The sequence below is a fragment of the Membranihabitans maritimus genome (assembly GCF_021729145.1).
Taxonomy (GTDB): Bacteria; Bacteroidota; Bacteroidia; order Chitinophagales; family Saprospiraceae; genus Membranihabitans; species Membranihabitans maritimus.
Genome location: NZ_JAJSLW010000004.1, coordinates 230,686 through 288,356, shown reverse-complemented (window position 1 = coordinate 288,356; position 57,671 = coordinate 230,686). Strand labels below are relative to the sequence as shown.

At 37.0% G+C, this 57,671-nt stretch carries 53 protein-coding genes and 1 tRNA gene (2 of these 54 only partly in view); 29 read left to right on the top strand and 25 right to left on the bottom strand.

What is annotated here, in order from left to right; all coding sequences use genetic code 11:
- A protein-coding gene (locus LVD47_RS06505) for a helix-turn-helix domain-containing protein (protein WP_236974754.1) crosses the window boundary here: on the top strand, nucleotides 1-304 show its end. It extends 533 nt beyond the left edge of the window; the window shows 304 of its 837 coding nt (coding positions 534-837); its start codon lies beyond the left edge, outside the window; it ends in the stop codon at nucleotides 302-304.
- 219 nt (nucleotides 305-523) lie between these two features.
- On the opposite strand, the gene LVD47_RS06500 is transcribed toward LVD47_RS06505, so the two are convergent.
- A complete protein-coding gene (locus LVD47_RS06500; RefSeq protein WP_236974753.1) occupies nucleotides 524-1,423 on the bottom strand; it encodes a sterol desaturase family protein in 900 nt (299 codons plus the stop codon).
- 136 nt (nucleotides 1,424-1,559) lie between these two features.
- Here LVD47_RS06500 and LVD47_RS06495 point away from each other — a divergent pair, with 136 nt between their 5' ends.
- Nucleotides 1,560-1,976 carry a DoxX family protein gene (locus LVD47_RS06495; RefSeq protein ID WP_236974752.1) on the top strand — a complete coding sequence of 139 codons (417 nt, stop codon included), beginning with the start codon at nucleotides 1,560-1,562 and terminating at the stop codon, nucleotides 1,974-1,976.
- A gap of 119 nt (nucleotides 1,977-2,095) precedes the next feature.
- Nucleotides 2,096-2,680 (top strand): hypothetical protein, encoded by a 585-nt coding sequence (locus LVD47_RS06490; protein WP_236974751.1) that lies wholly within the window; start codon nucleotides 2,096-2,098, stop codon nucleotides 2,678-2,680.
- A gap of 10 nt (nucleotides 2,681-2,690) precedes the next feature.
- Here the strand turns inward: LVD47_RS06490 and LVD47_RS06485 are convergent, their stop codons facing one another.
- A complete protein-coding gene (locus LVD47_RS06485; protein WP_236974750.1) occupies nucleotides 2,691-4,223 on the bottom strand; it encodes a GH3 family acyl-acid amido synthetase in 1,533 nt (510 codons plus the stop codon).
- A 292-nt stretch (nucleotides 4,224-4,515) separates the two neighbouring features.
- Between LVD47_RS06485 and acs the strand changes: the two genes are divergently transcribed.
- The 4 genes from acs to LVD47_RS06465 all read left to right on the top strand — a co-directional run bounded on the left by acs (nucleotide 4,516) and on the right by LVD47_RS06465 (nucleotide 10,176).
- Nucleotides 4,516-6,417, top strand: a complete 1,902-nt coding sequence (gene acs / locus LVD47_RS06480) for an acetate--CoA ligase (RefSeq protein WP_236974749.1) — start codon at nucleotides 4,516-4,518, stop codon at nucleotides 6,415-6,417.
- Between the two features lie 130 nt (nucleotides 6,418-6,547).
- Nucleotides 6,548-6,868 (top strand): potassium channel family protein, encoded by a 321-nt coding sequence (locus tag LVD47_RS06475; protein ID WP_236974748.1) that lies wholly within the window; start codon nucleotides 6,548-6,550, stop codon nucleotides 6,866-6,868.
- A gap of 38 nt (nucleotides 6,869-6,906) precedes the next feature.
- The gene (locus tag LVD47_RS06470) at nucleotides 6,907-8,268 is read left to right on the top strand and encodes an RtcB family protein (protein ID WP_236974747.1); all 1,362 of its coding nucleotides are present in this window, start codon (nucleotides 6,907-6,909) and stop codon (nucleotides 8,266-8,268) included.
- A gap of 141 nt (nucleotides 8,269-8,409) precedes the next feature.
- Nucleotides 8,410-10,176 carry an SLC13 family permease gene (locus tag LVD47_RS06465; protein ID WP_255785035.1) on the top strand — a complete coding sequence of 589 codons (1,767 nt, stop codon included), beginning with the start codon at nucleotides 8,410-8,412 and terminating at the stop codon, nucleotides 10,174-10,176.
- A gap of 11 nt (nucleotides 10,177-10,187) precedes the next feature.
- Here LVD47_RS06465 and LVD47_RS06460 read toward each other — a convergent pair whose 3' ends face one another.
- Together LVD47_RS06460 and LVD47_RS24030 are read right to left on the bottom strand one after the other, a co-directional pair.
- Nucleotides 10,188-10,685, bottom strand: coding sequence for a hypothetical protein (locus LVD47_RS06460; protein ID WP_236974745.1), 498 nt, complete (start codon nucleotides 10,683-10,685; stop codon nucleotides 10,188-10,190).
- A 568-nt stretch (nucleotides 10,686-11,253) separates the two neighbouring features.
- Nucleotides 11,254-11,544 (bottom strand): GIY-YIG nuclease family protein, encoded by a 291-nt coding sequence (locus tag LVD47_RS24030; RefSeq protein ID WP_369427748.1) that lies wholly within the window; start codon nucleotides 11,542-11,544, stop codon nucleotides 11,254-11,256.
- A gap of 265 nt (nucleotides 11,545-11,809) precedes the next feature.
- On the opposite strand from LVD47_RS24030, the gene LVD47_RS06455 reads away from it, so the two are divergent.
- The 9 genes from LVD47_RS06455 to LVD47_RS06415 all read left to right on the top strand — a co-directional run bounded on the left by LVD47_RS06455 (nucleotide 11,810) and on the right by LVD47_RS06415 (nucleotide 24,637).
- Nucleotides 11,810-13,048 carry a tyrosine-type recombinase/integrase gene (locus LVD47_RS06455; protein WP_236974744.1) on the top strand — a complete coding sequence of 413 codons (1,239 nt, stop codon included), beginning with the start codon at nucleotides 11,810-11,812 and terminating at the stop codon, nucleotides 13,046-13,048.
- Nucleotides 13,049-13,082: 34 nt separating this feature from the next.
- The gene (locus tag LVD47_RS06450) at nucleotides 13,083-14,498 is read left to right on the top strand and encodes a hypothetical protein (RefSeq protein ID WP_236974743.1); all 1,416 of its coding nucleotides are present in this window, start codon (nucleotides 13,083-13,085) and stop codon (nucleotides 14,496-14,498) included.
- A 75-nt stretch (nucleotides 14,499-14,573) separates the two neighbouring features.
- Nucleotides 14,574-14,930: a helix-turn-helix domain-containing protein gene (locus LVD47_RS06445; protein ID WP_236974742.1), complete on the top strand. Its 357-nt coding sequence runs from the start codon at nucleotides 14,574-14,576 to the stop codon at nucleotides 14,928-14,930.
- Nucleotides 14,920-16,464: a DUF3987 domain-containing protein gene (locus tag LVD47_RS06440; RefSeq protein WP_236974741.1), complete on the top strand. Its 1,545-nt coding sequence runs from the start codon at nucleotides 14,920-14,922 to the stop codon at nucleotides 16,462-16,464. The genes LVD47_RS06445 and LVD47_RS06440 overlap by 11 nt, the downstream gene beginning before the upstream one ends.
- 223 nt (nucleotides 16,465-16,687) lie before the next feature.
- Nucleotides 16,688-18,139, top strand: coding sequence for a DUF6371 domain-containing protein (locus LVD47_RS06435; RefSeq protein WP_236974740.1), 1,452 nt, complete (start codon nucleotides 16,688-16,690; stop codon nucleotides 18,137-18,139).
- Between the two features lie 129 nt (nucleotides 18,140-18,268).
- The gene (locus LVD47_RS06430) at nucleotides 18,269-18,862 is read left to right on the top strand and encodes a hypothetical protein (protein ID WP_236974739.1); all 594 of its coding nucleotides are present in this window, start codon (nucleotides 18,269-18,271) and stop codon (nucleotides 18,860-18,862) included.
- Between the two features lie 63 nt (nucleotides 18,863-18,925).
- Entirely contained in the window at nucleotides 18,926-20,488 is a 1,563-nt protein-coding gene (locus LVD47_RS06425; RefSeq protein ID WP_236974738.1) for a type I restriction-modification system subunit M, read from the top strand.
- A gap of 4 nt (nucleotides 20,489-20,492) precedes the next feature.
- Nucleotides 20,493-21,785 (top strand): restriction endonuclease subunit S, encoded by a 1,293-nt coding sequence (locus LVD47_RS06420; protein WP_236974737.1) that lies wholly within the window; start codon nucleotides 20,493-20,495, stop codon nucleotides 21,783-21,785.
- A complete protein-coding gene (locus tag LVD47_RS06415) occupies nucleotides 21,785-24,637 on the top strand; it encodes a type I restriction endonuclease subunit R (RefSeq protein WP_236974736.1) in 2,853 nt (950 codons plus the stop codon). The genes LVD47_RS06420 and LVD47_RS06415 overlap by 1 nt, the downstream gene beginning before the upstream one ends.
- An 11-nt stretch (nucleotides 24,638-24,648) precedes the next feature.
- Here the strand turns inward: LVD47_RS06415 and LVD47_RS06410 are convergent, their stop codons facing one another.
- Entirely contained in the window at nucleotides 24,649-24,978 is a 330-nt protein-coding gene (locus tag LVD47_RS06410) for a hypothetical protein (RefSeq protein ID WP_236974735.1), read from the bottom strand.
- 156 nt (nucleotides 24,979-25,134) lie between these two features.
- On the opposite strand from LVD47_RS06410, the gene LVD47_RS06405 reads away from it, so the two are divergent.
- Nucleotides 25,135-25,722, top strand: coding sequence for a hypothetical protein (locus LVD47_RS06405; RefSeq protein ID WP_236974734.1), 588 nt, complete (start codon nucleotides 25,135-25,137; stop codon nucleotides 25,720-25,722).
- Between the two features lie 7 nt (nucleotides 25,723-25,729).
- On the opposite strand, the gene LVD47_RS06400 is transcribed toward LVD47_RS06405, so the two are convergent.
- The 3 genes from LVD47_RS06400 to ruvC all read right to left on the bottom strand — a co-directional run bounded on the left by LVD47_RS06400 (nucleotide 25,730) and on the right by ruvC (nucleotide 26,857).
- Nucleotides 25,730-26,056 carry a hypothetical protein gene (locus LVD47_RS06400; protein ID WP_236974733.1) on the bottom strand — a complete coding sequence of 109 codons (327 nt, stop codon included), beginning with the start codon at nucleotides 26,054-26,056 and terminating at the stop codon, nucleotides 25,730-25,732.
- 120 nt (nucleotides 26,057-26,176) lie between these two features.
- A tRNA-Ile gene (locus LVD47_RS06395) sits at nucleotides 26,177-26,250 on the bottom strand.
- A gap of 61 nt (nucleotides 26,251-26,311) precedes the next feature.
- Nucleotides 26,312-26,857, bottom strand: coding sequence for a crossover junction endodeoxyribonuclease RuvC (gene ruvC / locus LVD47_RS06390; RefSeq protein WP_236974732.1), 546 nt, complete (start codon nucleotides 26,855-26,857; stop codon nucleotides 26,312-26,314).
- 263 nt (nucleotides 26,858-27,120) lie between these two features.
- Between ruvC and LVD47_RS06385 the strand changes: the two genes are divergently transcribed.
- The 4 genes from LVD47_RS06385 (at nucleotide 27,121) to LVD47_RS06370 (ending at nucleotide 32,107) form a co-directional block, all read left to right on the top strand.
- The gene (locus tag LVD47_RS06385; RefSeq protein ID WP_236974731.1) at nucleotides 27,121-27,978 is read left to right on the top strand and encodes a DUF3108 domain-containing protein; all 858 of its coding nucleotides are present in this window, start codon (nucleotides 27,121-27,123) and stop codon (nucleotides 27,976-27,978) included.
- Nucleotides 27,979-28,566, top strand: a complete 588-nt coding sequence (locus LVD47_RS06380) for a DUF4230 domain-containing protein (RefSeq protein ID WP_236974730.1) — start codon at nucleotides 27,979-27,981, stop codon at nucleotides 28,564-28,566. It abuts the gene before it with no gap.
- Between the two features lie 152 nt (nucleotides 28,567-28,718).
- Complete coding sequence (locus tag LVD47_RS06375; RefSeq protein WP_236974729.1) at nucleotides 28,719-30,077, top strand: peptide MFS transporter; 1,359 nt, start codon at nucleotides 28,719-28,721, stop codon at nucleotides 30,075-30,077.
- 62 nt (nucleotides 30,078-30,139) lie between these two features.
- The gene (locus LVD47_RS06370) at nucleotides 30,140-32,107 is read left to right on the top strand and encodes an OPT family oligopeptide transporter (protein ID WP_236974728.1); all 1,968 of its coding nucleotides are present in this window, start codon (nucleotides 30,140-30,142) and stop codon (nucleotides 32,105-32,107) included.
- On the opposite strand, the gene LVD47_RS06365 is transcribed toward LVD47_RS06370, so the two are convergent.
- Nucleotides 32,104-32,835 (bottom strand): hypothetical protein, encoded by a 732-nt coding sequence (locus tag LVD47_RS06365; RefSeq protein ID WP_236974727.1) that lies wholly within the window; start codon nucleotides 32,833-32,835, stop codon nucleotides 32,104-32,106. The two genes, LVD47_RS06370 and LVD47_RS06365, sit on opposite strands and share 4 nt — an antisense overlap.
- Before the next feature lie 418 nt (nucleotides 32,836-33,253).
- The gene (locus LVD47_RS06360; RefSeq protein WP_236974726.1) at nucleotides 33,254-33,730 is read right to left on the bottom strand and encodes a hypothetical protein; all 477 of its coding nucleotides are present in this window, start codon (nucleotides 33,728-33,730) and stop codon (nucleotides 33,254-33,256) included.
- Nucleotides 33,731-34,139: 409 nt separating this feature from the next.
- Here LVD47_RS06360 and LVD47_RS06355 point away from each other — a divergent pair, with 409 nt between their 5' ends.
- Together LVD47_RS06355 and LVD47_RS06350 are read left to right on the top strand one after the other, a co-directional pair.
- Nucleotides 34,140-36,311 carry an HAD-IIB family hydrolase gene (locus tag LVD47_RS06355; RefSeq protein ID WP_236974725.1) on the top strand — a complete coding sequence of 724 codons (2,172 nt, stop codon included), beginning with the start codon at nucleotides 34,140-34,142 and terminating at the stop codon, nucleotides 36,309-36,311.
- 2 nt (nucleotides 36,312-36,313) lie between these two features.
- Nucleotides 36,314-37,807, top strand: coding sequence for a family 43 glycosylhydrolase (locus LVD47_RS06350; protein WP_236974724.1), 1,494 nt, complete (start codon nucleotides 36,314-36,316; stop codon nucleotides 37,805-37,807).
- Here LVD47_RS06350 and LVD47_RS06345 read toward each other — a convergent pair.
- Nucleotides 37,800-38,729, bottom strand: coding sequence for an LpxD N-terminal domain-containing protein (locus LVD47_RS06345; protein ID WP_236974723.1), 930 nt, complete (start codon nucleotides 38,727-38,729; stop codon nucleotides 37,800-37,802). The genes LVD47_RS06350 and LVD47_RS06345 overlap by 8 nt on opposite strands.
- A gap of 71 nt (nucleotides 38,730-38,800) precedes the next feature.
- Here LVD47_RS06345 and LVD47_RS06340 point away from each other — a divergent pair, with 71 nt between their 5' ends.
- On the top strand, nucleotides 38,801-39,757 hold the full coding sequence (locus tag LVD47_RS06340; protein WP_236974722.1) for a M14 family metallopeptidase: 957 nt from the start codon (nucleotides 38,801-38,803) through the stop codon (nucleotides 39,755-39,757).
- Here the strand turns inward: LVD47_RS06340 and LVD47_RS06335 are convergent.
- On the bottom strand, nucleotides 39,752-40,519 hold the full coding sequence (locus tag LVD47_RS06335) for an SDR family oxidoreductase (protein WP_236974721.1): 768 nt from the start codon (nucleotides 40,517-40,519) through the stop codon (nucleotides 39,752-39,754). The genes LVD47_RS06340 and LVD47_RS06335 overlap by 6 nt on opposite strands.
- A 205-nt stretch (nucleotides 40,520-40,724) precedes the next feature.
- On the opposite strand from LVD47_RS06335, the gene nadB reads away from it, so the two are divergent.
- Nucleotides 40,725-42,329, top strand: coding sequence for an L-aspartate oxidase (gene nadB, locus LVD47_RS06330; protein WP_236974720.1), 1,605 nt, complete (start codon nucleotides 40,725-40,727; stop codon nucleotides 42,327-42,329).
- A gap of 332 nt (nucleotides 42,330-42,661) precedes the next feature.
- Here nadB and LVD47_RS06325 read toward each other — a convergent pair whose 3' ends face one another.
- Genes LVD47_RS06325 through LVD47_RS06310 form a run of 4 tightly spaced genes read right to left on the bottom strand, consistent with a single transcriptional unit; the run spans nucleotide 42,662 to nucleotide 45,046 of the window.
- Nucleotides 42,662-43,066, bottom strand: coding sequence for a hypothetical protein (locus LVD47_RS06325; RefSeq protein ID WP_236974719.1), 405 nt, complete (start codon nucleotides 43,064-43,066; stop codon nucleotides 42,662-42,664).
- 8 nt (nucleotides 43,067-43,074) lie between these two features.
- A complete protein-coding gene (locus tag LVD47_RS06320; RefSeq protein WP_236974718.1) occupies nucleotides 43,075-43,908 on the bottom strand; it encodes an OmpA family protein in 834 nt (277 codons plus the stop codon).
- Nucleotides 43,909-43,965: 57 nt separating this feature from the next.
- Nucleotides 43,966-44,400 (bottom strand): regulatory protein RecX, encoded by a 435-nt coding sequence (locus LVD47_RS06315; protein ID WP_236974717.1) that lies wholly within the window; start codon nucleotides 44,398-44,400, stop codon nucleotides 43,966-43,968.
- Nucleotides 44,401-44,413: 13 nt separating this feature from the next.
- The gene (locus LVD47_RS06310) at nucleotides 44,414-45,046 is read right to left on the bottom strand and encodes an HAD-IA family hydrolase (RefSeq protein WP_236974716.1); all 633 of its coding nucleotides are present in this window, start codon (nucleotides 45,044-45,046) and stop codon (nucleotides 44,414-44,416) included.
- Nucleotides 45,047-45,077: 31 nt separating this feature from the next.
- On the opposite strand from LVD47_RS06310, the gene LVD47_RS06305 reads away from it, so the two are divergent.
- Both LVD47_RS06305 and LVD47_RS06300 read left to right on the top strand, forming a co-directional pair.
- Nucleotides 45,078-46,208 carry a glycosyltransferase family 4 protein gene (locus tag LVD47_RS06305; protein ID WP_236974715.1) on the top strand — a complete coding sequence of 377 codons (1,131 nt, stop codon included), beginning with the start codon at nucleotides 45,078-45,080 and terminating at the stop codon, nucleotides 46,206-46,208.
- Between the two features lie 84 nt (nucleotides 46,209-46,292).
- On the top strand, nucleotides 46,293-46,874 hold the full coding sequence (locus LVD47_RS06300; protein WP_236974714.1) for a hypothetical protein: 582 nt from the start codon (nucleotides 46,293-46,295) through the stop codon (nucleotides 46,872-46,874).
- Nucleotides 46,875-47,008: 134 nt separating this feature from the next.
- Here the strand turns inward: LVD47_RS06300 and LVD47_RS06295 are convergent, their stop codons facing one another.
- Genes LVD47_RS06295 through LVD47_RS06285 form a run of 3 tightly spaced genes read right to left on the bottom strand, consistent with a single transcriptional unit; the run spans nucleotide 47,009 to nucleotide 50,078 of the window.
- The gene (locus LVD47_RS06295) at nucleotides 47,009-48,481 is read right to left on the bottom strand and encodes a mechanosensitive ion channel family protein (RefSeq protein WP_236974713.1); all 1,473 of its coding nucleotides are present in this window, start codon (nucleotides 48,479-48,481) and stop codon (nucleotides 47,009-47,011) included.
- 3 nt (nucleotides 48,482-48,484) lie between these two features.
- Entirely contained in the window at nucleotides 48,485-49,126 is a 642-nt protein-coding gene (rsmG, locus tag LVD47_RS06290; RefSeq protein WP_236974712.1) for a 16S rRNA (guanine(527)-N(7))-methyltransferase RsmG, read from the bottom strand.
- A 1-nt stretch (nucleotide 49,127) separates the two neighbouring features.
- Nucleotides 49,128-50,078, bottom strand: a complete 951-nt coding sequence (locus LVD47_RS06285) for a glycosyltransferase (protein ID WP_236974711.1) — start codon at nucleotides 50,076-50,078, stop codon at nucleotides 49,128-49,130.
- Nucleotides 50,079-50,500: 422 nt separating this feature from the next.
- On the opposite strand from LVD47_RS06285, the gene LVD47_RS06280 reads away from it, so the two are divergent.
- The gene (locus LVD47_RS06280; RefSeq protein ID WP_236974710.1) at nucleotides 50,501-52,006 is read left to right on the top strand and encodes a sulfatase family protein; all 1,506 of its coding nucleotides are present in this window, start codon (nucleotides 50,501-50,503) and stop codon (nucleotides 52,004-52,006) included.
- A gap of 25 nt (nucleotides 52,007-52,031) precedes the next feature.
- Here LVD47_RS06280 and LVD47_RS06275 read toward each other — a convergent pair whose 3' ends face one another.
- The 3 genes from LVD47_RS06275 to LVD47_RS06265 are packed head-to-tail and all read right to left on the bottom strand — an operon-like array spanning nucleotide 52,032 to nucleotide 53,709.
- A complete protein-coding gene (locus LVD47_RS06275; protein WP_236974709.1) occupies nucleotides 52,032-52,781 on the bottom strand; it encodes a Smr/MutS family protein in 750 nt (249 codons plus the stop codon).
- A gap of 18 nt (nucleotides 52,782-52,799) precedes the next feature.
- Nucleotides 52,800-53,357, bottom strand: a complete 558-nt coding sequence (locus tag LVD47_RS06270; RefSeq protein WP_236974708.1) for a nitroreductase family protein — start codon at nucleotides 53,355-53,357, stop codon at nucleotides 52,800-52,802.
- Between the two features lie 7 nt (nucleotides 53,358-53,364).
- Entirely contained in the window at nucleotides 53,365-53,709 is a 345-nt protein-coding gene (locus LVD47_RS06265) for a tRNA-binding protein (RefSeq protein ID WP_236974707.1), read from the bottom strand.
- 158 nt (nucleotides 53,710-53,867) lie between these two features.
- Between LVD47_RS06265 and LVD47_RS06260 the strand changes: the two genes are divergently transcribed.
- Nucleotides 53,868-54,314: an Hsp20/alpha crystallin family protein gene (locus LVD47_RS06260; protein WP_236974706.1), complete on the top strand. Its 447-nt coding sequence runs from the start codon at nucleotides 53,868-53,870 to the stop codon at nucleotides 54,312-54,314.
- 40 nt (nucleotides 54,315-54,354) lie between these two features.
- Here LVD47_RS06260 and LVD47_RS06255 read toward each other — a convergent pair whose 3' ends face one another.
- From LVD47_RS06255 to LVD47_RS06245, 3 genes are all read right to left on the bottom strand, one after another.
- Nucleotides 54,355-54,906 carry an HD domain-containing protein gene (locus LVD47_RS06255; protein ID WP_236974705.1) on the bottom strand — a complete coding sequence of 184 codons (552 nt, stop codon included), beginning with the start codon at nucleotides 54,904-54,906 and terminating at the stop codon, nucleotides 54,355-54,357.
- Between the two features lie 81 nt (nucleotides 54,907-54,987).
- A complete protein-coding gene (locus LVD47_RS06250) occupies nucleotides 54,988-56,853 on the bottom strand; it encodes a patatin-like phospholipase family protein (RefSeq protein ID WP_236974704.1) in 1,866 nt (621 codons plus the stop codon).
- Between the two features lie 26 nt (nucleotides 56,854-56,879).
- On the bottom strand, nucleotides 56,880-57,671 hold the 3' portion of the coding sequence (locus LVD47_RS06245; RefSeq protein WP_236974703.1) for an adenylate/guanylate cyclase domain-containing protein. The gene runs 195 nt beyond the window's last position; only the last 792 of its 987 coding nucleotides appear in the window; the start codon falls outside the window, past its right edge — the gene reads right to left on this strand; the stop codon is at nucleotides 56,880-56,882.

The window sequence follows — 57,671 nt, the reverse complement described above, 5'->3', positions numbered from 1 at the left end:
AAGGTTTTTGCAATTGGTGCAAGACCATTGTATGAAAGAGAGGGAAGTACAGTTTTACGCCGGGGAGCTTTATATTACGCCGAAGCATTTGAATTTTGTATGCAAACAAAATACCGGTGTTTCAGCATCCGAATGGATCCGACGGTATACAAAAGAAAGAATACTGGTATTATTACAAAACAAAAATCTAAACGTTGCCGAAATTGCTGATCAGATGGAATTCTCCAGTCGCTCCTTTTTTACACGGTATGTAAAAAAGGTATTAGGTGTTACTCCTAGTGATTATCGACAACGAATGGACTAAACAAATATGCAATCAAGATTTTGGGAGGAACCTTTCTTCTTGAATTTATAGACTTTTTAGAATTGTATACCCTGGAAGTTATGTATAAATGCGAAAAGACGTCTGTTAAATAAGAGTACATTTCTTCTAACCTTATTGCAATGGTAGTGGAGATTTTATCTTTTGAGACAGGTAAATTATGCAAAAAGAATTTGCCGTTACACGTTTATAAAATTGGTTTTAATCGATTTTATGCGTTTCTTTTAAATCTGATTTAAAGGGTTGCAGCATTTGATCAGTAAATCTTTCTGGGAATTTTTCATCTCCGCTAAATCCCAATTCAATATCACGTCCGTCGTAAGGAATGTATGCCGTCCTGAATAAATAATCCCAAATACTAAGGGAAAGTCCGAAGTTTGCACCGTATTTGTGATCTTCAGGCAATTCCTTTGCGTGATGCCAAATGTGCATTTTGGGATTGTTAAAAATATATTTTAATGGACCGTAATCCAGATTCAAGTTGCTGTGATTTAGGTGCCCTATCGCCAGTGTAAATACATGGACAATAAAAAAGTCCTGTATCCCAAATCCTATCATGGCCAAAGGAATGTATTGAATAGTTTTATAAATAATTGTTTCCATCCAATGGAATCGCAAATGGGCAGCAAATCCCATCTCTTTTACGGAATGATGTAGTTTGTGAAACTCCCAGAGGAAAGGAAATCTGTGGAGAGATAAATGGACACACCACTGAATAAAGTCTGCTATTAGAAATAGTGTCAACCACTGTGCCCATGTAGGCCAGGATTGGATCTCAAAAGCAACAATATTAGTTATTCCAAACATCCCTAAAAAATCATTAAATAGTTCGACGCCTACATTTGAAATAGCATTGTATCCAATAAGGGAAAAAAGAAAAAAATTGAAAAACATATAAAAGGAATCTAACCAAAAATCTTTCCTAAAGATGGGTTGATTTTTACGCCAGGGAATTATTATTTCCATACTCCAAATCAAAAGGGATAAACCGATTAGCCAGTAAAGATAGTTGTGCCAGGAAAAATTTGATAGTTCAAAAATCAAATAATTCCAATAGCCTGTAAAGGAATCAATAATAATTTTAAAATATCTTTCAACCATTTTTAAAGAATAATATTTTTCAAATGTAAAGATCCTTTGATTGGAAACGTGTAATAAATATCACATTTAATTTCACATCCGTAACAAATATTTTTAAACTTATTATCAGTCAATTCGTTCACCAAATAAAAAATAAATGCAAAAATCATCTATTCAAACAGATTTTGCCAGCCTGGTTCTCAGGGTTATTTTTGGTCTATTTATGCTTTTTGGACACGGCTGGATGAAAGTAATGAAAGTCATTAACGGGGATTGGAAGTTTGCATCGGTTCTGGGTATGGGAGAGGAAGTCTCTCTTTTATCGGCAGTATTTGCAGAAGCTATATGCTCTATTCTATTAATCATAGGTTTTAAAACCAGAATTGCTGCCACTATTTTATTGGTTACTATGCTCATTGCCGGATTTGTGATTCATTCCGAGGCTCCTTTGTTTATTGCTAACGCCGAAGGTGGGGGAAGTAAAGAATTGGCATTGATGTATGGTTCCGTTTTTTTGACATTGATATTCTTAGGTGGTAGAAAATTTTCGATAGATGGGATATTGAAGTCTTAGCAAATCGAACTAATAACAATATTCGCTGGCAAATCAAACATTCTTAAGACGTTTTCGTATGATACACTGAAAGGTTGAATGCTCTTTCTTTTATAAACCTAACTTCTTCGCTCGGTTTTATGAACAAAAAAAATGTAACACATAAAAAAATTATTCCTAAAAAGATATATAGGGAGACCACAATTGCGCTATCGTATTACCCGGAATTGTCAGATGTTCGTATAGAGTTTAAATTTAAAGACAATATTACCAAGTCTTTTATGCAGGCTCAACCGGGTTTTGTCTCTTTATTAGGTCCCAAAAAAAATCGGAAATATTTTGTTTTTGTCAGTACAAAATTCAATATAGAAAATGCTGAGTTTACAGTCGAAGATGTACCATCCGATGTGCTTATAGGTTGGTTGGGACATGAATTGGGACACATTATGGATTATTTAAATCGAAGTAGTATCAACCTTATATTTTTTGGCATTAAATATTTGTTATTACACGAACACGTTAAATCTGCCGAACGAACAGCAGATACTTATGCAATAGCCAACGGAATGAGTAATTATATCATTGAAACAAAAAAATTTATTTTAAATCACACTAGCCTCTCACAAACCTATAAACAAAAAATCCAGCGATTGTATCTTGCCCCTGAAGAAATCGTCAAAATTGCCAACAAGTTGAAAGATTCTATTCCCGAGAAATTTCATTGATTTTTCATGGCTAAATATTCTCAAAGTTCTGGACAAATTTTTCCCACTCTTTAAATTTATCTTCATCCATTACTTTTTCCATTTTAACCTGACCTCCTTTTTTCTTATTTTTCGATTGCCATTCATTAAATATTTTGGTTGGGACTACTTTCACAATTATCCCTTCAAGTGACTTACTTCTAGCAACACCGTAATTTTTATTTGCTTTTTTAAAGTATGTATCTAATTGATCAGCTAATTCACTTCCCTTTACATGACAATGGTCACATCCCAAATACCATTTATGAAAAAATTTTCCATCCAATCGAATGGCGGCAAGGGTAAACTCAGGAATTGAAATGTCGAACTTTTTTTCCAGGTGTTTCATCCCATCATTCATTTTGTTGACCGACAACTGGGACCCAACTACATTCATAAAAAATTTCGTTCTTCCCGTTATTTTGATTTCTGCTCTTTCTACATCCGTAAATTCAATGGTATCACCAATACTGTACCTCCATAAACCCGACACCGTACTGATGATTAATATGTATTCTTTCCCGGCTACTACTTCACCTAATCCTAAAGAAGGGGCATTCTGTACAACCGACCCATCAACATTAATATATTGTGATTCAAATGGTATAAATTCAAAGTAGATACCATTATCGGTAATAAGTTTCATAGATTCGGTTTCCGGTCGCTCCTGGTAGGCTAAAAACCCTTCAGATGCCAAATAAGTATCAATGATCGTAATGGGGTGCTCAAGAAGGGAATTAAAACTCTTTTCGTACGGTGAAAAAGCTACGCCCCCGGAAGCAAAAACTTTCAGATTGGGCCAAATTTCATGAATATTCTTCAGGCCATTATATTCAATTACCCGTCTCATCATCAACTCCATCCAACTGGGAATACCACTCAATGCGCCAATATCCCATTTTCTGGCATTTTTAGCAATTTCCTCCACCCTTTCATCCCAATCGTTAATGCCAGCTATTTTTTCACCGGGTTTGTAAAAACGTCTGAACCAAAAGGGAATATTACTGGCACTTATCCCGCTTATTTCGCCCTCCAAATGACCTTTCCTTTCTTCCAGATCTGTAGAACTACCCAGCATCATTATCTCTTTTTCGAAAAATTCAGGTGAGAGGTCAAAGTTGGAGAGCGCGCTAATTTGTTTGATACCTGCTTTTCGTATGGCATCAAGCATTTCATCTGTAACAGGTATACGCTTGCTTCCATTCCCGGTAGTTCCAGAACTCAATGCAAAGTAAGAAGGTTGTCCCGGCCAGGTGAGATTATTTACTCCCTTTTCAAAATCTTTCCACCATTCACTATGCATTTTATTATAATCAAAGTAAGGAATAGATTTTTTGAAATCAGAAACTACAGAGTTACTTTGACCTATGGCAGTAAAGTTGTATGCTTCCCCAAATGAACTTCTTTCTGCTTTCTTCAAAAGTTCTCTTAATACCCCTTCCTGTTCTTTTAGGGGATTTGATTCAGGTGTTAGAGAATCTTTAACTTCAATAAGACTTTTTATAACGGATCCAAGTATTGGCATGTTTTTACTATAAATTTGGTTTTATTCGGAATTCAAGTACTATAATAATTCTTATAAGTAGAAAATGTTTTGTAATAGTAGTGTTTGCGCAAACATATATTCATAATCGGCATATTGGATTGAATTACAAGGTGTTGAATTCTATAATCAGGTGTCTACAATTCATTAAGAAAACTTTACGGCAAAAACTATGGGGTTTTTCTTGGAAAAGAAGAATATATTAATCAAATTAATCCCTGATAAAGTAACAATTTTATCAAATCAACTTCTAACACTATTAAAATAAATTAAAATGCGAATCAGGAATTGGGACGAATATCAGGAGTCCTATAAATTAAGCGTCGAACAGCCAGAAAAATTTTGGGATAATATTGCTAAGACCTTTAAATGGAAAAAACCATACGATAAAGTTTTGGACTGGAACTTTGAAAAACCAGATGTCAAGTGGTTTGAAAATGGTAAATTGAACATAACAGAAAATTGCCTGGATCGACACGTAGAAACCCAACCCGATAAAACGGCTATAATTTGGGAGCCTAATGATCCGAATGACGAAGGTATTAAATGGACATATCGTGAATTGCACGAACAAGTTTGTAAGTTCGCTAACGTGCTTAAAAACAACAATGTAAAAAAAGGAGACAGAGTGTGTCTCTATATGCCAATGGTCCCGCAATTAGCAGTTGCTGTTTTGGCATGTGCCAGAATTGGAGCAATCCACTCAGTTGTTTTTGCCGGATTTTCAGCACAATCTCTTGCGGATCGTATCAATGACGCCAAGTGCAAAGTAGTAGTTACATCAGATGGTGCCTTCCGTGGCCAAAAAGAAATCCCCATTAAAGATATTGTTGATGAGGGGGTTTCAAAGTGCGAGTGCGTAGAAAAAGTCATAGTGTATAAAAGAACAGAGCAGTTCATTAGACTTGAAAATGATCGCGATGTGTGGTGGCATGATGAAATGGAAAAAGTTGATGCCGATTGTCCGGCGGAAGAAATGGATTCTGAGGACATGTTATTCATTCTATATACCTCAGGGAGTACCGGGAAACCCAAAGGAGTAGTGCATACTTGCGGAGGATATATGGTGTACACTTACTATTCATTTGTAAATGTATTTCAATATGAAGAGAATGATGTATATTGGTGTACAGCGGATATAGGGTGGATCACCGGGCATTCTTATATTGTCTATGGACCTTTATTGGCAGGGGCCACGACCTTGATGTTTGAAGGAGTACCTACCTGGCCTGATGCGGGTAGGTTTTGGGATATTTGTGACAAATATCAGGTGAATCAATTTTATACAGCGCCTACGGCTATTCGATCATTGATGAGCAAGGGACTTGAGCCGGTAGCTCGCTACTCTCTCAACTCACTTAAAGTGATCGGTTCGGTTGGAGAGCCTATTAATGAGGAGGCCTGGAGATGGTATAATACGTACATTGGGAAAGAAAAATGCCCACTTGTAGATACCTGGTGGCAAACTGAAACCGGAGGAATTTTGATAAGTCCAATACCAGATGTGACAGAACTTCGTCCTACATATGCTACCTATCCTTTACCCGGTGTACAACCGGTATTGCTCGATAAGGATGGAAATGAAATAAAAGAAAATAATGTAGAAGGTCTATTGTGCATGAAATATCCATGGCCTTCTATTTTAAGAACACTTTACGGTGATCACGAGAGATGCCGTACAGTTTATTTTTCAACCTTTAAGAACCATTACTTTACTGGGGACGGAGCCCGCAGGGATGCGAAAGGTAGGTACCGTATTATTGGAAGGGTAGACGACGTAATCAATGTCTCAGGACATAGAATGGGAACAGCTGAAGTGGAAAACGCTATAAATGAACATCCCTGGGTGGTGGAATCTGCAGTGGTTGGTTTCCCGCACGATATTAAAGGGCAGGGAATTTATGCCTATATTATTTGTGACAGGCATGTGCATAGTGAACAAGCTTTTAAGGACGAAATAAATGAAACGGTACGAAAAGAAATCGGGCCTATCGCCAAGCCGGATATTATTCAGGTCGTAAGTGGTTTGCCAAAAACCCGAAGTGGTAAGATTATGAGAAGAATTCTCAGAAAAGTTGCCAGTGGTGATATCTCCAATCTCGGTGATACTTCTACACTGCTCAACCCGGACGTTGTAGAAGAAATTATTGAAAATTCTCCGATGGTTAAAAAATAATGTAACATCAATATTTTGTCTAAGGCAATAACTTTATCATTTACATAAAGCTATTGCCTTTTTTATTATAGTTTATTGTAAAATATCGTAAATTGTAAGAACAACAAACGCCTGCTAAGAGCCTGTCACAATGATTTTCCTACAAACGATAATTACCTTTCTCAAAGATAAAGAATACAGAAGTTTACTATTTACATCTGTACTTATTCTCGCTATTGGTAGTATTACATATCATTGGATAGAAGGATGGAGCTGGATTGACTCTCTTTATTTTTCTGTCATTACCTTAACGACCATAGGATACGGAGACTTTTCTCCCCAGACCAGCGTTGGTAAATTATTTACTATATTTTATATTTTAATGGGGTTAGGTATGATTTTAAGTTTTATTCATACGGTATATAATCACTACAACGAAATAAAACGAAAAGCAAAATCCAAGGGAGAATAAAAATTTATTATCGTAGGAGGCCAGGCTAATTAATCCACATGATAGACGGCAATACACTTATTGAAATGGGATACCAACCAGGCCCGTGGTTTGGAAAGGCAATCTCATTTGCTAATAAATACGATTTGCGAGGAGAAGATTTGAAAAGATATTTAATGGAGGTGAGTCCACCCCCTCCCATAGATCCACATTGTAAGCCCTTACGGTATTTTAAAAATATTTCTGCAGTAAGTGCCAATGAAAAGAGCAATCTTGCCAAGGTAATTCGGACTATGGATGCAGTAATGAGGACCCCTACTGTGGTTACCGGAGCTATTATGCCTGATGCTTGTCCTGCCGGACCAGTAGGTCAAATTCCTGTAGGCGGAATTGTCGTTACGGACAATGCTATTCATCCATCCATGCATGGAGCTGATATTTGTTGTTCTGTCGCTATTTCTATAGTTGAAAATGTTACGCCTAAATGTATATTGGATAGTGCCCAAAGAATCACTCATTTCGGCCCGGGTGGCAGAAAAGTTAATACCCGGAAATTGTTACCCCGAGATATATCGGATCAAATAAAAAATAATAAATTCCTTAAAGATCCGAAATCCAGTGAACTGGCAGAAACCCATCTCATGACACAGGGAGATGGTAATCATTTTCTCTTTGTTGGCCAATCCAAAAATACGGGGAAAACCTGTATGGTAACCCATCATGGAAGCCGTGGCCTTGGTGCCAGGCTATTCAAATCAGGAATGCAGGTGGCAGAAAAGTTTCGTAAAAGGATTTCACCCCGTTGTCCAAAATTAAATGCCTGGATTCCTTTTGATACACAGGAGGGAAAAGAATATTGGGAGGCTCTTATGACAATACGTGAATGGACAAGATTGAACCATTTACTTATTCATGAGGAAGTAGCAAAAAATGTAGGTGTAGACATAGTAGATTGGTTTTGGAATGAACACAATTTTGTTTTTAAAAAGGACAACCTGTTCTATCATGCAAAAGGTGCCACTCCTTTATGTGATGAACTCATAATTGATTCTACAACGGATTTCAGAATTATTCCTCTTAATATGGGACAACCCATTTTGATAGTTAGTGGGAAAGCAACTGAAAATAATCTTGGTTTTGCTCCTCATGGCGCTGGGAGGAACATGAGCAGGTCACAACATAAAAGAGATAATAGTAATCGAAGTGCTGAGGAAATTTTATTTGAAGAGATCAGGGACCTGGACGTTCGATTTTATTCCGGGCAGATAGATATCTCTGAACTTCCAAGTGCTTATAAAAATGCAGAAATTGTTAAAGATCAAATCCAGCAATTCAAATTAGGTACGATTGAGGATGAAATTATACCCTATGGTTGCATAATGGCAGGGGATTGGTGGAAAAGCACCAAATGGCAAAATTGAAATAAAATCAAACCCGCCTAAGTTCTGGCAACGCTATCATCGAGGAAAAATTGAGATATAATCGTTGTATTTTATTGATATCTTACAATGCAAATTGTAGGAATATAGGGAATACTATATTTCAAACCCTTTAATTGAGATATGGCCTTAACCATTACACTTATAATAATTTTTATAGCAATCTTTTTATTTGTAAAAGATTATTTTTCTATTGATACCACTTCTATCCTAATCATGGCATTGTTTATAACGACCGGTGTACTCAGCCCTGAAGAGGGTTTTGCGGGTTTTAATCATCCTGCCACTATTACTCTAGGTTGTATGTTCGTAGTAAGTTCTGCAATCTTCAAAACCGGTTTAATTGATTCCCTTAGTGATCGAATAATCCGAATTGCAAAAATACATTACCTTGCGGCTCTTGTAGTTTTTTGTTCCATTGCGGTTTTTTTCTCTGCCTTTATAAATGACTCGGCTGTAGTAGCCTTGTTGATCCCAATGGCGTTGTTAGTATGTAGGGAAACGGGAATATATCCTTCAAAGCTTCTTATCCCCATATCTTTTTCTGCTTTATTTGGAGGGACTTGTACTTTAATAGGGACATCTACCAATATTCTAGTGAGTGCTTATGCGGAAAAAAGTGGACTTCAGCCTTTTGGTGTTTTTGAATTCTCCATGCCAGCCCTTTGTCTTTTGGCGATAGGTATAGCTTATTTGTTTTTTATTGCCCCGACACTACTTCCAAGAAGAAAGATTGATTCAGATGACCCTTTATCCAAGGAGTCTGAAAGATATATAGCTGAAATTACCATTAACGAGAATTGTCCCGATAATGGGAAAAAGGCTTTACAGTCAAGATTGGTCACTGAATACGGAGCCGAAATATTAAGTATAACCCGTATAGGAAGTAAGATTAGGAATATTTCGGACGCCACTCTATTAAAAGAAAAGGACATTGTGAAAGTAATAATCAATCCAACTGGATTGACTAAGGTAGAAGAAGCAAAGGGGTATGCATTTAAATGGGATAGCCCTATACAGGAAAACGAAAGTGAAGATCGTAAAATTTATGAGGTGATAATTCCATTTGGTTCGGATTTAGTAGCAAATACCTTGCGAAAACTGAACTTTAAAAACACCTACCAATCCGTAGTTTTGGCAATACGACATCGAAATGAAAGTATTACAAAAGATTTGTCAAATGTGGAACTAAAGGAAGGAGATATGATGCTGATTTATGCTTCGGAATCGAATATTTCACCCCTTATTAATCAAAAAAGCCTGGTTATACTTTCCGAATATAAAAAGAGAAAGATTAATTATAAGAAAGCTATTCCTGCTTTACTTATAGCAATTGGAGTAATTCTGGCTGCTGCCTTGAACATAGTATCAATATTGACGAGTAGTATGATTGGGTGTTTGTTGTTAGTTACTACTTCCATTTTAAAGCCAAAAGAAGCATATGAAGCCATTGAATGGAAAGTCATTTTTATGATGGCCGGGGTATTATCAATGGGCAAAGCACTTGAAAAGACAGGAGGGTCGGATATTATTTCGGGATACATATTCGATACATTGGGTAATATGGACCCCAGAATCACTTTAAGCCTGATTTTTCTTATCACATTTCTTTCTACCAATGTATTATCCAGTAAAGCAGCTGCAGCCTTAATGGCACCCATTGTCATAAGTTTGGCAGATACTATGGGGATTAGTGAACGGCCATTCTTATTAGCTGTAATGTTTGCCTGTTCCTTAACGTTTATGACTCCTATCAGTTATCCTACGAACACAATGGTATACGCTCCAGGCAATTATAAATTTAATGATTTTCTCAAAGTAGGTACCCCTCTCAATATTATTATCTGGATTGCTGCATCTTTCATTATTCCCATGTTTTTTCCATTTTAAATTTTTTTTCACTATTCCACTTTCAAACTATTATTATACACGCCATGTTCTAAAAACGACAAATCAATATTATAAAACCGATCCAAAACTGTTTCTGCGACTCTAATCCGCGACGTAATAAGCAAGTCATGATGGAAATCTGACTCTTTGGGATCTATTAAAATGACGAGTTCTTTTCGAATCAACTTTCCGGGGATAAGGTTACTATGATTCTGAACCGGTTGATAGGTCTGACCGTTATTTACAAAATTTATGGAGCTATGAGTAAAAACGGAATCGTAAAACCTTCCTTGATTGATTTCTATTTCAACCTTTAAAGATTCCTTGCTCAGATGATCATTATTTATGAAAATATCGTGAATAGCTGTTACCCACAAAAACTCCTTCTGAAATTCAATCGTCGTCACAAAAATGTTCCACTTCTTACATTCGACTTTTTTGATCTCCAAGTTACTTTTGATAGTCTGCTCACCACCGAACTCCATCTTTCTTTTCGCAGTAATATACATTATTTGCTCTAAAAAACGCTGAGCTATCTCTCCAATTCCGGTGAATTTCTACCTAAGTAACAAATATTAACAAAAAACAACTACAAGATGTAACCTATATAGGTTTTTAAATCTCAATCAATTTGATTATTTTATAGGAAGTTTATACCTCCATTCCAAATAACTGTTCAAGAAACTACCCCACCATATCTATGGAATCTTGATCCTAATAAAAAAAGGTGGTCGATTCAGGTGGCAGCAGGAGTCAGTTTGGTTGTCTTTTAAATGTGTCGGTGAAAAATAGATTAAATCATGGAGAATCAAGTAGAGGGGACATAACGTGTTAAACCAAGCACCTGACGCGGGTACTGCGAGAGTGCCTTTTTTATTGATTAAAATACTTAAAAGCTCATTTGTTTAAGGCGCTTTTAAATCCAACAAAGTAAGAAGCCATTAACTCAAATGTATAAAAAAAGGAGCTATAAACTGCTTTATAACTCCTTGTAAATTAAGTGGTCCCACATGGGCTCTACCGATAGCTATCGGTAATGGCCCCCTGCCCCGAAAACTTTCGGGGGAGTCAGGTACTCTAACTATATCTGTCATGCAATTTTCGTATTATTTCGGGATATTTCTTCAAATTCCGAATATATTGAGCACTTTTCATCCGCTTAATATGAAGCTCAATTTTTCGGGCTTGAGAGATAGATGAGCAAGAAATTTCTATAAACAATTCCCAGTCTTTGACCTTTGATGTAAACCGATATCTACCATATGAAGCGTTATTATGCCTTGAAACTCGATCATTTACATCTCCTTGACAAATTCCGGTATAAATACGGTCAAGTTCACTACTAAATATAATGTAACAAGAAGCCATTAACTCAAATGTATAAAAAAAGGAGCTATAAACTGCTTTATAACTCCTTGTAAATTAAGTGGTCCCACATGGGCTCGAACCATGGACCCCCTGATTATGAGTTATAATATATATTTTATTAGTATATATTTTTTATATCTCTTATCTTTGTATTTCAACACTTTATACACTTATATATTTTGTTTTATTTATATTTGTTGTATGCAAATATAGTATTTCTGTATGCAAATTGTATGCAAATCGATTTTAAGCCAAAATCTTAGAAATGATAAGAGAATATCACATAACCATCGTACTGGACAAACGGCGAAAAAAAGCAAATGGGAAATATCCAGTAAAATTGAGAGTATTTACCCCGGAACCCCGAAAACAAAAACTATTGGCTACCAAATTTGAATATTCCAAGGAGGAATTTAAAAGCATTTGGGAAACAACAAAGCCAAGGAAAAAGTACAAAGATGAAAGACTTAAACTTCAAGCCCTGGAAAATAAAGCGTATGAAGTAGCGAACCAGATGGAGTATTTTACTTTTGAAGCATTTGAACGCATCCTATACGGCGGTCGTAAATCAATACGAAATCGCAACGTAATTAGTTATTATGAAAATCTGATTGAGGAATACAAAGCAAATGGTCAAATCGGGACTGCTGATAGTTATGGATTAAGCCTAAAATCTCTTTTGAATTACCACAATAAAAATCAATTGTCATTTGCTCAAATAGATAAAAAATGGTTGGAAGGGTACGAACGCTATATGACTGAAACAAAAGGATGCACGGCCACAACCGTAGGTATCTATTTGCGTCCACTAAGAAGGGTTTTTAATTTGGCCATAGAAGACAAAATTATTCCTCATGAGCGATATCCATTTGGTAGAGGAAAATATCAAATACCACGCCCAAAAGGCGCAAAAAAAGCTTTGACCCTTAAACAACTTTCCACCTTATTTCACGCTGAACCCGAAAACCCCCAGCAGGAAAAAGCCAAAGACTTCTGGTTTTTCTCATATAATTGTAATGGGATGAACATTAAAGATATTGCGCTTCTACAATACAAAAACATACAGGGAGATGTGTTGATTTTCCATAGAGCCAAAACATCCAAAACCAAAAAAGACAGCGAGCCCGTCCAGGTCTTTCTTACTCCTTTTGCAAAATCAATTATCGAAAAGTATGGAGATAAGGACCAATTTCCGAATAATTATATTTTCCCAATTATTGATCAAAGCTTATCGGCTGCCAAACAGCGGAACCAGATCAAGAATTTTGTCCGCTTTATTAATCAACATATCGTAAGACTTGCGGATAGCGTAGGTATAAAAGAAAGGGTATCCACATACTGGGCAAGACATTCTTTTGCCACCAATGCCATAAGAAACGGTGCTAGTATGGAATTTGTCAAAGATGCCCTTAATCACAGCAGTATGAACACTACGACTTCCTATTTTGCCGGATTCTTACCGGAAACACAAAAAGAGATCACTAATAAATTAATGGATTTGTAAAAACCTAATTTTTACATTCTTAAAGAAGTATCTAATGAAAAGACAATCCACCATTTATGGAAATAGCATTGAGGCAGTAAAGTTTTGCGGTAAAAATATAGGCTATCAAGTAGAAACATCGGGAAGACTTGAACCCCCTTATGAAATTTCGCCAATTTCAGGTAAAATACACAATTATGAAAAATGTGAAGGTTGTCAACAGAGACTTAAATCTCTTACTGAAAATCTAACAGATTTATACATAGGTAAGAAAAGGCGAAAAGCATTTCCAAATTGTTGCTCTTTCCACTCGAACCTTAAAAACCTAAAAGAATTTGACGTGTCACTATATAATTCCGCCCCAAAACAAACTGCTCAAAAAATAATCTTTACGAACCAGCATATTATTAATAACCACGAAGACAAAAACTGGTATAAACTCATTACTGACTATATTGAGTGGGCCATTGATAGTTTTGGTAAAATGCCAAAGGGATGTGGACTACCCTTATTTATAAATACCTATTTTGATTTAGTTCCAAAATATATTAAAAACAATAATTCTCTATCGGAGGATAAACGTATAAAAATTATAGACTTCATTGAATCATTTAAAATCCCAATTGAAGAATCTAGTCATAATAATAATCCACCCAGTGATTTTAATATTTTAGTTAGGACTTATGAAAAGTGGTTCAAAATATTTCCTTTCGAACTCAATAGTTATTTTGGAGAACTAAAACCATATTTTGAGAAAAACATTCCCTTAGCTAATGGGAAGCCAGAAAGAAATATTTACTCAGGTATTTTGAAATTTAAACCCCACACTAAGGACTCATTAATAGATCATCTCGTCGAAACAACAAAAAATCTTGTTACAAAGGTCAACGCGCTCAATCTATATGAACAAGGATTAATTTCCGACGCGAAACAAATCCAATTAGAATTATTGCTTGAAAACCGGAGACTAAAGTTGAACGAAGGTTATGAAAACAATTCCAAAGATGAAGGCCAACGTTACCGAAAGATACTAAAGGAGTGGCTTAAAGATGAAAAAGAGTTTATGAATAACCTACTACCTTTAATAAACAACATCAAACCGCGCCAAACAAAAGTTGAAAAACTATACGAATCATTATTGGAACATGGATTTTTCGAGCTTCAAAAGGTCAAAACTCTTAGAAAAACAGACCAAGAAGAATTAGTGAGAAAGATTTCAACAACAGGAATACCCTATATGGTAGCAATGTTTGATCATCTCGGCTATTTTACTTATCTGATGGATAATCATTTCGATTCTCAACGAAATATGATACAAAAGATTTCAGAATGGATTAATCAGGGAAAACCAAGTAGAGCTATTAAGGGAAACATAAATGTATTGAACCCGAAGTCTAGTGAAAACAGAAATAGGTACACGGCTCACCATTACATAGATAAAGTAAAAAACGATTATAAAAACTTAAATTAGGGAGTACGCCCATCTTGTTGCCCCTAAATGCCCCAGTTATCATTGCAAAGTAATTACTAATAAAAATTAATTGTAATGATAAAAGAAAAGTTATCCTTCGACGAACTACCCGACCGGGTACATCAATTATTAAAAAAAGTTGAAAACATTGAACGACTGCTTGAAAGCAGGGACGCAGCAGCAGCACCGCAAAGTGACAAACTTTTATCTGTGAAAGAAGCCGCTGAATTTCTCAATCTTTCAGTTCCGACCATATACAGTAAAGTAAGTAGAAATGAATTACCAGTAATGAAGCGTTCCAAGCGCTTGTATTTTTCCAGGGTTGAATTAACCGAATATCTCAGGAAAGGACGAAGGAAAACACTATCTGAAATTGAAGATGAAGCAGAAGAGTATTTAATCAATAAAAAAGGGTTGAACAATGGAAGGTAACCAAAAGAACAACCCGGATTTATTTCAACAACAAGGTACGGAAAAAGACTCGGAATCATCAAGTTTCAATGATCATAATTTATTGTCGAAGGGTACTGAAATTGGGAAAAGTGAAAACATCAACCCTAATTTTGACGATCTGGGGCCAATTAACGGGGAAAGTTTGGATAAGGCAGAAACTATTATAAATCACTTTAACAAACACCTGAGAAACTTTGAGACTAAAAAGAAACAAAAGGAGAATCCGTTTCCAGTAGAAATATTTCCGGCACGCGTACAGAGAATAATTATAGCCACTAACGAGAGTTTGAACTATCCGATCGACTTTATAGGGGCCTCATTACTGTATGCTGCTTCAGTTGCAATAGGAAATACTCATTGGGTTGAAATAAAGAACGGGTTTAGACAAAACGCTGTAATGTATCTTGCGCTTGTAGGCCGACCGGGGACAAATAAAAGTCATCCTCTTAGCTTTGCACTTGATCCAATTACACAACGAGGGGACCTGAAATATCAGGAGTACGAGAGAAAAAAACAAGAATACCATCGTATATCAAGTCTTGAAGCAGCAGTAAAATCACAATACGATAAACCCGAAAAGCCGATCCTGGAACAATATTTAGTCTCCGATTTTACACCTGAAGCCCTTGCCGATGTTCATCAGCATAACAAAAGGGGGCTCGGTGTTTATTCGGACGAATTAGCCAGCTGGGTTAATAATTTTGGAAGATACAATAAAGGGAGTGAAGAACAATTTTGGTTAAGTGCCTGGAGTGGAAAATCTATAATAATTAACAGAAAACAGAATGAACCCATTTACATATCTGTACCGTTCATTTCAGTTGGCGGGACTATACAACCGGGAGTTCTTGATGAGTTAGCCAAAAAAAGGACACAAAATGGTTTCTTGGACCGGATACTGTTTGTGGTGCCGGACGACCTCAAAAAAGTGTATTGGAGTGAAACAGAGCTAAAAACAGAAGTTAAGGAGGATTGGAACACCATCGTATCAAAGATTTTAGACGTGTCAATTGACTACGATGAGACCCTTAATCCACAACCTGAAATATTGAGTTTCTCACCTGAAGCTAAACAATTTATATCTGATTGGCAGAGGGGAATAACAGATTTAAGTAATGAAGCAGCAGACGACACAATAAGCGGTATATATGCTAAGATGGAGTTGTATGCGTTACGCTTGGCCTTGTGTCTTGAAATTATGCAATGGGCTGCCGGTAATGGCCAAAAACAGTTTATCGGGGTTGAAGCAACAAGAGGCGCCATTAAATTGGTTGAGTACTTCATAAAATCAGCGCTTAAAGTTCATACTATCATATCAAATGACGATCCGGTATCTAAATTACCCGGAGACAAACAAAATCTTTACGAAGCCTTGCCGAACACTTTTACAACAAGTGATGGTATTGAGATTGCTGAAGGAATGAATGTATCTAAACGGACTTTTCAATATTTCATAAAAAATAAGGATTTATTCAGTAAGCCTAAAAGAGGTAAATATGAAAAACGGATTTAAAAATAAACACCTTGCACTTTTTGCATTATTAGCACTACCCAGTAATGATAAGGGATACAGGGGCAAAAACCATTGCATAAGCTTTGCACTTATTGTACATATTTTTTTCAACAATGCAATTTGTGCAAACAAAGTGCAATAAAAATGAACCCCACAGTCCCCACCAATAAAGGAAAGCGCAACTAATGCAACATGTGAATAATACAAAATAAAAAATCAGATAATGAATATTGATTTGCAGTACGAATTTGACAGAAGCAGTAAAAAATTCCGGTGTCCGGGATGCAATAAAAAGCGGTTTGTCCGATATATTGATAAACGATCAGGAAATTACTTACCGGAGCAATACGGAAAGTGCGACCGTGAAGATAACTGTGGTTATTTTCTTGATCCTTACAGTAATGGGTATGCTAAAACAATCCTTGATCAAGAAAAAGGATTGAGCATTGATAACTGGAAAGGATTACACCAAGAAACGGGAAGAAAACCAAAACTAAAGACAACCCCCGTTTATATTCCCGCTGAAATTTTCAAACGAACATTACTGGGGTACGATAAGAATATCTTTGTCCAAAACTTATTATACCACATACCATTCCCTTTTCAAAAGAAAGACATTGAGAAAGTTATTTCAATTTATTTTCTGGGGACCGTTCCCAAAACCGGGGCCACCTGTTTTCCCTTCATTGATAAAAATGCGAACGTAAGAGCTATTCAGGAAAAAATATTCAATGCTACAAATCATACGGACAAAAGCAAAAAATATCATACGAGCTGGATACATTCCCGGCTAAAACACACCGAATTTAGAAATGAGCCCATGCCGGATTGGTTAAATGCCTACACAGAGCAAGATAAACGCGTTTCCTGCTTGTTTGGAGAGCATTTATTGAGTAAATACCCCAACAACCACGTGGCGTTAGTAGAAGCGCCGAAAACGGCTATTTATGGATCGTTATATTTTGGGCTACCGGAAAGAACAACAGGTTCTGAAGATGTCATAAAAAATCAAGTTCTTATTTGGTTGGCAGTGTTCAACAAAAGCAGTTTTAAATTTGATAAGATTAAAGTATTGCGAGGCCGGAATGTAATTGTATTTCCTGATTTATCCAAAGAGGGTAACACCTTCGACGAATGGAACACTAAAGCCCAGGACTTTGAAAAGCGACTGCCCGGCACCCGGTTCAACGTATCCAACTTATTGGAGCAGTTGGCGCCACAATCTGATAAAAACGATGGTAATGATATTGCAGATTATTTGATCCGATTGGATTGGCGAGAATTTAGAAAACCATCAAAAACAGAATTAAGACAATGTAATGAATCACCAAAAAATGAGCAGTCCGATGAATCGAAAAATTTGGCAAAAATTAACAAAAACGCGAAAACTAAAACAGTAAAATCCAATGAAGCTATTGATTTTAATGTATATCGGGAAGCTGAAAGCCAAAAGCCCATCGACGCTCTGATCAACATCACGGCATACACCGACAAAGCTGGAAAACTTTACATTCCAACGCCATTATCCGACACCTATACCGTTTACCCGAATATTGAAAGTTATAACCGTCGAAAATGCTTGCCGAAATTTATCCGGGATTCCGAAATAAATCGGGATGATTTTCAATCCGTATTCATCGATTTGAAGACCCTAACCATTAATAAAAATGACTAAATATTGCCCACACCTTAAAAATCATTATAAATCATTGATAATAAATTTTTTATATTATAAATCGGAGTATTTACGACAAAATTAACCTTCGATATTCCCTAATTATTTAGGTTTCAATTTGTAATAGTTATGGCAAAGTTACCCACGCATCCAATAATTTTAGACGATACTTATCAAATCCATTTGGCGAATTTGAAAAAGTGGGGTTATATCGAAAATGGAAAAGTACTTAAAGGAACATATCAATGGAAAATAAAAGGTGAAGTCAAAAGCAGTGTTTCGTTTGTGGTAGATATGAGCGCTGAACGCCCATACATGAATCTGGCCTACATTTACCGTAAGACTAGAAAGGAATATAAAATATATTTCATGGCTATACCATCGAACCTGGGAATTGGTTCTGTTCTATATTTTGTATGTCCATTTACCTTGAAACGATGTCGAAAATTATATCTGATCGATGGTTATTTTGGCCATCGGACTATTGCTAAAAATACAATGTACGAATGTCAAACCCATAGCAAATACTATCGAATGTTAGACCACACTTTCGGAAGTGAATTTAAAATTGAAGAAATGTATAACAAGATTTACGGTAAACATTTCAAAAAGTACTACAAAGGTAAAATCACTCGACGTTATCAATATCTACTTGACCAAATAGACAAATATGAATATCGGTCCCTGAGTTCAACCATTCAACTAAAAGACCTAGATTATTGACTTCTGTAATCCAATAGACTTTGTTTATATTTGGCAGAATCCTTAATCCAATATCAAAAAAGAATGTCAGAAGAACAGAAGAAGCAACTCGAAACCCAACTATGGAATATAGCCAATGAATTGCGGGGCAAAATGGATGCAGATGAGTTTCGGGACTATATCCTGGGATTTATTTTCTATAAATACCTATCCGAGAAACAATACTTATTCGCCAACCAGCTTTTGGAAACAGAAGCCGTAAAAGATTACGCCAAATTAACGGATGAAGAAGACCTGGAAGCCATCCGGGAAGAATCACAAATTGAACTGGGGTATTATCTCCGACCGGATGAATTATTCGGCGCCGTAGCCCGAAAAGGAAGCGCCAATACAGAAGCAGAAAGTAATTTTATCCTGGAAGATTTGCAAAGCATCCTTAATAACATCGAACAAAGCACGATGGGCACCGAAAGCGAGGACGACTTCAATAAACTGTTCGAAGACCTGGACTTGAGTAGCACCAAGTTGGGAAGGTCCCCCAATGCCCGGAATGAATTAATAGCAAAAGTGCTTTCCCACTTAGACAAGATCGACTTCGAATTGCAAAATGACGATGGTGATGTTTTGGGTGATGCGTACGAATATTTGATATCACAGTTTGCCAGTGGTGCCGGAAAGAAAGCCGGGGAATTTTACACCCCGCAGCAGGTGTCCAAAATATTAGCTAAAATTGTGACAACGGGTAAATCCCGGCTCAAAAGTGTATATGATCCCACGTGCGGATCGGGTTCACTTTTATTGCGAGTAGCCAAAGAAGCACGGATCGAAGAGTTTTACGGCCAGGAATTGAATCGTACCACGTATAACCTGGCACGGATGAATATGATCTTACACGATGTTCATTATCGGCAATTTGATTTGACCCAAGAAGACACATTGGAAAACCCGCAACACCTGGACCATCGATTCGAAGCGATCGTCGCTAATCCACCCTTTTCGGCTAAATGGAAGGGTAAGAAAAATCCACTGAATGACACCGACGAGCGCTTTAGTCAATACGGAAGACTGGCACCCTCTTCAAAGGCTGATTTTGCCTTTGTGCAACACATGATATACCAATTGGCAGAAAACGGAACTATGGCTTGCGTATTGCCCCACGGGGTGCTGTTCCGAGGTAATGCTGAAGGGACGATTCGTCAATACCTGATCGAGAAACTCAACTACCTGGATGCCGTCATCGGCCTTCCGGCCAATATTTTTTATGGTACTGGCATACCAACCTGTATTTTAGTGATCAGCAAATGTCGCAAAGACAGCGAAAATATTCTATTCATTGACGCATCAGAAGAGTACGAAAAAGACGGGAATAAAAACCGATTGCGGAAAGAACACATCCAGAAAATAGTTGACACGTATCGAAATCGGAAAACCATCGACAAATTCAGCTATCTCGCCCCCATGGAAGAAATCCGGGAAAATGACTACAATCTCAATATTCCAAGATATGTGGACACCTTCGAAGAGGAAGAACCGATCGATATCGAAGCCGTGGCAGAGGAGTTACAAGTATTGGACCGGGAAATCGAAGAAGTGGATGAAGTCATTGCTGGGTATTGCAAAGAATTGAATATTAAAAGCCCTTTTTGAATCTATGGAACGAAAGGATTTATTACCAGAATTAAGATTCGTCAATTTTTCTGACTCCTGGCATATGAGTAATATTGATTCAATATTACATGAATATAGACTAGGTGGAAATTATAAAAACTCTAACAAGAAGACACCATTCCCATTAATAAAAATGGGGAATATAAATAGAGGCAATATTTCCCTGGAAAAATTAGAATACATAAGTGAAGGTGAAACTATTGACAACAATCATAAAATAAATTATGGAGATTTATTTTTCAATACCAGGAATACACTTGAATTAGTCGGCAAAGTTGCCATTTGGAGAAATGAATTACCAATAGCATATTATAATTCAAATCTGTTATATATAAAGTTTGATAATAATTTCTTTATCAATTATTTATTAAACTCATTTAGGTGTCTAAAAGAACTTAGAAGAGTTGCAACAGGAACAACTAGTGTAGCTGCCATTTATACAAGAGATTTTTTAAAGATAAAAATATATACCCCCTCTTTACCCGAACAACAAAAAATCGCATCTTTCCTTTCCTCCGTAGACCGCAAAATCGAACTCCTGAAAAAGAAAAAAGCCCGGCTGGAAGAATATAAAAAAGGGGTGATGCAGAAGCTATTCCCTTCGACAAGCTCAGGGCCAAGCCCGAAGGATTCCAACCCTAATCCCGAATGGCGGTTTAAAGATGAAAATGGGAATGATTACCCGGATTGGGAAGTGAAGAAGTTGGGGGAGATAGGTGAGTTTAAAACAAGTAGTGTAAATAAGAAGATAAATGATGATGAAGAATTAGTTTTCTTGGTCAATTACATGAACGTTTATAATCACGAGTCAATTACAAGTAAAAACATAGAAAATTTGATGAAGGTTTCGGCAAGTCAAAGCCAAATCAAAACAAATAATCTAAAAAAAGGAGATATATTATTTACTCCATCTTCTGAAACTCCGGAAGACATCGGTCATTCCGTTGTTATTTTTGAGGATTTAAAAAACACACTTTACAGTTACCATTTAATGAGATTTAGACCAATCATTGAAATGGATATACTCTATTCACATTACTTTTGTAATACACCAGATATACTAAGGCAAATTAGTCGTTTTGCCACAGGTAGTACTAGGTTTACAATATCAGTTGATTCATTTTCAAAAATCAAGGTTCATCTTCCTGATACTAGAGAACAACAAAAAATCGCCAATTTCCTCACTTCCATAGACAGTAAGATCGAAAAGATCAATACCCAAATCGAAGCCACAAAACAATTCAAAAAAGGACTGCTTCAGAAAATGTTTGTGTAATGACCACCCAATCCGAATACATACTGGAAGAAAGCTTAGTCGATCAGCTCAAGGAATTGGGGTACGAGAAAGTTGCCATCCGGGATGAAAAAGACCTGATACAGAACCTCAAGACACAACTCGAAAAGCATAATAAAACACAACTGACTGAATACGAATTTAGCCAGGTACTTAACGCATTGGCGAAAGGCAATATCTTCCAAAAAGCAAAAATTCTTCGGGACAAAGTGGAATATATCAAGGAAGACGGAGAAACGGGGTACCTGGAATTGATCAATCAAATTCACTGGTGTAAGAACGAATATCAGGTCACACACCAAATTTCGATGGAGGGCAAATACAAAAACCGATACGATGTAACCCTATTGGTCAATGGTCTTCCCCTTGCTCAAATCGAACTCAAAAGAAGAGGGCTGGAACTCAAAGAAGCATTCAACCAGACCAACCGATATGAACGGCATTCTTTCCAGGCCGGGAAAGGACTGTTCCAGTACATTCAAATCTTTGTGATCAGCAACGGCGTAAATACGAAATATTACGCTAACAATAGTATCAAAGCCCGAAGCTTCAAACAAACATTTTTCTGGGCTGATATCGACAATGCTATTGTTACCCAGTTGAGCGAATTTGCCAAGGTGTTTTTGGAACCTTGCCACTTATCAAAGATGATCACCAAGTACATTGTACTGAATGAATCCCACAAGATATTAATGGTGCTTCGCCCCTATCAGTATTACGCCACGGAAGCCATTGTCGAACGAGTGAAGAACTCCAATAAGTTTGGATATATTTGGCATACGACGGGATCGGGAAAAACACTGACTTCATTCAAAACCAGTCAAATCCTGACTCAATTGCCCGATGTCGCTAAAGTCGTTTTTGTCGTAGACCGGAAAGACCTGGATTATCAGACCATCAAAGAATTTAATAGTTTCAGCGAAAATAGTATCGATGGTACGAATAATACAAATTCACTGGTTAAACAATTTTCAGACGATACCAAATTAATCGTCACTACCATCCAAAAGCTCAATACAGCAATACGAAAAGAACGCTATCTGAAAAGAATGGAGCGATTCCGGGAAGAAAAAATCGTCTTTATTTTTGACGAATGCCATCGGTCGCAGTTTGGGGAAACCCACCAGCGTATCCGGGATTTTTTCGAAAGTGCCCAAATGTTTGGATTTACCGGAACACCGATATTTGCTGACAATGCGGTAAAGAATGAATTGGGGAAAAGAACCACAAAAGAACTCTTTGGTGACTGCCTTCACAAGTATGTTATAACGGATGCGATCCGGGACCAAAATGTTTTAAAATTCTCAATTGAATACATCCGAACGTTTCGGGAAAAAGATCACATAGTAGACATTGAAGTCGACGGCATTGACAAAGCCGAGGTAATGGAAGCCCCGGAAAGATTGGAGAAAGTTGTAAACTATATAATAACCCATTACAATCGCAAAAGTCATAATAAAGCCTATACCTCCATTTTTTGTGTTCCGAATGTGGATACTCTTATCCGGTATTACGAGATATTTAAACGCAAAAAAGAAGAAGGCCAACACGATTTGATGGTAGCGACTATTTTTTCTTATCAGGCCAATGAAGAGGATGCAGATGCCAATGGTTTTATACCGGATGAAGGATTTGGAGAAGATAGTGAATCTACCCTGCTAAAAGCTGCCGACCCGAAAGTAGAATACAAATCCAAACACAGCCGGGAAAAACTGGATGAATTTATCGATGACTATAACCAGGCATTCAATTCCAATTATTCTACCAACGACTTTTATGGATATTACAAGGATATAGGAAAGAGGGTACGGAATAAACAGGTAGACATTTTACTAGTGGTCAATATGTTTCTTACCGGATTCGATAGTAAAAAACTCAATACCATATATGTTGACAAAAATCTAAGGTACCATGGTTTAATTCAGGCCTTTTCCCGAACCAATCGGATACTGGACGAAAAGAAATCACAGGGTAATGTTGTATGTTTTCGCAATCTCAAAAAGAACACAGACGATGCCATTACATTGTTCTCAAACAAGGACGCCATCGAAGAAATTATCCTTGCTCCTTATGAAAGCTATATTGATGAATTTGCCAAAGCCGTCGAAAAGTTATTGATTATTGTCCCTACCGTGGATAGTGTAAATCATTTACAGACTGAAGACGATATCCTGGAATTTGTAAAAGCTTTCCGGGAATTAATGCGCATCAAAAATGTATTGACCACATTCACGGAATTTGATTACTCCGACCTTCCTATTGATGAACAAACCCTGGAAGACTATCAAAGTAAATACCTGGATATTCGGGATCGGGTGCAAGACGACAAAGAAAAAGTGTCGGTTCTGAATGATATTGATTTTGAAGTGGAATTGATACACCGGGATGAAATCAATGTCCAGTACATATTGCAACTTTTAATACAAATCAAAGACAAAAAGCCCCAGGACCAGGAAGATCAGATGCGGACAATATCCAATATCCTGGCAACCGAAACGCAGTTGCGAAGCAAAAAGGAATTGATCGAACGGTTTATCGAAGAAAGTTTGCCGGAAATCCAGGATACGGATGATATCCCGGAAGCATTCGAAGCATTCTGGACAGAGGAAAAGACCAAGGCTTTGCAATCCCTGAGTAATGAAGAAAACCTCAATGCGGCCAAACTCAATACCGTTATTAGCAATTATCTTTTCACTAAAAAAGAACCCCTCCGTGAAGAATTAATCGAGGTGATGAACACCCGACCCAAACTCAAGGAACGCAAAAAGGCATCCAATCGGGTATTGGATAGGATCAAAAAGTTTGTAGAGACATTTATTGAAGGGATGGGGTGAAAATTTCTTTCTTATAGTTCAAAATGAATTAATCCTTCTGATTCACTATAAACGACTTTTTCAAATCCAAAAAATTCCTTCAAGCCATCAATTTCCGAGTTACCTATTTTAACAACCAAAAATTTTTCAACAGACAAAGAATCTAATCTAATTATAAATTTTGTAACACCTTTTTTGAGTTGTACTATTATTAGTTGTGCCAGTTCCTTATAAATCATTATTTGATCAGAATTTAAGGAATAATATAGACCTTGATTCCTAGAGTCGAATAATTTGTGTAATGAAAGACTATCCTTTTCGAGGTTATCTCCCTTTTGAACAAATTCATTAATATTTATCATAATTAAATTTTTACGCAATATATTTTCAATTTCATATCAATCAAAATCTTAAAACATACTATACCACATACTCAATTTGATTTTGAATCTACATATTGAATATCAGAAATTTACGATGAATTTATTTATCTTTAAAGGTGGTCAAATGAAGCATTCATGTCTAAATTTTCCAACTTTCCGACCTTGATAGATCAGATGCGTACGCTGGAAATTTCCGTATTGAAAAAGGAAGGTCTCTTAAAACCGAACACTTTCAGTGCGGTTTACATAAATTGGCGACGCAACGGCCAAAAGATAGCCCGTATTCATGTATTGATTGATACTGTTGACGCTATGCCTTATATAAAACTGAATTATTACTATGGCAAGGAACACCGTCAATACAAGGTTAAATTAGTTTCACAACCATCGAATCTGGGCAAAGGCAAAGTTTGGTATTTTCTATGCCCACATACTTCAAAAAGGTGTCGCAAACTCTATAATAAAGACGGATACTTCTTTCACAGAGATGCTTTCGACAATTGTATATACGAAAGCCAAGCACGCAGCAAAAAAATGAGAAAGATTGAAAAGCGGTTCGGTTCTTACTTCGACCGGGATAAAATTTTTGAAGAAAGACTCAAAAAGTATTTCAAGACGCACTACGATGGTAAACCCACGAAAAGGTTTTTGCGATTACAAAAGAAAATTGATGAAATCGACCAGATCAGCCATGAGGAGTTTGTGGCGTTGCTGGTGAGTTGAATAACTGTTAAGAAAATATAAACTTACTACCTTCTGTATCTATCTTTGTAAAACCGAAATAAGTTTTTATTTCTTCCAAAAGCTTTGAATTTAAAAATCCTGTGTCCACATCTGCATCGTCCCTTAATAAATCATCACTTTTAAGAACAAAATACCTACTACCTCTTGCAAGGGTAAAGGCTACTTCCTGAATAAAGAACAAGAAAAATAATTTTTGATTTTCATCTAGGCCCTCCCAAATAGGATTAGTTCTGCAAAAATTTTCTGTGACCCATAATGCTTTGTATTTAGCTTCCCGGCCATGTTCGAGAACTTCTTTAACTAGATTATCCATTTTTAAATGCTTTTAACTAAAGATACATTTTTTATTACAAACCACACCTTTTATATGCAAATTGTATGCAAATAAAAAAAGAGCTATAACGACAAACGCTATAACTCTTTGATTTACAAGTGGTCCCACATGGGCTCGAACCATGGACCCCCTGATTATGAGTCAGGTGCTCTAACCAGCTGAGCTATGGGACCTGAAAAAACGGACTGCAAATTTATAAGAAATTGCTGTCTAAAAGAAAACTTTTTGCGATAATTATTTTGAAATTATTCTCCCGGGGTTGTTTTTGAGAAAATCATTCCAATTTCCCCCTTTGCTGGAAGGGATCCTATTCTCTTCTCCCATAGCCATGCAGACTGCGGCCGCCAATGCATCAGTAGCATCTAAAGTTGATTGATCAAGGTTTTTTTTGAGAATAATGGCAAGCATTCCAGCGACTTTCTCTTTGCTGGCATTCCCGTTTCCTGTCACTGATTGTTTAATACGCTTTGGAGAAAATTCCTGAATTTCCAAATCCATAGCAGAAGCAGCTGCAATAGCCACTCCTTGCGCTCTGCCTAATTTCAACATTGATTGGGGGTTTTTCCCATAAAAAGGGGCTTCAATAGCCATTTGCTCCGGCCCATACCTTTCAATGACATCCTGTATACGTAAGAAAATCTCTTTCAATTTGGTTTGGTGGTTATCAAATTTTGCAAGCTTTATGATACCCATTGACAATACGGTAATATTCCCTTTATTGGTTTCGATAATTGCATAGCCCGTTATTGTACTTCCCGGATCAACACCTAATATTCGCATTCATTATTTTTTGTCATACCAATTTACAACTACTATTTAACATTTTTTTGTGTCCCTAGAGTGTATTTCAATCGTTCATTATGAGAACGGTTCAATTTTAACTAAATTTTCGTGTGAAGTTCTAATTACTGTTTTGTGTTTTTGTTCCTTTTTAATGTTAGTCTATTAGAAATTAGTTTCTATCGGAAAATGATTATTTAAATAATCAAAATGAATTGAATCACGTTACCATTGTTAGCGATGTAATAAATTGAAAAGAATTAATGAACTCCATACCCAAATATTTTCTATCTCTATTTGTTTTTATCATTTTCCCAGGAAGTGACCCGGAAAAGAAAAAAACTGGTACGGAACCTGATAACCCCGCTCCGATAACTGTTACCAATGACTATTGCAGGACTGACAATAATACATTTAGTGACAATGAAACACTTACGTATAAAATCTATTACAATGTAAATTTTATTTGGATCGGTGCCGGAACGGTAACTTTCAATATAGATAAAAGGGGCAGTAACTATTTTGCAGAAGCAGTCGGCAAAACGTATGGTGGATACGATTGGATTTTTAAGGTACGGGATACATTTCAATCCGTTCTGGATCAAAATACTTTGTTGCCAATTGAATCGACGCGTGTAGTAAATGAAGGAAATTATACGAAGTATGATCATGTACAGTATATGAGAAATAGTCGACTGGCTAGATCAGCAATGGGCAAATCACGTCTAAATGCTGAAACAAAAATTATAACTGTGGATCAATGCGTTCACGATGTTTTATCCACTCTTTATGCTTTTAGAAACACTTCTGTTCAGAGTCTTGCCAATGACAAAAGATATTCGTTGGATATGCTGTTAGACCGAAAAAAATATCCCGTTTCAATGAAGTTTGGTGGAGAAGAAAAAAAGAAAATAAAAGGAATAGGTCCATTGGATTCTTACCTTATAGAACCGAAAGTAGTAGTCGGCAATATTTTTAGTGAGGAAGACGGAATGAAGATATGGGTGTCAAAAGACCAAAATAAAGTTCCCTTATTGATCGAATCACCAATAGCTGTTGGTAAGATTAAGGCTGTATTATCCGGGCACAAAGGGCTGAAATACCCAACAAATGGATATTAAATGAAAAAAGTAAGAAATTCAATACTATTACTAATCATCTTACTTCTCATAGCAGGTGGACTAGGGGGCTATTTCTGGGTAAAGAATCTGGAATATAAACGGGTAATTACACAAAGCGATATTCTCCTCACACAAATAGAAAATGTAAAAAAATTAATTGCAGTTGAGGGTTATTTCACGGAAATTTACACCCATAAAGATTATTACAAATTCGATGTAGCCCCCCTGCGAAAAAAGGCACTGATACGAGTCAAGGCAAAAGCTTCCGTGGGGTTTGACTTAAGCAATCTTCAGGCACGTACTGATGGCGAAACAAAAACACTATACCTGTCTTCATTTCCACCGCCCGAACTACTTTCTTTAGATCACAATCTTGACTATTATGATATTTCAGAAGGCACTTTTAATTTCTTTACCACTACCGATTACAATGTAATCAACAACAATGCTAAGGTATTTATTGAAGACAAAGTGGAATCCAGTGAACTGATGACGCAGGCGGTCAAACAGGAGGAGCAAATCATGGAAACCATTAAGGACCTGGTAAAAGGAATGGGATGGAGATTGGAAATAGTCGAAAGTCCGTAAAAAGGGAGCCTTCCTATCAGGTCTCTTCCTGTAAGCTCAAATAAATGAAATTTTGATTATTCACTGAGGGTGATTATCTTACTTTCAATTTTTCCGATAAAAAGGCATTTTTTTAGGGAAAATTCTGAAATGATTGCTTACAAAATTTAACTATGGCAGAAACCAATACTACTAACCGTAAAAGAACAGAGTTGTTAGGCCATCCGGTAGGATTATTCATACTATTTTTCACGGAGCTTTGGGAACGATTTAGCTACTATGGGATGCGGGCCTTGTTGGTACTGTATATGACAGCTATTTCAACCGGCGATAATCCGGGGTTCGGATGGTCCAATGAGGATGCACTCCAATTATATGGCTGGTACACTATGTTGGTTTATATTTCCAGTATACCGGGAGGATGGATTGCGGACAAAATATTAGGTCAAAAGAAAACGGTAATGTTAGGTGGTGCTTTACTTTGTGCCGGTCATGGTGTTCTGGCCATTGACAGTATTTCTGCCTTTTATGCTGGATTAGGACTTATCATAGCAGGTGTGGGTTGCCTGAAACCAAACATTTCCACGATGGTAGGTGGGTTGTATGGCGCTAAAGATGAAAGAAGAGATGTAGGTTTTACGATATTTTACATAGGAATAAATATCGGTGCACTCTTAGCTCCGTTACTTTGTGGTTACCTTGGCGAAAAATACGGATGGCACCTTGGTTTTGGTCTGGCAGCTATCGGGATGTTTTTTGGACAGATTGTGTATATCTGGGGGCAAAAATATTTAAAAGGCGTTGGAGATTTTATTGGGAACGATGACAACCCTCACAAAGAATTTCAGGATAAGCCCCTCACATCCCAGGAAAAAGACCGGGTTAAAGTTCTATTCATTTCTTTTCTGTTAGTAATTTTATTTTGGGGGGCTTTTGAACAAGCTGGTGGTTTACTTAATCTGTGGGCAGATCAAAAAACAGACCGGATGTTTTTGGGGTGGGAAATTCCGGCCTCCTGGTTTCAATCCGTTAATTCCTTTTTCATAATCACCTTAGGGAGTCTTATCGCAGGTTTTTGGTACCGTCGGAAAATGAAAGGAAAAGAAGCTTCTTCATTGTTTAAAATGCCAGTAGGACTTATCATTCAGGGAGTTGGCTTTTTCTTTATGGCCTATTCGGCATTGGAGTTTGCAGGTAATGGTTCTACTTCCTTTGTGTGGTTGATTCTTTTTTATCTTTTTTCTACCATAGGAGAGCTGTGTTTATCACCGGTAGCATTATCCTTTATTACTAAGTTGGCACCAGTGAAATATGCCTCTTTAATGATGGGGGCTTTTTGGGCGGCTACCGGCCTTGGAAATAAATTGGCCGGACTATTAGGTGAGTACTCCCAGAGCGCCGGTGAATTTGAAATCTTTACGGGAATTGCTATTTTTAGCATAGCTATTGGAGGGTTAGTACTATTGATATTAAAACCACTAAAACGGTTAACACACGGTGCTGAAGATTTAGCCGTACAACCAGCTCATTAGAAGGATTTTGCAATTTAAATACTAAGATTTTAACACCTAATTTGTAAAAAAGTAGAAAAGAAATGGCTGACGAGAACAAATCGTACATTCCGGCATATGTCAAATTGCCTGAGACAACTGTTAAAGCTTTTATTTTAGGGGCAATTTTATCAATGGTCCTTGCTTCTGCGAATGCGTACTTGGGTTTATTCGCAGGGATGACTGTCTCTGCAAGTATTCCTGCTGCTGTATTGTCTATGGCTATCCTTAAACTTTTCAAAAATAGCAATATACTTGAAAATAATATTGTACAGACTGCTGCCTCAGGTGGTGAATCCTTAGCCGCCGGTGTAATATTTACTTTCCCTGCGCTTGTAATAATGGGATACTGGACTGATTTTGATTACCTGGAAACCATGCTTATTGCCCTTTGTGGAGGTATTCTTGGCGTATTTTTTACAATTCCACTGAGGAGTGCACTAATAGAAAAGCAAAAACTTCAATTCCCGGAGGGAGTAGCCACTTCGGAAGTACTGAAATCCGGAGAAAAGGGAGGTGATTCCGTAAAGTTTTTAATTTGGGGTAGTTTAATAGGTGCCGGGGTGAAATTAGCTGAATCCGGGTTAAAACTTTGGAATGGGGTATCTGAGGGCGCAGCACTGGTAGGTAACAAGCTATACGCTTATTTCGGTATGAATCTCTCGCCGGCGTTAATTGCAGTAGGATATATTGTTGGACTTAAAATTGCAATATTGGTATTTCTGGGTGGTGTCATTAGTTGGTGGGTTGCTATTCCCATTCTTATGTGGTCGCAGGGAATTCCGGAAGGTATGGGTATGGTAGATGCGGGATATGCTATGTGGAGTGCAAAAATAAGGTATATCGGAGTCGGGGCCATGGTGGTTGGAGGGCTTTGGGCATTAATAGACCTGAGGGGCTCAATCGTGTTTGCAGCAAAAAGTGGGTTGGCAGCATTGCGTAGAAAAATTGATTCCAATGAAGTATTGAGAACTAACTATGATACTCCAATGTCCTGGGTAATTATTGGGATCGGTGTGTTGATTATTCCGATTTATATAATTTACCAACGAATGATTGGTGATGTGGGAATATCCATTTTTATGGCTATTATCATGGTGATTGCTGGTTTTTTATTTGCGGCTGTAGCTGGATATATGGCTGGTTTGGTAGGTAGTTCGAACAATCCAATATCCGGTGTTACTATTGCTACTATTCTTTCATCAGCCTTAATCCTTCTCGCTCTTATGGGCTCAGGTGCCGAAAGGGGACCGGCAGCAGCTATAATGATTGGAGCTGTTGTTTGTTGTGCTGCTGCCATAGCGGGTGACAATATGCAAGATCTCAAAGCAGGTAATATCTTAGGGGCCACCCCCTTCAGACAACAAATAATGCAAATGGTGGGTGTGGTTGCTGCAGCTATCGTGCTTCCTCTGGTTTTACAACTTTTACACACTGCCTATGGGTTTGGACCGGCTACACCGGACAACCCGGAAGCCCTCGCTGCGCCGCAAGCAACATTAATGGAAAGTGTTGCTAACGGAGTCTTTAGTGGAGACCTACCCTGGGATATGGTGTATATTGGTATGGCAATCGGCGCTATAATAATAATTGTTGATCAATTGCTAAAGAAAAGAAATTCTTCATTCCGCGTGCCTGTTCTCGCTGTTGCTGTAGGTATTTATTTACCCTTTGAATTAGATAGCGCTATTATGCTGGGAGGACTAGTAGCCTGGGGTGTAGAAAGGTTTTTGCGTACCAAAAAGGATCAGGATGTTGAAGAGTATGAAGAAAAAGCTAAAAACAGTGAACAAGCGGGATTGTTAATAGCATCGGGCTTAATTACAGGTGAAGCTCTAATTGGTATTTTATTGGCTATCCCCGTAGCTATTTATGGAAGGACCGACATTATGGCAATAATTGACCAACCATTTTCATCTTTAATCGGAGTGATTATTATTATTGGGCTTTGCTACTTCATTATTTACAATGCACGAAAAGCCTTTACATTGAATAAACAAAATAAAAATTAATTAATCAGTTCTAAAAATGGGTCTTCCGTTTTTTGAAAATCCGTAAAATCATCACCTGACTTTATATTTGATAGTGTCAAATCTTTGGATCCGATGGTATGCTTAGGAGCGATCATTGCACCTGATTCGAGTTTTTTCCATCTTTCCCAGGTAGCTAATACTCCGGGTTCTGAAATAACAGATACATACATCTCAAAAGATGTCGGTAAGTAATTTTGATCAAAATTCCAAAGATAATAATCGCCGGGTGTTACACCGCCAGAAGTATATTCTACCTTTAACCGAAGAGTATCTTCTCGGGTAACCAAAGATCGTTTAGTGCCGGGGTCAAATAATTTTGCCGGAGCATTCAGCCAGAATGCATCGTTGCAAAAATTACTCCAGGCCTTATCCAAAATGGACCTAAGGTCCTCTTCAAATAGCAAAGTATCATTACTATATGCAAGACCTTTTTTAGTGTTCAGGTCCATCACTACCCGGTAGTGATCCCAGTCTGTTTCGAGATAATTGCGTTCCCGGTCCCATAAATAATTCCTCGGCCCCGGAAAAGTCCATTGAATCCACTTTGTACGATCCCATTTTTCTTTGTTGATGGCTACTTCAATGTTTCGTGCTACCTGGTCAGCATTGTTTCCGGATAAATCCGTATTTGATTCAATACAGCTAAAAAATAGTAGAAAGAATAAAACCCCAAATATGGAAATCTCTGAAAGCCGATAGGAATGCATAATTAAACTATTAATTAAAATCAAAGAAGTAGCATCTTGTATTGAGTTGTAACTATTATAATAAACAAAATGTTTTGACTTTGCCAAAAATCCGGTTAGAGCATAATTTGTTCTGCACTTTTAAGAAATCAAGCGCTCAGGGATGAGGGTGCGAATTCATTGGATGAATTGCTACAACAACACTGCTACCTCTAATCACCGGAGAGAGATCTATGGATACAATACCTCGGTTTAGATATTGCTTGATGGTAGCTATGCTTCAAAAGGTTGTGAAAAATAGTACGGCGGGATTGGTACTGGTACTCTCTATAGAGACGGTCAGACGCATTGAATATTAGTCCTTATCATAAAACTAAAAAAGCGAAGACTCAATTTGGCCTTCGCTTCTTTTTCTTTGAAATTAAAATCTTCGTAAGTTTTAATTTAGAATATAACGAGCCGCCAATCCACCGGATTCAGCCCCAAAACCTACTCCACCCGTAAGTCCGAGTCTGGGTATCCAGTCGATACTTAAATTTAATGGAATATCTTCAAAAGCATAGTCTAGACCCAGGTTTCCTGCGATTCCTACAATGGTAGCAGTACCTGTGTAACCACTTCCATAGAAACCCAGATAAGCTCCACCTCCAAAATACCAGGAAAGTCCAGATAGGTCTGGAATCGCACTGTGTTTTTGGGCTAAACCAGTTACGGTAAAATAACTGTAAAGTCCTGAGTAGTTTCTAAAATTCACAATACCTTCTCCAGCCAGATCATCTGAGAAAAAATGTTTGTAGGATCCTGCAAATCCCCAACCAAGACGCGCACCGATGGCACTTTCGTAGCTCTGGGCTTCAACCTTACTAAAACCGGAAAGGATAAAAAGGAACAATAGCGGTAAAAATAATTTTTTCATAGAAATAGATTTTTTCATAAAAATAACACATTAATATCAAATATACTGGAGTTCAATTACAACTTAAATAGTTTTTCAATAATAGTGATTAATATTTAAATATCTTCAAAGTTTGAAGATAACAAATCAAACCACCCAAAGTGGTATCATTTTTTTTAAAGTGGGTTTTTTCTCGTAAATTAGCCTATGACGGTTTCCCCGATGAACAATAAATATGAAACCACTTTGCAATAAAATTTTTTAGAAAATATTCAATAATAACGAGGTTTATGACATAAGTTGCTTTGATTCATGGTATATATTCCATGAAATAACGGTAAATCTATGCACCGGAAGAAGCATTTTAGGGCATAATATAATAATGGGTAGTCTTCAATAACAAATCATTGATTCATTAAAAATTACAACGATGCTAAGAATCCACTTGTACAATATTCATGGACTTATCAAAAGTGATGGTCTGGAAATAGGCAAGGATGCCGATAATGGGGGACAAATAATATATGTATACGAACTGGCTCGGCATCTTTCCCAACAACCCGATGTGGAATTTGTACACATATTTACCAGATTAATTGATGATCCTGATGAGTCGCCCGCATATAGCCAGCATATTGAGAAAATTAATGACAAGTGTGACATAAGGAGAATTCCATTTGCGGGAAATAAATATATGAGAAAGGAGCGATTGTGGGATCATCTTGATGAATATGTGGAAAACGCTAAGAAATATATCAAGGAAAATGATATTCGTCCCAATTGGATCCATAGCCATTACGGTGATGCAGGATATGTAGCTAGGGAGCTTTCCATCCATTTTAATATTCCTTTTGCCCATACGGGACATTCATTAGGCCGGCCGAAGAGGAACAAAATGAAGGACCTTGGTATGACAGCAGAAGAGGCAGAAGAGACTTTTAATTTCGAGAAAAGAATAGCTGCAGAAGAATCCTGCCTTACGCTTGCCGAATTTGTTATTACCTCGACGTATCAGGAAATCAGCCACTGGGAAGGATATGAAAATTTTCCAAAGGCTACATTTCACGTTCTACCCCCGGGAATTGATACGGATAAGTTTTTCCCATACTACCAATATCAATTAGAAAACGAAGAACTTCAACAACAAGTAGCACAGAGAAAGTATTGGGTGAGCCAGTCAATTGAGAAATTTCTTGTAAATCCTTCCAAACCGGCTATCCTGGCACTGGCCAGACCCGACAGAAAGAAGAATTTACATACCCTAATTGATGCTTATGGAAGTGATAAAGAAATGCAATCTTTAGCGAATCTGGTGATCTTTGCGGGGATAAGAAAGGATATTTCTAATATGAAGGGGGCTGAAAAAGAAGTGCTTACAGAGATGCTCCTGTTAATGGATAAGTATGATCTTTATGGGAAATTAGCTATCCCAAAGAAACACGATATTGAAAATGAGGTAAGCCTGATTTATCAATATTGTGCTGAAAAAAGAGGAGTGTTTATTAATCTAGCCCTCCATGAAAATTTTGGACTGACTACTATAGAAGCAGCTGCTACCGGTCTTCCGGTGGTAGTCACCAAGAATGGTGGACCTTCTGAAATTATCCCAAAATGTAAAAATGGGTATTTAGTTGATCCTTTGGATAAATATGAAGTGAGGGAAGCCATAAAATCTGTACTTACGGATGAAGGAAAATGGCGTAGGTTCTCAAACCAGGGAATAATTGCCTCCAAAAAATACTACAGTTGGGATTCCCATACTAATATATACGTTGGTTGGATCCAGGAAACGCTTGCACCCAAGCAACCAAGGAAGCCTAAAGAACTAAAAATTCCTAAAGCAAAAGCCGAAAGGTTTAAAAATGCCAGGAATTTATTGATCACAGATATTGATGGTACGCTGATAGCCTCCGAGGAATCTTTTCCTGGTTTAGACAAATTGAAAAAATTTATTGAAAGTCAAAGGGAAGATTTTTGTATTGCTGTTGCTTCGGGGCGATCTATTGAACTTATCCGTAAAGTCATGAAAAAAGTGGATCTGGATGTCGATATGATAGTTAGTTCAGTAGGAGCCCGAATACATTACGACCTAAATGAGGAAGCTAATGATGAAGATTGGATGGATTATCTTGATTTCAAGTGGAACCGTGATCGCATTTTGAAAAAACTTTCGACCATTCATTGGCTTGAACTACAAGAAGAGGATGCACAGGATATTTATAAATTGTCATATTATTACAATCTTGCAGATTTTGACGAAGATATTATTCGTTCCAAGTTGGGAAAGGATTTTTACCAGATTACTATGGTGAACTCCCATCAAAAGTACATAGACATTTTACCAGTCAATGCTTCCAAGGGTAATGCTATCCGTTACTTATGCCAGAAGTGGTCAATCCCATTGAGAAATGTTATTGCTTGTGGTGATTCAGGTAACGATATGGACATGTTCCGTAAACCAATTAAGGGAATTATTGTCGGAAATAGATCGCGTGAACTCAACTATCTGAAAGAAGATGAATATCTTTATCTGGCAGAAGGAAAAGCCGCTGAAGGCATTATTGAAGGGCTAAACCACTATGGTTTTAAAATTGACAATTAGGAATGTATACAGGAAGTGGATATAGAGATTGGGAAATTGGAGATATTGAAGTTATCAAAGACGGTGATATGTATCACCTCTTTCATCTGATTATACCCAATCACGATTATATAGCACATGCCGTTTCAACGGATGGCATTAATTGGAGAAGGGTGAAACACGCCTTATTTGTGGGGCATCCAGGAGAATGGGATGATGATATGGTGTGGACCATGGATGTTTCGCGTACTGAGTATGGATACGAAATGCATTATACAGGTTTGCAATTGGCTGATAAAGGTGTAATTCAAAAAATAGGAAGGGCGGTTTCGCAAAATCTTTACGATTGGAAAAAGGAAAATAACTATAACCTTCCCCTGGCTTCTGAAGGACCTCATTATGAGGATCCTGAAAATAATCCAAGGACCTGGTTAAGTTTCAGGGACCCCTTCAGGTTTGTTGAAAACGGGGAAAAGTATTTACTTGTTTGTGCCAGAAGTAATCACGGCCCTATTAGTAGAAGGGGGTGTGTGGGGCTGGCAAAACTGGTAGATAATCAGTATGTTTTGCAGCGACCATTGCTTCACCCTTTAGCATATGATGATATCGAATGTCCCTGCCTCATTATCAAAAACGGAAGGTATTACTTACTGGGGTCAATTCGCGAAGATATAAAAGTCAGGTATTGGTATTCCGAACAGTTTGGCGGTCCTTATAAAAGTTACCATTCCGATGTTTTGATGCCACAAGGAAATTATGCAGCCCGGATAATTAGGGATGGAGAGCGTATTCTTGTATATAACTTTTACTTTCTCAACAGGGAAATTAATTTTAAAAGGGTTTTACCACCCCCTAAAGAGCTTGATACAGATAAGAAAGGAAGGTTATACTTGAAGAGCTATGACGGGTGGGACAATATGATAAGTAAAACCATTTTACAAAATGATTTTGCTGAAGTATTGCCCAATTTGCAGAATAGTTCAGCATCAATGTTTGTCGAGGAAAGCAAATTTACTTTCCGATCCGTATCCGGGTATGAAGTTTTTACGTTCAATAAGCCCTCCAAAAATATTATATGGACGGGAACACTTCATCTTGAAGGTATGGGAAAAAGTGGATTAGTCATAAATGCGGACAGGCACGGTAACGGCTACTTTATCGCATTGGATTTTGTTAATGGGTATGTACAGATTCGAAAATGGGGCTTTAATCCGCACGACAATCACAATAATTTTATTTTCAATAATTTGCAAAGCGGATTATTCCAGCCGCCTGAAGATCGAAAGATCAATTTCAAGATGATAGTATACGGGAATTATCTGGAGCTTTCTATTGAGGACAGGGTTATTCTGACATTAATTGATTACCAATACTCGGATGATGGAATTGGTTTGTATTCCGCTTCATCAGTTATTTCGTTAATTGATAGCAAAATTCATATTCTGGAGGATCCGGAAACACAATATGCAGCGGAGGAAGATTTTGACAATATGGTACAAATTCCCGGGCCTATTTAACCGAATTTTTTGAGCGTGCGTTTATTCGCAGCCAGGCTAATTCTCGATTAATTTTGGATACTTCATTCGCGGGGTAACCAAAATAGGTTTTATCGGAAGGTAAATTTTTGGTTACTCCAGACTTAGCCAGAATTTTCACATTTTCCCCAATAGATAGATTTTGTGCAATTCCCACCTGACCCAGAATGACCGCGTTTTTGCCAATAGTGCACTTTCCTGCAATACCTACTTGTGCAGCGATCAAGGCATTCGGACCAATGATTACACCGTGGCCTACATGTACCTGGGCGTCGAGTTTAGAGCCTTTCCCAACTGTGGTATCCGATGTCACTCCGCGGTTAATGGTGCAGCCTGGTCCGAGAAAAACATTATCTTCAATGATGACCCTGCCGACAGTATGCCATGATGTATATTCATCCCCCTCCTTTTTAAAATAGAATGCATCGTTACCAATCTGATTATTTGACATGATAGTGACCCCTTTCCCTATAGACGTATATGGTCCAAGGTATGAAAATGATTGAATATATGTTTCAGGGCCAATAGTTACATTTTCTCTAATTATTACATTTGGTTCAATACTGGCAGTAGGGTGAATTTTTGCAGTTGGGTGGATCGCTGAATTGGCGGCATGAGTTTGTCTTTCTCCGGTGGCTAATTCACTGAACACCTGAAATGGAGAATTTACCACTAACAAAGTTTTGCCACTGGGGCATGAAACCTCTTTGTCGATTAATATGACGGTAGCTTTGGAATTCAAAGATTTTTCATAGTATTTTTCCACATCTACGAAAGTAATATCTCCTTCTTCGACCCGGTGAATTTCATTTAGTCCGTATACTATATTTTCATTTTCACCTATTAACTTAGCGTTGTATTTATCGGCGATTTTGTTGACCGATATTGGCTCAGAAAACTTCATAGAAAAAAAGTAATTTATATATAAACGAATTTTCTCAGTAAAATGTACCTTGATTCACAATAAATTTTAACATGGAAAATAGAATCGTAGGTGTTTACGACAATGAGATCAAGGGACCTTTGGCAATTATTATTGGCGGTGTTCACGGTAACGAAAAGGCAGGCGTAAAGGCCCTGGATTTATTGTTTAAAATGCTGGAAGTAGAGCCTATCACGAATAAACAATTCAAATTTTCTGGAAGGTTGGTAGGAATAAAAGGGAATCTTCAAGCACTTTCGGTTGATCAAAGATATATTAGCGAAGACCTGAACAGGATTTTTCTTCGAGAAAAGATTGAATCAGCTTTGCTCCAGGAACATCCGGTAGATGAAGAGGCTGAGCTGATAGGAATTATTAATGAAATTGACAGACAGATTGAAGAATATCAGCCCAACGAAATTTTTGTACTTGACCTACATACCACTACAGCATCGGGCGGAATATTTACAATTGTCAATGATACTCCTGAATCCATTAAATTAGGATTAAAGCTGGATGCCACGGTAATTGAAGGTTTTATTAAGGACTTACACGGTACGGTACTACATTATTTTAATGAGGAGAACTTAAATAGACCTTGTGTTTCACTCTGCTTTGAATCCGGACAACACGATGACAAACTTTCTGTCAATAGATGTATAGCAGCTTCGGTCAATTTTCTGAGCGCCATTGAATGTGTAGAGAAATTTCATATTGAAACAATCCATGAAGAAATCCTTAATAACTATGCCAATGGACTACCAAAACACTGCAAATTAATTTACACATATAAAATTGACAAAAATGAAAATTTTAGAATGAAGCCTGGCTTCAAAAACTTTGACAGGATAAGAAAAAACCAGATACTGGCAACAAATAAAGATGGATGTATCAAAGCACCTTCAGATGGTATTATGATAATGCCTCATTACCAGGAAAAGGGTAGTGATGGTTTTTTTTTAGTGAAAGATGTTCTTGGGGAAAAGATCCCTAAAAAGAGTTTTTTATAAGCTTCCTTTGTATAAGCCTCCATCCACGAGAATCGTTTGACCGGTCACATATCCACTATGTGGCGAAAGTAACCAAACGGCTAAAGAAGCTAAATCTTCTGGTATTCCCAGGCGTCCTACAGCAGTCTGATTGGCAAAAGTTTTTTCAATCTCATTTTTTTCTTTTTCTGACCCTGCTTGTTTTTCAATTAAATTTTTCAGCCTTTCAGTTTTGTGGTAGCCTGGCCCTATTATATTGAGGGTAATATCTTTTCCGTTAATCTCATTAATTATAGATTTGACCAATCCCACTACGGCCATTCTATAGGCATTGCTCAATACCAGGCCTTCGATGGGTTTCTTTATCGATACACTTTCTATAAAAGTTATTCTACCGTAATTGCGCTCTATCAGAGAAGGTAAAATTTTTAATAACAAATGGGCTTTCCATCTAAATACCATTTCATACCCTTTATCCCAGGTTTCAATAGTTGAACCCAAAAAATTACCTGCAGGAGGGCCACCAGCATTGACAAGAATTCCATGAATCGGAAAATTTTCCACTTCTTGGAGAAGAAAATTAATTCCATCTTCACTCATAATATCCGCCTGAATTGTCTTTGAATTGGGATGTTTTAAATGAAATGAGTTCAATTTTTCTTCAGATCTGGCTACTACGATAGTAAAACCTCCTTCTTCCTGAATTTTTTCAGCAACAGCTAATCCTAACCCACTACTTGCTCCAAGTATCAAAAAATTTTGCTTTCCAATATTAAGATCCATACAGAAATAAACGTTTACATATCAGTTATTAAATAGTCAAATATAATTCCTTCCGTAATAGGATTTTACTCGACCTTTGCCTAATGAGGGAAAATACTAATATTTAACAAAACACATAATGCTTTAATTAATTTAATTACCCCGAAATAAGTTTTCCTGTTGAAAATATTACTAAATTTCCAGTTTTTTCATTGAAACCAAAAGAATGAAAAAGCAGGATGTTCTTATTGTTGGCAGTGGAGTTGCCGGAATGACGTTGGCAATTAATTTAGCTGAACGAAGGCCAGATTTAAAAATTACTGTATTAAATAAAACCAAAAAAGGAGAAAGTAATACGAGTTGGGCTCAGGGAGGTGTTGCATCAGTTTGGAATCGAGAAGTTGATGATTTTCAAAAGCATATAGAGGATACACTTGATGCAGGCGACGGGCTATGTGATCCCGATATTGTTAATTTAGTCATAACTGAAGGGCCTCAAAGAGTAAGAGAGATGATTGAATGGGGAGCTCGGTTTGATAAGGAACCTGATGGAGGTTATGACCTTGGCAGAGAAGGGGGACATTCCGAAAATAGGATATTACACTTTAAAGATAAAACAGGGTGGGAAATTCAAAGGACTATTTTAGATAAGGGGAGTGATTACCAAAATATTACAGTAATCGAAAATGCCTTTGCAATCGACCTTATTACCCAGCACCATCTTGGAAAGGTCATTACCAAAGCTACCCCAGATATTCGTTGTTTTGGAGTCTATGTAATGGAAAAGGAGAACCAGGCAGAAATCGAGCCCTATTTGGCAAAAGTCACCATACTCGCAACAGGGGGGGCAGGTCAGGTTTATCGCAATACTACCAACCCTCTGGTAGCATCGGGGGATGGTATTTCGATGATGTACCGGGCAAAGGGGACCATTAAAGATATGGAGTTTGTTCAATTCCATCCTACTTCCTTGTTTAATCCCACCGGAGAAAAGCCTGATTTCCTAATTTCGGAGGCAGTTCGGGGCTACGGTGCCGAACTAAAGACACTGGATGATAAGCCCTTTATGAAAAAGTATGATGGAAGAGGGTCGTTAGCACCCCGGGACATAGTAGCTCGTGCGATCGACCGGGAGATGAAAATTCATGGTTGGGATTATGTATACCTGGATTGCAGGCACTTGGACAAAGAAGGGTTTATTAATCATTTTCCTACTATTTATGATAAATGTAAAAGCCTGGGCATCGATCCACTTAAAGATTTCATTCCGGTAACACCTGCGTGTCATTATATTTGCGGAGGTATTTTGGTCGATTCTATCGGACAATCATCAATTCAGCGATTATATGCCTGTGGTGAAGTGACCTGCACCGGCTTGCATGGTGCGAATCGGCTCGCTTCCAATAGTTTGCTGGAAGGAATGGTGTTTGGGCACAGGATTGCAGAGCATATTGAATCGAATATTGATGATTATGAGATAATTGATCATATTCGAGACTGGGACGCCCATGGGACAACCCAACCTGATGAAATGGTTCTTATCACTCAAAGCATAAAAGAGCTCAAAGAAATCATGAGTAGCTATGTGGGAATCGTTAGGTCTAACGTTCGTCTCAAAAGGGCGTTGAACCGTTTGAGTACTTTGTACAAAGAAACAGAGGAACTTTACCAGACAACAACACCTTCTCCTCAACTTGGGGAATTAAGAAATTTGATCACAATTGGTTATTTAATTACTAAATCTGCAGCATATCGAAGGGAAAGCAGGGGATTGCACTACAACACAGATTATCCTGAAAAGCTTCCTTACTTAGATCATATTTATTTGTAAAACCTGATTTCTTAACTAATTTAAGCTTCAGGACCGGCAGAAAACAGCGAGATGTCCACTTCTTTCATGTGGAAATGCTATAAAGAAGATATATACACAATATTGATGATTATAAGGGAATCCACAACATCACTTTTCGTGGGGAGAATGGTACCTAACGGTCTGTTGTATTTCACACCTTTATTTGAATTTGTTGCTATTAGCCTGTTTAGATTTTTAGCTATAGGGCAAGTGGTCAAATGGTAAAATGTGAAATTACGCTGGAGGTTTGATTGTTTTTACCAAAATAATCATTCGTGAATTTTAATTCCAATAGAGGTTTTTATTCCAAACTATTCCTCTTCATCAGGATTTTTATGGGGAGTTGAAAAAAGTTCAAAATGCCATTGTTGATTTTCAGTGGGATTATTCTTTTTATCATTTTTTTTTGAACCAGAGGATTCTAATTTTTTCTTCAAATTATTAATAACAACTGTTAGCTCATCTTCTTTGGCATATTGGTGTTGAATTTCTTTTTCTAATGTTGAAATCCTTCTGCCTAGTCTTTCTTTTTCTGCACTTACTTCATCTTCCATTTCTTTGATACGGGCTTCATTATAAAATTTACAAATAAAAAACCCGAGAATGCTAAATCCAATTGCCATGACCACGTATATAAGAATATCTATTCCTAGAGAAGAAGATACCTCTGCTTGCAATGGTAATAAGGTATACATATTTTGAAGCATAGCTGCCATATATTTAATTATTTTCGTTGAAGGAGGATTTCAGCCCTGCGATTTAAATACCTTCCTCCAGCTGTTAAATTGGATGCTATCGGCTCTTGCTCACCCTTAGAAAGGATCGTAATATCTTCCGGGGCTATGCCATTTTGAATTAATTTATCTTGAATGGATTTAGCTCTTTTCATACCCAATCGATAATTTGTTGTTTCTGTAGCTTCGCTATCTGTATGACCGGTGACAATAAATTGATAGTCCTTCCTTCCCCAAATATTTGTTAACGAATCTATTGCATCAGATATTTTAGATGAACCTCTTTCTTCTTCCGAAGCAAAGGGATAGAATACAAAATATCTTTCGTTATTAATAACCTGAAGGGGTTGATCTTTATTAAAAACCTGGATTTCATAATAATGGCTAATCCCTGTTGTATCAATTCCGGAGCTAGGTTGTAATTTAATTCCTGTGGGCAGTAACACATGAGAAGAGTATTTTTTCCTGATTTCCCTTACTAAATCTTCAGACCTTTTTATGCCTAATGTCTCAAAAGAACCACCAGAAAAAGACTCCTCTTCCGTATAGTAAGAAATTATTTGTATTGCTTCATTGGTTTGTAAGTTGGAATAAAGAGAATCAACTTTTGAGGATAGATTTAGGTTATTCGAATCAAAAGTGAATGTAAAGGAGGTAACATTAGACTTCCTGGCAGTATCAGTATGGTTTGAAGAATTTTCAAGATCTATTTCTACCGTTTCATGGGAGACTTTATCAAATTGAATATGCCCTCTTTCATACAAAAACCAATACCCCCAACCAACGAACCAGAGAAAAGCTAAGATCCCGACTATAGTTTTCATATTGGACGAGGGTTTAAAAATTTGTTATCTTCAAATTTAAAAAAATTGAATCATTATTTAACTAATAATAGAGATAATCTCCTCATAATCATATCCCCTTTGAATTAAATACCGGATAAGTTTTTCTCTGTCTATATTGGTTTTGGATTTTTGCCGGGTAAGTTTTATTAAATTAGATTGATACTTCTCTTCATCTATTCCTTTAATTCCTACTTCTATCGTGAGCTCATCGATTTTATGCCGAAACAATCCTTGTATAATTTTATTTCGTCCCCACTTATTTTGATTTACTTTAGACCGTACAAAATTTTCTGTAAACCTTTTATCATCCAGGTAACTATCGTCCAGCAATGTTTGTATTATTTCGTTCTTTTCTCGTTGGGAAAGAGAGGAGTACCTGTATAGCTTTTCACGAACTTTTTGAACTGATCTATCCTGAAGCGAACAATAACGTTGAAGTTTTTTTAGTACTTCATTCTTTTTTACATCCATATAATGTTTTCTATTATAGATGAACTCCATTTTTCGACAGGGATTCTTTAAGGTCCCCCTGGGCAGGGTGGTGAAAGGCATTCCAACCAAAGGTTTGGGCAGCTTTTACATTTTCTTCAAGGTCGTCCAAAAAAAGGACTTCATCCTTGGGTTTATCAATCTTAGAATGGACTTTTTCATAAATTTCGTTTCTGGGCTTCCTGGTTTTGAGGTGGTGGCTGTAAAAGGCATTGTGTAGTATTGACCTTTCGAAATTCTCCAATTTAAATTCTCGTTTCAAGTATCTGTGTACCCACTGAATATGTAAATCGTTGGTATTACTAAGGATATAAATTGAATATTGTTTTCGCAATTCAAGGAGTAAGTCAATCCGCTCTTTGGGTATCCCCAAAAGAATAGCATTCCAAATAGATACGATTTCATTCGCCTGCGTAGGTTTGTTACTTCGCCTTATTAAATCATTCAAAAATGCTTCGGTGGAAATGAGACCCATTTCATACCTTATAAATAAATTCTCTTTATCTGTGAGAAGAGAATTAAGGTCAAAATCCAATAGCGTTGATAATTTTGAAAATGTTTTGCTCATATCAATGTCTATTATAACATTCCCAAAATCAAATATTAAGACGGAAACATTCTTTTGCATACCTTTGCTTTTTTGTAAAAATAAAACGAAGATGCGAATAGCCATAAACGGAAGGCTATTGATTAGAAATAAATTGGAGGGAATTGGGTATTTTACCTATGAAGTAATTAAAAACCTAGTTACACACTATCCTGAAAATGACTATCTTATTCTATTTGATCAACAACCAGATAAAAAGTTTTTGATCCCGGGGATAGAATATAAAGTTATTCCTTTACCAGCTCGCAGACCATTTTTATACACTCTATGGTTTGAAGTTTTGATTCCATTCTACCTTAGAAATTGGGATGCTGAATTGTTTTTATCATTCGATGGATTTTGTTCTCTTAGAAGTAAGGTCCCCACATTGCTGTGTGTGCATGACCTTGCTTATATTCATTATCCTGATTATATACCCAAAAGGGAATTAAATTTTTATCAGAAATATCAGAAAAAGTTTGCGTTAAGGGCTGATTCTTTAATAACGGTCTCCGATTTTTCCAGAAATGATATTTCCAGACAGTACAATATCCCTTCCGATAAAATTGAAGTAGTGTACAACGGGTCCCGTTTTGAAAATACAGCTATTTCCTCCGACTCAGAACCATTGGGTTTTCAATTAGTAAAGGGGAAATATTTTCTATATACAGGAAGCCTCCATCCCCGAAAGAATATTGTACAACTTATTAATGCTTTCGATCAATATAAAGATTCTACAGGAAGTGATTATAAACTTGTTTTGGTAGGCAGAGTAGCCTGGAAGTCAGAAGCCATTCTATTGTCAGCCAGGGAAAGTAAGTATACCGATGAGATTATTTTTACCGGATATCTGGATGACCATACAGTTTGGCGAATTCTTTCTAATGCTTCTGCATTGTGTTATATTTCAAAATGGGAAGGGTTTGGGGTACCGATACTGGACGCAATGCATGCAGGAATCCCAATTATATCTGCTCATTCTTCCTCTCTTCCTGAAGTAGGTGGAAATGCAGTAATATATATTGATCCTTTTAGTAGTGATGATATTGCAAAAGCGATGGAAAGTATAGTGACCAATGAAAACTTAAAAAGAAGGCTTTTGAACGAAGCCCTTGTACAAAGAAAGAAGTTTTCCTGGGTAAAAACCTCTGAAGTAATTTACCGTAATTGTGTAGAAATATTTAAAAATTTCAAAAGAATATAAACGCCAAATTGAATAGAGATAGCGGGCATTCAGATACAATTATTTCTCGTTTAATGAGTTAAGTACATACCCTATATGTAATCAATGGTAAGAATAGTTAAGAAATGCAGCGTTTTGTTGGGACTATGCAGTTTGGTTATCTCCTGTTATTCACAAAGTGGAGTTACATTATATGCAGGCCCGACTTTTACAAATTTTGACCTTAGTAACAATTATCTGAATCCTACTTTCCAAATGGGATATAGGACTGGTTTGGATGTGAGGATTGGAGACGATACCTTTTGGATGTTATTTGGTGGTAGTTATAATGAAACTTATTTTGGGGACCATACCTATTTCAGGAATATATTTTCCGATACCCAGGATAAAATTCAATTTGCTGGTGTCAAATTTAATTTGGAGAAAAGATTTTTCCCCAATGGCAATATTAGACCTATGATTGCTGGAGGGGTACTTGCCGATTATCTTTTGGATTTCGGGAAGAATGTTACCCGTGAATTGGGAACAATCAATACATTAACGGCTTATTGGAATGCATCAGCCGGCGTTCAACTTCAATCCTTATTCGTTAGGTTTTCCTATGAAAGAGGGATAAAAGAGTATTTTGAAGATCATAAAAACACTCATCCTGCCAGGATAGTATGCACCCTTGGATTCTTTTTTTAAATCCGGATTTGAAGATTGGATAGGACTCAAGCTGGTTGAAAATATTATATATCAACTTCAAGGTGAGCCATTTCGCTACCTTGTATAGATAGAAAATCTAGGCTTTCAAGGAATTGGGGAATCATGAGATCTAATCATTCTTCCTCTCCTTTATTTTTTTTCAAATGAGAAAAATCCCGGTCAGGGCTCAACGGTGTAATTCTTGTCTCGTTGGAAGATGAATCGCTTGCAGCTATTATCTGGTTTCGTAATCTAATGTCCAATTGATCGTATGCTAACTCTATGTTGTGAACTCTCGACTGATGAATAACTGCAGAGCGTAATTCAGATTGTAGAAATGGCAGCGGCATGAACTTACTCGTCCAGAAAAACAACTTAAAATTAAAAGTAGATGCCGAGATTTCACTAAAAGCTACCTTCGGTTGCGGGTAAGGCAGAACATCATCGTGATTCGAGGCTACATCTATTAATATCTTTTCAAATAATTCAAGATCTGTATCATAGGCGACACCAAATTCGACGGCAAAACGGGCTTTGCCGTCCATATGACTCCAATTGGTGATTTTACCATTTACCAATTTAGAATTAGGAACAATTAGCATAATGTTGTCTCGATTACGTACAATTGAAGTCCGCAATCCGATTTTTTCCACTTCACCTACTGTATCGTCCAGGTCAATGATATCGCCAATTTCAATGGATCTTTCAAAAAGTAACAATATACCGCTAAAAAAATCATTAAATGTCTGTTGTAATCCAATACCAACACCCACTAGAAGAGCGGCTAAACCACCAAATATTATAGTTGTATTGTATCCTAGTGATCGAATAGCTACCAGGACGGCAGCAATATAAATAAAGTAGGAAAGTAATTGATTAAATGAATATTGACGGCCAACATCAATGCCCTGGGAACGATATACTCTTCTGAGGAATACATTTGTGATTACGGATATTACTAATCGGGCAGATAAAATTATTAATATTATGCGTATTAATTTACTCAGTTTAAATGGATCCTGATCAGAAGATTCCGGGAATGTTATAAGGTCAAAATCCAGTCCGAAAGAATTGATCATAATTAATACGGCAAGTCCGTAGACCAAATATTGAACAGTCAAATTTGTTTTTTTCTGCGCTTCTTCCTGAGTAATGTAACGCTTAATTTTATTTTGATTCCGTTTTTGTTCACTAATTCGATTATGTAAAAAGCGCGTAATCAACCAATCCAATAATCTGGCCAATTGAATTATAATCAACCCATAAAGAATATAACCCAATCGAAAAATTCGCATGCCATCCTGAGAGATATCCCAGTCGATATCAAATTGGTTAACAATCCATTCCAGTATTGAAAAATTAGTGATTCTAAAAGAGGCAAAAATCAAAAATATAGAGGCAAACAACCACAAATACCACAAAATATTTTTGATTTTTTTCTCATAGATGTCTCCTTTGTCTACACTTACAAACTTCAAGCCCAGTTTCAGAAAAAGCCTATATAGGAAATATGCCAACCCTAATCCTAAAATTGTAAAGACAATTCGCAGAACGTCAATGGTCAATTCTGAGGTGATTTGAAATTCTTGTTGTAATAGGTCCTCCATTTCCTATAATTGAACGTAAATTAATTTTTTTTCGCTGAAATACTCTTCGTTAAAATACTTTGTAATTGGGGTAACTTCACAATAAGTTCCCTGGGCTAGCTCTGCAATTTCTTGCTTCAAATCTCCTCCTTTTAATGCCAACAATCCATTAGGAATGGGATTTACACCCTCGCGTGAAATTAAGGGACCAGACCAATTTACAAGTTTTTGTAAGGAAGCAACGGCCCGCGAAACCACAAAATCATATTTACCTTTCAATTCCTCCGCCCGTACTTGTGTCGCTAATACATTGTCTAGCCCAAGTTCGTTGGCAATTTCATTTACTACTTTTATTTTCTTCTTTGTTCCATCAATCAAATGAAAATAAGAATCAGGAAATCGAATAGCCAGGGGAATTCCGGGAAATCCTCCACCAGTTCCTAAATCCAATATTTTGGTCCCTTTGGAAAAGGTAGTAAATTCTGAAATACTTAAGGAATGGATAACATGGTGAAGGTATATTTGGTCAATATCCTTTCGGGAGATAACATTAATTTTATTATTCCATTCCTTATATAAAACCTCTAATCTTTTGATTTTTTCCATTTGATCATCACTAAACCTTTTTAGTGATTTTTCTGAATAATATTTTTCAATTACATCCATTTTACCACTTTCTTTTTGTTTTGAAGAAAATATATGGCGACATAAAGACCAAATATAAAGAGTGAAACCATTCGTATGCCAACCAATCCGTTAATGAAGATATCATTCCTATACTGGATTTTAGTTTGTTGATGGGGTAAATTAGAAAAAGAGCTTTGCAAAGAATAAATATAATAGCTAATACAGGGGAAGAAAATATTAAAATTAATAGTAAAAGTTTTTCTAATGCTAAAGAAAAATTGAAAATCGAGATTCTTATTTGCGTTTTGAGTGTATAAAATTTACCTGCACTTAAATGCCTTGATTTTTGTCCATACCATTCCGACCAGGTTATAGGAGGGGCAGAATAGGTCATGGCTTCTGTATCAGGTAAGATATATATGGGAAATTCTTTGCCGGCCTCATTGACAAGTAAGTCATCATCGCCAAACGGTATATTGCGATGAGAGTCAAATTTATATTTTTCAAATACTTGGCGGTGATAAATTAAATTCCTTCCAACACCCATGTAAGCTTTGCCTTTTTGCGCCCATCCGAGATATTGGATAGCTGTAATAAATGTTTCACCCTGGATCACCTTATTTAATAATCCCGGCTTTTTTTTATAGGGAGAAACACCTAACAAAATCGAAGGATGGTCCGGTATGCTTTTGGAAATTATTTCCAACCAATTGTCACCGGGTTCGCAATCAATATCTGTAAATACTAACCAATTATTGGAAGCATTTTTGATTCCAAATTCAAGTGCTGATTTTTTTCCTATGGTATTTTTTTTATGCTTCAGATATTGAAAACGCTCATCTCCTGATGCCCAATCACTTAATAGGTTATTAGGCTGGCTTACCGGGCCGTCATTAACTATCAATACTTCAAAATTCTCATATGATTGCTGCGATAAATTCTTAATGAGAGTCGGGAGAATCTCTACTTTTTCCCTAAAACTAATTATCACCGATAGGCCAATGTTGGTTGGAGACTTGGAATATTTCTTCTCCAAATTGATGCGTAGAAAAATACCATACCAGTGGTATAACTGAATTGCGTAAACTAATAATAAGCCTGGAGCAATGTAATGTATATAATCTGTAAACATGTAATTTGGAAGATAGTAAAAGCAATGGAAATAAAAACAGGTGTTTTGACAGATTAAATACTTGAAGAAACTTTTTATCAATCGTCAAATCACAATAGTTGTTCAAAATTATTTCGATTTGACGAACTGAAGAGCCGGGAAATAAGGATATGGTGCTTTTCTCTAAGTTAATCCGAGAATGCCTTCAGGTTTTCACTAATTGTTTGATCAAATGCTTTAATTTTTCTTATTCCTGCGATTTCTTTATTTTACTTTTGAAAGGAATAAATCTTTTGATTTAAATGAAAACTAAAATTTGGTATCTTTTTCTGATTAGTATTTTTTTTCAGGTTTCTTGTTCTCAGTCTGAAAAGCGACCTAATATTTTATTTATCATGGCTGACGACCATACTTCTCAAGCATGGGGGATTTACGGTGGAATTCTTAAAGATTTTGTTAAAAATGAAAATATAGAACGAATTGCCAGGAACGGGGCAAAACTTAAAAATGTTTTTTGTACAAATTCAATCTGTGTGCCTAGCCGGGCATCGATAATGTCTGGGCAATACAGTCATAAAAATGGAGTGTATACACTAAGGGACTCATTAGATTCTACCCGGGATAATATTGCGAGGACTTTACAGTCCGCGGGCTATAGAACTGCTTTATTTGGTAAATGGCATTTAAAGTCAAAACCAACTGGTTTTGATGAATTTACGGTATTGCCCGGTCAGGGAAATTATCATAATCCTTATTTCAAAACCTTGGAGAATTGGGAAAAAGGCGAAGAAGGAATGATTCAGAAGCAAGGGTTTTCTTCAGATGTTATTACAGATATGTCACTTGATTGGTTGAGTACCCAAAATTCTGATGAACCTTTTTTTCTTATGTGTCATTTTAAAGCTACACATGAACCATTTGATTTTGCGGATAGATACAGGCACTTGTACGATGGTGTGGAATTTCCTGAGCCAGAATCACTCGATGATTGGGGTGCCGGTACCACCAAAAGATCCTTTCCCGGACACCAAATTGATATTCTGGGTGAAAGGTATGAAAAAGCATCTACTGGAGACTTCTGGACATCTTATCCCGAATTACCTTTTGATACCGATGGTTTGGATTCAATAGAGGCAAGGAAAAAAATTTATCAGAAGTTTATTCGGGATTTTCTTCGAAGTGGGGCGGGGATAGATGATAACATAGGTCGGTTGCTGGACTATTTAGAAGACAATGGACTGGACGAAAATACTGTGGTAATATATACATCGGATCAGGGGTACTTTCTGGGAGAGCACGCTTTTTTTGATAAACGTATGATGTTGGAGGAATCATTGAGAATGCCGTTTATTATTCAATATCCAAAAGAGATTCCCGGAGGTACGGAGTACGATGAAATGATATTAAATATTGATTTCCCAGCTCTTTTTGCTGACTATGCGGAAATTGATAAACCGGACTATATTCAGGGCGAAAGTTTCAGAGATATCCTTTCGGGAGAGGAAGTTGCAGATTGGAGAGACAAAATGTATTATCGATATTGGACGCACAGCCCTACACGTCCAGCACATCTGGGTATACGGACGGGTCGGTACAAGCTTATTTATTATTATGGGAAGTCAATCGACGGCGAAGGTCCTATTGAGGATCTGAAAGAACCTGGATGGGATTTTTATGACCTGGAAGAGGATCCCGCTGAACTCAATAATGCCTATGACCAAAGTAAATACAGGAAAATAATTGCCCGTTTAAAAAGCGACTTACAAAAGTTAAAAGAAGAGACAGGGGATGGGGATGATCCGTTTTAGGCATAATTTGTGACGAGCCATGGTATTATTGGAAGATCACTTCAGTGGCTCCAAATCCGTATTTCGAATGGTATTCATTCACAAATTCTTTTACATGGGGGTTAGATGATAGTTTTTGATGAATTGCTTTTCGCAACCTTCCTTTGCCAACTCCGTGGATGATAAAAACTCTATCAATATTCATTCTCAGGGCGCGGTCTATAAATGTAGCGAATTCTGATAATTGACGTTGATAAATAACTTCCGGGGATACACTTTTAGGATTTTTGAAAATGGCAGATGCATGTAGGTCAAGTTCCCTTCCAAATCCCGCCATTTCGGTAAGGTTTCCCAGGGGAATGTATGCTAAATCATCGGCTTGATAAGAAGGTTTCCGGGTTATCTTGGGAATATTGATTGGATCAGAAGCATCATCTTTAGGTGTCCATAGGGTGTAGGATTTACCGGGCAATCCCCAATTACTCACCAATCTTGCTTTCGCAAAATGTTTGGGTTTGGGTTTTATTTTTAAATCGTATTGGTTTTCGTGTCCCTGAGTAGTAAATTTATCTATTTGAAGCTCAAAATGTGGGTAGTCATTTATACGGTCAAATGGTATTTTTAGAAATTTTTCTTGTTTATTTGATGGGATAAGCAGGGCAATATCTATAGGATCCCCTTCATTAAATGTAATTGTTCCCGTTATGTTGAAATCAAAAGAGGAGAGGTTTTCTACAGCAATAATAATCTCCTGGTTACCGGCACCTATCAACAAAACTAAATTCAAACTCCCCATGATATACATTTAAATGCACTATATCCATTTAGTAAATTCATCTACATTTTTATGACGTCTTTCTTTTAATTCAATGTCGTATTTTCCAATAAAAAACAGTCCCAGGATTTTTTCCCCTTGTTCGAAGCTTGTAAAATTTTTGGCTGCATACATAAGCGGTTTTCCGGAGGACCAATATCCACCCATGTTAAGATGTTGTAAGTATAACCACATGTTTTGCACTGCCATTGCTGTTGCAGCAATTTCTTCCCATTCCGGGATTCTTTCCTTTTGATCCCTTTGAAAGCTAATAATTAGTATGGCTCCTGATTTTTGGATTTTATTGGCCATGCGTTCGGCTTTTGGTGCAAAGTCCGGATGTTCTGCAATAATCTTTTCAGCAAAGCTGGCAAAATTATTTTTACTATTTCCCAGTATTGCTTTAAACCTCCATGGTTCGGTAAGTTTATGGGTGGGTGCATATCGGGCAGCTTCAATGAGCTGTTGAATTTCATCTTTAGATACCAATTCATTATTGAATTGTTCTGGGTAAATTGCTCTGCGCTCCTTTATTGCTTTGAAAATATCGTTTTCCATATATTGATTATTTAAGCCGGGTCCCGTTTGGGGCCGGTTTGTCCGTTGTTGCAATGATAATTCTATTCTCTTGATCCGCAAAGCCGGTCAGTAAAAATTCGCTCATGAAAGGTCCTATTTGTTTGGGAGGAAAGTTGGTTATGCCCAGAATCTGTTTCCCAATCAATTCTTCATGGGAGTATAAGTCTGTTATTTGAGCACTTGTTTTTTTTATGCCCAGTTTTTCACCAAAGTCTACCCATATTTTATACGCTGGATTTCTAGCTTCTTTAAATACCTCCGTTCGTACGACAGTTCCGACTCTGATTTCGAGCTTGGCAAAGTCTTTCCATTCAATAAGATTCGTGTCCATAATAAATTTGTCAAAATGACTTGTTAATTGTGTTTTACGTCCTTGTTTGCGACAAATTGTCTGCATTCTGTGTCAAAATAACTGAATTATTGGTGTTGGCGCCAAATTTGCAAGGAGTATAAGTGAAATTAATTATTAAAAATTAAAAATTCAAAGCTATGAAAACTTTAGCAAAAGTATCAAATGGACACCGACTTCCTGGAGTTTCTAATTGGATTGAAGATTGGTTTGGAAGGGAACTTCCTTCATTTAGTACTGAATTTTTGCCGAGTATAAATAAGCCGGCTACTAATATCAGGGAGTTACCTGATAGCTATGAGTTGGAGGTATCAGCCCCTGGATGGAAGAAATCAGATTTTGAGGTTAATGTCGACAATGGTTTGTTGACTATCAGTGCAGAAGCAAAAAAGGAGGAAGAAATGTCTGAAGATAATTATACGCGAAGAGAGTTCGGGTACTCTTCATTCAAACGGACATTTACACTGCCAGATACTATAGACAGTGATAAAGTGGATGCGAGGTATGAAGATGGCATTTTGTATGTAATACTTCCTAAAGTAGAACATGCACGGCAAAAACCGGTCAGGAGAATAGATATTAAGTAAATTGGATAGAGAGTATCCAGTGAGGTTTGATAGCAGAGTTTTACGACTCTGCTTTTTTTATTTTCTCACTAATTTGTTTTATATAAATTTGTTTTACAGGTTCTTTGTGGATTTGGGATGTTTGGGTATGAAAAGTATGAGATGTAAGGAATGCATGTTGGATTTTATTCCAGGTGATATCTTCTTTATCGATTTTTCCGTAGTGAATAAGCTCTTTTCGAAGTCGATCTCCAATTTTAAAGAAGTCATTGCCACCTAAATAATTAAGATCTGCATCACAAATAATTTTCTCTTCGAAAGTTACTGGGCAATGCGGTAATTTTGTAGCGGTGATTAATTGACAAATACATTCAATTTGTTGATCAGCCAGTTTGTATTTTGAGAGGATTTTTTCAGCAATGAGACAACTTTTTTCTTCGTGCTGATCATAGCTTTCTATAAATCCAACATCGTGAAACAGGGCGGCAATTTTTAAAAGATACATATCCTCCTGGGATACCTGCTCTTCCGTGCACAACCATTCCACTGCTTCAAATACGAGTATAGTATGGTCAATATTATGATAATATAGGTCAGAAGGCAGTTTTTCCATTAATTTGAAAACTTCTTTTTGAAGGGATATTAATATTTTGTTTTGAGTTTCCGACATTTGTTAGAGGGTAAATGAATGTACCTATGCAGGTTCTATGTATGGCATCAATTTATTTTTTATTTCATTTGTTACGATTTGGTCTGTATATTCTTTCCCGATACGTACCATTTTATCATATGACTTCCATTCCAATATCCCGATTTTGTTTATAGGCGGGTGGAGGTGGAGATCAGCTTTTTTAGTTGTTTCTTCATATTTACTATAGCTTGCAAGAACCATAGACTCCATAATTATGGTAGATATAGAAGGAACTTTAAATTTTTTCTTACCCAGGAATTTATCCTTGATATAATCCCATGATTCAGGTACTACATCATATTCAAGATTATACTTTTTGGTGGAGTGGAGCGTAACAGCAATTGTTTTACCGACGGGAAATCCTCCGAGGGATTCAATGGGTAAATTCTCTAAAAGTCCACCGTCTACGTAAAGTGAATTATCATTAACGGCGGGCGGAAAAATTCCGGGTAGGGCTACGCTTGCCCGTATCGCATTATTTATAGGTCCCGATGTAATGATTACTTTTTTCCTTTCGGTAAGGTCGGATGCAACATAGCAACTATTTATCCAGGTATCTTCTATATTAAATGTTCCGAAATATTTCTCGAGAAGGTCGTCCAAATGTTTTCCTTTCATCAGGGAAATTAATGGAGCGATGTTTAAGTTTTTTCTTCTGGTAGGTGCTTTGTTTGCTAATTCGCTACCTTTTTTTACAAGGTCATCACTTGGTAAATCAAGCGCTCCAAGAGCTGTAATGAAAGTACCAATACTGGTTCCGGAGAAGAAGTCGATTGGAATTCCTTTTTCGCGTAAGCTCAGAACGATACCCACGTGAGCTAATCCTTTGGCACCTCCACCCGACAGGGCAATTCCAATGGCGTTTCCACTAATAAATCTGGATATTCTTTCTATATCACTTATTCGATCCATCCGGACGTGATGATGCATCTCCAGGGAACGGTTATGTAAAAATCGGCTCGTGTTTTGTGGGAGGTTATCTCCATTTTCATGGAGCAAAACAAGGTTTTTTTTAGTCAATTTATATTTTAAATGGTTGCTAAAAAGTTTTTGTTCCGTTGTAGTGAGTTTTTCCGATTCCCCAAATTCTTTGAGAATGTAGAAAATATCAGCTTGAGCAATCGCTCTGTTCTTCCATACCTTTTCATCTTCATTCGCTATATATATTACGTAATCCGAAGAATTTTCAATCGCATCCAATTTTTTTTGCAACTCGATATTGAATGAATCTTCACCCTTTGCAGTAGTGAATTCTGACAGCGATACACCCAATTCATTCAAAATAGTTTCCTGGTCCAAAAATGTAATTTTTCCAAATGGGGCAAGTTTAGGTTTTAAGTACTCGAAAAATTGACTTTTCAGGGTTGATCTTTCATTTAGGAGAAAAACTACATTTTTTGGGTGGGGAACTTTTCTTCCTTTCGTGTTTTGATCTGTCCTGCGAATAATGGTTTTAGCTACATTGAGAATGAGCACTGGGAATTGATTTCCTAGTTTATAGAGCATTTCCTTTGATAATCTGATAAGTACCGAGTCTCGTGCCGCAAAAACATGAGCTGTACGGGGTTGATCAGCAATTACTCCGGTTTCTCCTACCGCCTGGCCCGGAATTATATCTCCGAGAATATTCGATTTTCCAAAATTATTTTCATAAATCGCGGTGAGGCGTCCGTAAACGACAAAATAGATGTGATCTGAAGGGGCACCTTGTTTAATTAATTGATTACCTGCTTTTATACGTATCCATTCGAAATAGGAAAACAATTTGTTAAATTGTTCATCTGTAAGTTGTCCAAAAATGTCATTTATAATTTGTCGGATATATTTATGATCTGTAGAAATTTGGGAAATGAGATTATATTGATCCATTTTACAGATTTTATGGTTTCATAAATTTATACTGAGTTATATTTTTCTATATGGGAGAGTAGACTTTTAAGTGCTTTTTCAATTTGTTTAAGTTTTTCCGGGTTTGAGGATGCGTTGTCAAAAATTATTTTTTCAAATACAAATCCATGTCGATTAATTAATAGATATGGGTTTGTGCCAGGATGTTTTACTTTTTTGTATCCTAATAGCTCAAAAACCTCTATCGGGTAATGGATCCCTTTTACCTGGAAAGTTTGGTTAAAGTGTGAAATAAAATCTTGTGAGAGCAGGTTTTTGGTGACAGAGCTAATAAAAATACTTTTGGGGCCGGCAAGGGATTCCAGTCGACTGGCTATATTTACATTTCCACCGATAATAGTATAATCCATTCTGTTTTCGGATCCAAAATTACCGACGGTGCAGTATCCGCTATGAATACCCATTCTTACTTTCAATCCCTGAGGTATTCCTCTTCGAATCCATTGTTGATCAATTTTTTCAATTTTACTTTGCATTTCTAATCCCATTTGACAGCAATCCTGGGCGTGTTTTTGATCACTTGTGTACTCGGGATCCCCAAAAAAGATCATCAGTGCATCCCCAATGAATTTGTCAATAGTTCCACCGTATTTAATGGCGATTTGGGCCATTTCATTTAAATAGCCATTAAGTAGCTCAGACAAAACTTCGGGGTCTGTGCGGTCCGATATTTCCGTAAATCCCACAATGTCTGAAAAAAAGATAGTAAGGAATTTGCGATTATAATTGAGGGAAGCGTTTCCTGTTTTCCCCACAATAAGGTTATATAATTGTGGGGA

Bases quoted from the DNA above. Each gene is read 5' to 3' on its own strand.
- LVD47_RS06265 (WP_236974707.1), bottom strand. From the start codon at position 53,709: ATGGACACGAATCTTATTGAATGGAAAGACTTTGCCAAGCTCGAAATC.
- LVD47_RS06470 (WP_236974747.1), top strand. From the start codon at position 6,907: ATGATAGACGGCAATACACTTATTGAAATGGGATACCAACCAGGCCCG.
- LVD47_RS06310 (WP_236974716.1), bottom strand. From the start codon at position 45,046: ATGCAAAAGAATGTTTCCGTCTTAATATTTGATTTTGGGAATGTTATA.
- LVD47_RS06355 (WP_236974725.1), top strand. From the start codon at position 34,140: ATGCTAAGAATCCACTTGTACAATATTCATGGACTTATCAAAAGTGAT.
- LVD47_RS06340 (WP_236974722.1), top strand. From the start codon at position 38,801: ATGGAAAATAGAATCGTAGGTGTTTACGACAATGAGATCAAGGGACCT.
- LVD47_RS06400 (WP_236974733.1), bottom strand. From the start codon at position 26,056: ATGGATAATCTAGTTAAAGAAGTTCTCGAACATGGCCGGGAAGCTAAA.
- LVD47_RS06430 (WP_236974739.1), top strand. From the start codon at position 18,269: ATGGCAAAGTTACCCACGCATCCAATAATTTTAGACGATACTTATCAA.
- LVD47_RS06450 (WP_236974743.1), top strand. From the start codon at position 13,083: ATGAAAAGACAATCCACCATTTATGGAAATAGCATTGAGGCAGTAAAG.
- LVD47_RS06500 (WP_236974753.1), bottom strand. From the start codon at position 1,423: ATGGTTGAAAGATATTTTAAAATTATTATTGATTCCTTTACAGGCTAT.
- LVD47_RS06370 (WP_236974728.1), top strand. From the start codon at position 30,140: ATGGCTGACGAGAACAAATCGTACATTCCGGCATATGTCAAATTGCCT.
- LVD47_RS06405 (WP_236974734.1), top strand. From the start codon at position 25,135: ATGTCTAAATTTTCCAACTTTCCGACCTTGATAGATCAGATGCGTACG.
- LVD47_RS06280 (WP_236974710.1), top strand. From the start codon at position 50,501: ATGAAAACTAAAATTTGGTATCTTTTTCTGATTAGTATTTTTTTTCAG.
- LVD47_RS06440 (WP_236974741.1), top strand. From the start codon at position 14,920: ATGGAAGGTAACCAAAAGAACAACCCGGATTTATTTCAACAACAAGGT.
- nadB (WP_236974720.1), top strand. From the start codon at position 40,725: ATGAAAAAGCAGGATGTTCTTATTGTTGGCAGTGGAGTTGCCGGAATG.
- LVD47_RS06455 (WP_236974744.1), top strand. From the start codon at position 11,810: ATGATAAGAGAATATCACATAACCATCGTACTGGACAAACGGCGAAAA.
- LVD47_RS06335 (WP_236974721.1), bottom strand. From the start codon at position 40,519: ATGGATCTTAATATTGGAAAGCAAAATTTTTTGATACTTGGAGCAAGT.
- LVD47_RS06275 (WP_236974709.1), bottom strand. From the start codon at position 52,781: ATGGGGAGTTTGAATTTAGTTTTGTTGATAGGTGCCGGTAACCAGGAG.
- LVD47_RS24030 (WP_369427748.1), bottom strand. From the start codon at position 11,544: ATGGCTTCTTGTTACATTATATTTAGTAGTGAACTTGACCGTATTTAT.
- LVD47_RS06420 (WP_236974737.1), top strand. From the start codon at position 20,493: ATGGAACGAAAGGATTTATTACCAGAATTAAGATTCGTCAATTTTTCT.
- acs (WP_236974749.1), top strand. From the start codon at position 4,516: ATGCGAATCAGGAATTGGGACGAATATCAGGAGTCCTATAAATTAAGC.
- LVD47_RS06465 (WP_255785035.1), top strand. From the start codon at position 8,410: ATGGCCTTAACCATTACACTTATAATAATTTTTATAGCAATCTTTTTA.
- LVD47_RS06435 (WP_236974740.1), top strand. From the start codon at position 16,688: ATGAATATTGATTTGCAGTACGAATTTGACAGAAGCAGTAAAAAATTC.
- LVD47_RS06460 (WP_236974745.1), bottom strand. From the start codon at position 10,685: ATGTATATTACTGCGAAAAGAAAGATGGAGTTCGGTGGTGAGCAGACT.
- LVD47_RS06385 (WP_236974731.1), top strand. From the start codon at position 27,121: ATGAACTCCATACCCAAATATTTTCTATCTCTATTTGTTTTTATCATT.
- LVD47_RS06410 (WP_236974735.1), bottom strand. From the start codon at position 24,978: ATGATAAATATTAATGAATTTGTTCAAAAGGGAGATAACCTCGAAAAG.
- LVD47_RS06300 (WP_236974714.1), top strand. From the start codon at position 46,293: ATGGTAAGAATAGTTAAGAAATGCAGCGTTTTGTTGGGACTATGCAGT.
- LVD47_RS06270 (WP_236974708.1), bottom strand. From the start codon at position 53,357: ATGGAAAACGATATTTTCAAAGCAATAAAGGAGCGCAGAGCAATTTAC.
- LVD47_RS06360 (WP_236974726.1), bottom strand. From the start codon at position 33,730: ATGAAAAAATTATTTTTACCGCTATTGTTCCTTTTTATCCTTTCCGGT.
- LVD47_RS06425 (WP_236974738.1), top strand. From the start codon at position 18,926: ATGTCAGAAGAACAGAAGAAGCAACTCGAAACCCAACTATGGAATATA.
- LVD47_RS06250 (WP_236974704.1), bottom strand. From the start codon at position 56,853: ATGGATCAATATAATCTCATTTCCCAAATTTCTACAGATCATAAATAT.
- ruvC (WP_236974732.1), bottom strand. From the start codon at position 26,857: ATGCGAATATTAGGTGTTGATCCGGGAAGTACAATAACGGGCTATGCA.
- LVD47_RS06305 (WP_236974715.1), top strand. From the start codon at position 45,078: ATGCGAATAGCCATAAACGGAAGGCTATTGATTAGAAATAAATTGGAG.
- rsmG (WP_236974712.1), bottom strand. From the start codon at position 49,126: ATGGATGTAATTGAAAAATATTATTCAGAAAAATCACTAAAAAGGTTT.
- LVD47_RS06485 (WP_236974750.1), bottom strand. From the start codon at position 4,223: ATGCCAATACTTGGATCCGTTATAAAAAGTCTTATTGAAGTTAAAGAT.
- LVD47_RS06255 (WP_236974705.1), bottom strand. From the start codon at position 54,906: ATGGAAAAACTGCCTTCTGACCTATATTATCATAATATTGACCATACT.
- LVD47_RS06345 (WP_236974723.1), bottom strand. From the start codon at position 38,729: ATGAAGTTTTCTGAGCCAATATCGGTCAACAAAATCGCCGATAAATAC.
- LVD47_RS06380 (WP_236974730.1), top strand. From the start codon at position 27,979: ATGAAAAAAGTAAGAAATTCAATACTATTACTAATCATCTTACTTCTC.
- LVD47_RS06325 (WP_236974719.1), bottom strand. From the start codon at position 43,066: ATGGCAGCTATGCTTCAAAATATGTATACCTTATTACCATTGCAAGCA.
- LVD47_RS06315 (WP_236974717.1), bottom strand. From the start codon at position 44,400: ATGGATGTAAAAAAGAATGAAGTACTAAAAAAACTTCAACGTTATTGT.
- LVD47_RS06490 (WP_236974751.1), top strand. From the start codon at position 2,096: ATGAACAAAAAAAATGTAACACATAAAAAAATTATTCCTAAAAAGATA.
- LVD47_RS06260 (WP_236974706.1), top strand. From the start codon at position 53,868: ATGAAAACTTTAGCAAAAGTATCAAATGGACACCGACTTCCTGGAGTT.
- LVD47_RS06350 (WP_236974724.1), top strand. From the start codon at position 36,314: ATGTATACAGGAAGTGGATATAGAGATTGGGAAATTGGAGATATTGAA.
- LVD47_RS06375 (WP_236974729.1), top strand. From the start codon at position 28,719: ATGGCAGAAACCAATACTACTAACCGTAAAAGAACAGAGTTGTTAGGC.
- LVD47_RS06445 (WP_236974742.1), top strand. From the start codon at position 14,574: ATGATAAAAGAAAAGTTATCCTTCGACGAACTACCCGACCGGGTACAT.
- LVD47_RS06365 (WP_236974727.1), bottom strand. From the start codon at position 32,835: ATGCATTCCTATCGGCTTTCAGAGATTTCCATATTTGGGGTTTTATTC.
- LVD47_RS06295 (WP_236974713.1), bottom strand. From the start codon at position 48,481: ATGGAGGACCTATTACAACAAGAATTTCAAATCACCTCAGAATTGACC.
- LVD47_RS06495 (WP_236974752.1), top strand. From the start codon at position 1,560: ATGCAAAAATCATCTATTCAAACAGATTTTGCCAGCCTGGTTCTCAGG.
- LVD47_RS06415 (WP_236974736.1), top strand. From the start codon at position 21,785: ATGACCACCCAATCCGAATACATACTGGAAGAAAGCTTAGTCGATCAG.
- LVD47_RS06320 (WP_236974718.1), bottom strand. From the start codon at position 43,908: ATGAAAACTATAGTCGGGATCTTAGCTTTTCTCTGGTTCGTTGGTTGG.
- LVD47_RS06475 (WP_236974748.1), top strand. From the start codon at position 6,548: ATGATTTTCCTACAAACGATAATTACCTTTCTCAAAGATAAAGAATAC.